Raw genomic sequence first — 57,002 nt, 5'->3', positions numbered from 1 at the left:
TGAAGCTGCGTCAGGTGCGCACCGGCAAAGATGTGGTGATCTCCGACGCCCTGACCTTTATGGCGGGCGACCGTTCGCACGTTGAAGAAGCGTATCCTGGCGATATCATCGGCCTGCATAACCACGGCACCATTCAGATTGGCGACACCTTTACTCAGGGTGAAAACATGAAGTTCACCGGTATTCCGAACTTCGCGCCAGAGCTGTTCCGCCGTATTCGTCTGCGCGATCCGCTGAAGCAGAAACAGCTGCTGAAAGGGCTGGTTCAGCTGTCGGAAGAGGGTGCGGTACAGGTGTTCCGTCCGGTGCATAACAACGATCTGATCGTGGGCGCGGTCGGGGTGCTGCAGTTCGATGTGGTGGTTGCCCGTCTGAAAAGCGAATATAACGTCGAAGCGATCTACGAAGCGATCAACGTCTCTACGGCGCGCTGGGTTGAATGCAGCGACGCGAAAAAGTTTGAGGACTTCCAGCGTAAAAACGAAGTTAACCTGGCGCTCGATGGCGGCAATAATTTGACTTATATCGCGCCAACCATGGTTAATCTTAATATTACGCAGGAACGTTACCCCGACGTCCGTTTCCGCAAAACGCGCGAGCACTAATCGCCTGTTTCCGGGCCATTCCAGCTGGGAGTGGCCCTGTTTTCCTCCTTCCAGACTCCTCCTAAAAACCCCGTTTTTCTTCTGTTTTGACGTGTGATCAACCAGTTAGCCAGGCAAATTGCAAAATGCCGTCTATGATTACTCTATCGGACGGCGGAAGAGACTTCTCTTGTCCTTACGTCCTGTAACGCAGCGGCACCTGTGCCTCTGTTGCGCCCACAGTTTTTGGGTGAGTTAACTGATAGAAGGAAGATATCGATGAACAAGACTAAGATTGCTAAAACCCTGATGGCCGCCATGATTGGCTCAGCACTGATCAGCGGCAGCGCACTGGCTGACGAATCAATGTCGCAGAAAGCGTCACAGACAGCCGACAGCGCGGGTTCAAAAATCGATAGTTCTATGAAAAAAGTCGATGGTTATATGGATGACAGCGGCATCACCGCCAAAGCCAAAGCGGCACTGGTAGATGATGACGCAATTAAAAGCACGGATATCTCGGTAAAAACGCATAGCGGCGTCGTGACCTTAAGCGGTTTCGTCACCTCACAGGATCAGGCTGAGAAGGCTGTGGCTGTGGTGCAGAAAATCGAAGGTGTTAAATCCGTCAGCGACAAACTACACGTCAGAGACAGCAAAGCATCATCAATGAAAGGTTATGCGGGCGATACCGCCACGACCAGCGAAATTAAAGCTAAGCTATTAGCGGATGACATTGTTCCGTCGCGCAACGTAAAAGTTGAGACCACCGACGGCGTTGTTCAGCTTTCAGGGCAGGTTGCTAATCAGGCACAGTCAGATCGTGCAGAAAGCATTGCTAAAGCCATTGAAGGCGTGAAAAGCGTTAAGAATGACCTGACGGTTAAATCTTAAGCTTGCGTGCGGTCACTTCTGTGGCCGCACGAATAAAAGATACCCATCCGGGGATGAAATAAGCAGATCGATTTTTAAATATTCGATTTTTAAATAGGGTAAGGAGAGGCTTATGTTTCGTTGGGGCATTATTTTTCTGGTGATCGCACTGATCGCTGCAGCGTTAGGTTTTGGCGGTTTAGCGGGCACAGCAGCATGGGCAGCTAAAGTTGTCTTCGTCGTTGGTATTATCCTGTTCCTCATCAGCCTGTTTACCGGACGTAAAAAGCTTTAGCCGATGAGTCCTGCAGTGTAATGCAACGCAAAGCATAGAGCGGAGACCAGTCATCTGTAGCGACTGACGTGAAGAGAGGGACACCTTCACATCGCTGCAAGGCAAGCCAGCCCTGCTGGCCTGCCGGTTAAAGGAACATATGACTGGTTCTCCGGAATGCTGCCGTCTTTAACGGATCGATCCTCCAGCAGACCCGGAACCCCTTTTTGAGGTTCGTACAGTGGGTATACGCATTCCTGTCACGCTCGGCGCCATTGAACCTCTGGCCCTGACTCCGTTTAAATCTCAGAAAATTGCACTGGTTTGTGAAGGCGGCGGTCAACGCGGCATTTTCACCGCAGGCGTGTTAGATGAATTTCAGCGTGCCCGATTCAACCCCTTTCAGCTGATGCTCGGCACCTCTGCCGGTGCACAAAATCTTTCTGCCTTTGTCTGTGGTCAGCCCGGCTATGCCCGGCGTGTGATTACCCGCTATACCACCAGTAAACTCTTTTTTGATCCGCTGCGCTTTGTGCGTGGTGGCAATCTGATCGACCTTGACTGGCTGATAGATATCACCCGCAGTGAATTTCCGCTGGCGATGAGCAGCGCGGAACAGCTGTTCTCCAGCGGCCGCGAGTTTTATATGTGCGCCTGCCGCAGTGACGACTACACGCCTGGCTACTTCAACCCGACCGCCGATAACTGGCTGGATCTGATCAAAGCCTCCAGTGCCATTCCCGGTTTTTACCGGCTGGGGGTCAGTCTGGAAGGGATCAGCTATCTCGATGGCGGCATCAGCGATGCGATTCCGGTGCGTGAAGCCGCCCGCCGTGGCGCTGATACCATTGTGGTAATCCGCACCGTGCCGTCGCAGATGTTCTATACCCCGAAATGGTTTAAGCGAATGGAACGCTGGCTCAGCACCGGCGCACTGCAGCCGATGATCAACGTGCTGAATAAGCATGAACAGAGCTATCGGGAAATTCAGCAGTTCATTGAGAATCCTCCCGATGATTTGCGCATTATCGAAATCTTTCCGCCGCATGCGCTGGCCAGCAGTGCGCTGGGGAGCCGCATCGCTTCACTGAATCAGGATTATCATCTGGGACGGCGTTGTGGTCGCTATTTTCTTGCCACGCTGGGCCAGTGGCTGAGCGATGCGGAACCGATGACCACGGCGCGTATCGTAACGCCGCCTGCTCCGGCAGCCAATGCACCCGATACCCGCCTCATCATCACACCGCCGCTGGCGGATAATGATGCTGATTACGACAAAGGATCGCTGGCATGAAGTTTATCGATACGCACTGCCACTTCGATTTCCCGCCGTTTGAAGGGGATATCTCTGGCAGCCTGGCACGTGCTGCAGAAGCTGGCGTGGAAAAGATTATCGTTCCGGCGATCGATGCCAGCCGCTTTGAGCGGGTCTGCGCGTTAGCCGCGGCGCAACCGGCGCTCTATGCCGCGCTGGGCCTGCATCCAATCGTCATCGAAAATCATCAGGAGGCCCATCTCGACCAGCTGGAAACCTTACTGCAACAGCGGCCGCGTAAGCTGGTGGCGATCGGCGAGATCGGGCTGGATCTCTATCGCGACGATCCGCAGTTTGATAAGCAGCAACGCTTTCTTGAGGCGCAGCTTAAGCTGGCGAAAGCGTATCAGCTGCCGGTGATCCTGCATTCGCGCCGCACTCATGACAAACTGGCGCAGATTCTGCGTCGTTACGATCTGCCGCGCCATGGCGTGGTGCATGGTTTCGCGGGCAGCCTGCAGCAGGCGCAGGCCTTTATTAAGCTGGGTTATGCGATTGGCATCGGCGGGACCATTACCTATGAACGCGCCAGCAAAACCCGCCAGACTGTGGCGCAGCTGCCGCTCTCTTCGCTGCTGCTGGAAACCGATGCACCCGATATGCCGCTGCAGGGCTTTCAGGGCCAGCCTAATCGTCCGGAGCGGGCGCGTCAGGTGTGGGAGGTGCTCTGCAGCCTGCGAGAAGAGTCACCGGAGGAGATTGCTGATGCGCTGTGGCACAACAGTCAGAAGCTATTTCAGCTCGATCCCGCTTTCCCGGCGCTGCGCAACTGACCGCCCGTGTCTCACCCGACCTGCAGCCTTCGCGCTTAAATGTGATAATAGTAACATTACACCCGCTGGCGTATAATGACCATCAGGTACCGCTATCTGTAACTTTAGTCACAGTAAACGTGGCAATGTTGCACTAATTTCTTATTTCTATGTGACTCCTGGCACATATCAGGCCGCACCAGAGTGTTATTATTATAACATTCCGCCGGCGAGCCGGTGGGTTGCACCCCGATCCTTTGGAGAGCCTCATGACCGATATCAAAGACCTTGCCCTGCGCGCCCTGAAACTGATGGATTTAACCACCCTGAATGACGACGACACCGACGCAAAAGTGATCGCCCTGTGTCATCAGGCCAAATCCCCGGCAGGCAACACCGCCGCAATCTGTATCTATCCGCGTTTTATTCCGATTGCCCGTAAAACGCTGCGCGAGCAGGGAACTCCGGAGATCCGCATCGCCACGGTGACTAACTTCCCGCACGGCAATGACGACATTGATATTGCGCTGGCAGAAACCCGCGCCGCTATCGCCTACGGTGCCGATGAAGTGGATGTGGTGTTCCCGTATCGTGCGCTGATCGCCGGTAACAGTCAGGTCGGTTTCGATCTGGTGAAAGCCTGTAAAACCGCCTGTGCCGAAGCAGATGTGCTGCTGAAAGTGATCATCGAAACCGGTGAACTGAAGCAGGAAGCGCTGATCCGTCAGGCCTCTGAGATTGCCATTGATGCCGGTGCCGATTTCATCAAAACCTCTACCGGTAAAGTGCCGGTTAACGCCACGCCTGAAGTGGCGCAGATCATGATGAACGTGATCCGTGATAAAGGCGTCAGCCAGCAGGTTGGCTTTAAGCCCGCTGGTGGCGTGCGCACCGCTGAAGATGCCGCTATCTATCTGAAAATGGCGGAAGAGACGCTGGGTGCCGACTGGGCCGATGCGCGTCATTTCCGCTTTGGTGCATCAAGCCTGCTGGCGAGCCTGCTCAACACCCTGGGTCATGACAGCGACACCAGCAAAGCGGGTTACTGATCCTTCAGGCGGTCGCTGACCGCCTGTTCCCCATCCTGATTTCCCTGAACCAGGGGGTTACCTTGTTCCTGCCACAAGAAATAATTCGCAAAAAACGTGACGGCCATGCGCTGACTGAAGAGGAGATTCGCTTCTTCATCAATGGTGTGCGTGATAACACCGTTTCGGAAGGTCAGATTGCCGCGCTGGCGATGACCATCTATTTCCACGATATGACGCTGCCTGAGCGGGTGGCGCTGACCATGGCGATGCGTGATTCCGGTACGGTACTTAACTGGAAATCACTTAACCTCAATGGGCCGGTGGTGGATAAGCACTCGACCGGCGGCGTCGGCGATGTGACGTCGCTGATGTTAGGGCCGATGGTCGCGGCCTGCGGCGGATATGTTCCGATGATCTCGGGTCGTGGCCTTGGCCATACCGGCGGCACGCTGGATAAACTGGAAGCGATCCCGGGCTTCGATATCTTCCCGAGCGATGATCGCTTCCGCGAGATCATTAAGCAGGTGGGTGTGGCGATTATCGGCCAGACCAGCTCGCTGGCACCGGCGGATAAGCGTTTCTACGCCACGCGTGACATCACCGCCACCGTCGATTCGATCCCGCTGATTACCGCCTCGATTCTGGCGAAGAAGCTGGCAGAAGGGCTGGATGCACTGGTGATGGATGTCAAAGTGGGTTCCGGCGCGTTTATGCCAACCTATGAGGCGTCAGAAAGTCTGGCGCAGTCGATTGTTGGCGTCGCCAATGGCGCAGGCTGCCAGACCACCGCACTGCTGACGGATATGAACCAGGTTCTCGCCTCCTCAGCCGGTAACGCGCTGGAAGTGCGTGAAGCGGTTCGCTTCCTGACCGGCGAAGAGCGGAATCCGCGCCTGCTGGAAGTGACGCTGGCGCTCTGCAGCGAAATGCTGGTCTCCGGCAAACTGGCCGCCAGCGACACCGAAGCGCGTCAGAAGCTGATGACGGTGCTGGATAACGGCAAAGCAGCCGAGATATTTGGTCGTATGGTCGCTGCCCAGCAGGGACCTGCCGATTTCGTGGAACGCTACGACGCTTATCTGCCCGCGCCAATGCTGAGCAAGCCGGTGTATGCCGACCAGCCAGGCATCGTCAGCAGCATGGATACCCGTGCGCTGGGTCTGGCGGTGGTGGCAATGGGTGGCGGACGTCAGCGTGCCAGCGATAGTATTGATTACAGCGTCGGCTTAAGCGACATGATCACCCTGGGCGAACGTGCCGATGCGCAGCGTCCACTGGCGATCATTCACGCCAGCAGCGAAGACAAATGGCAGCAGGCCGCCGCCGCGGTCAAAGCCGCGCTGGTGCTCGGTAATTTCGCCCCGGCTGAGACGCCGGTTGTCTATCGCCGTGTGAGCGATATCAGCTAACTGACCGGTAACCGGTGCCAGCTGCGATGCATTCGGGTATACTGATCTGATCGCTTTTTTTTGACTTGTCACGCGCCAATGCGCAGGAGACTTGCATGAAACGTGCTTTTATTATGGTTCTCGATTCCTTTGGAATTGGCTCCAGTAAAGATGCCGATAAATTCGGCGACGCAGGTTCGGATACGTTAGGTCACATCGCCGAAGCCTGTTTCAGGGGTGAAGCAGACAAGGGACGTAAAGGCCCATTGCATCTGCCTAATCTAACCGCGCTGGGTCTGGGCAAAGCCGCAGAGCTGTCGACCGGCCGCTTCCCGGCAGGTCTGGATCCTGAGGCGAAAATCACCGGCGCGTACGCTTACGCCAGCGAGCTTTCGTCAGGTAAAGATACGCCGTCAGGCCACTGGGAGATCGCCGGTGTGCCGGTGCTGTTTGACTGGGGCTACTTCAGCGACAAAGAGAACAGCTTCCCTCAGGAACTGCTGGACAAACTGGTCGAGCGCGCAGATCTGCCGGGCTATCTCGGCAACTGCCACTCTTCAGGTACGGTGATCCTCGACCAGCTGGGCGAAGAGCATATGAAAACCGGCAAGCCGATTTTCTATACCTCTGCGGACTCGGTGTTCCAGATCGCCTGTCACGAAGAGACCTTTGGTCTGGATCGACTCTATGCGCTGTGCGAAATCGCCCGTGAAGAGCTGACCGAAGGTGGCTACAACATTGGCCGGGTTATCGCCCGTCCGTTTGTGGGCGACAAAGCGGGTCAGTTCGAGCGCACCGGCAATCGTCACGACCTGGCAGTTGAGCCACCATCCGCCACCATGCTGAAAAAGCTGGTGGATGAGAAGGGCGGTCACGTGATCTCCGTGGGTAAAATCGCCGATATCTATGCTGAGCAGGGCATTACCAAAAAGGTCAAAGCGACCGGTCTGGATGCGCTGTTTGACGCCACGATTCAGGAGATGAAAACTGCGCCGGATCAGGCGATTGTTTTCACTAACTTCGTTGATTTCGACTCAACCTGGGGACATCGTCGTGATGTTGCCGGTTATGCGGGCGGGCTGGAGCTGTTTGACCGTCGTCTGCCTGAGCTGATGGAGTTAGTCGGAGAAGATGACATTCTGATCCTGACCGCTGACCACGGCTGTGACCCGACGTGGGAAGGTACTGAACACACGCGTGAGCACATTCCGATTCTTATCTACGGACCGAAAGTCGAGCCGGGTTCACTCGGTTACCGCGAAACTTTCGCCGATATTGGTCAGACAATTGCACACTATTTTGGCCTGTCCGAGATGGACTATGGCAAGAACATGCTGTAAATCAGCAATTTAACAAGGATTAAACAATGGCAACCCCTCATATTAATGCTGAAATGGGCGATTTCGCAGACGTCGTGCTGATGCCTGGCGATCCGCTGCGTGCAAAGCACATTGCTGAAACCTTCCTGGAAAATCCGGTAGAAGTGAACAACGTGCGCGGGATGCTGGGCTACACCGGCACCTATAAAGGCCGCAAAGTCTCTGTAATGGGCCACGGAATGGGTATTCCTTCCTGCTCCATCTACACCAAAGAGCTGATCACCGACTTCGGCGTGAAAAAGATCATCCGTGTGGGCTCCTGTGGTGCCGTGCGTGCCGATGTAAAACTGCGTGACATCGTGATTGGTATGGGTGCCTGCACCGATTCCAAAGTGAACCGTATGCGTTTCAAAGATCACGATTTTGCTGCGATTGCTGACTTCGACATGGTGCGTAACGCGGTTGATGCGGCGAAAAATCTGGGTGTTGAAGCGCGCGTAGGTAACATCTTCTCTGCCGATCTCTTCTACACCCCGGATCCGCAGATGTTCGACGTGATGGAAAAATATGGCATCCTCGGCGTTGAGATGGAAGCTGCAGGTATCTACGGTGTGGCCGCAGAGTTCGGTGCTAAAGCGCTGACCATCTGCACCGTATCAGACCACATCCGTACGCACGAGCAGACCACCGCTGCTGAGCGTCAGACCACCTTCAACGACATGATCAAGATTGCGCTGGAGTCTGTTCTGCTGGGTGATTAATCAGCGTGGCAGGCATTGACGCCTGCTGCCCGATCCCCCTGCGCAGATCCCCCTTAACCGGGGGATCTGCATTTTCCCGCCTCGCCGTCCCGGTAACATTCACATCAAATGACACACTTTTGGTCAGGCTTGTGCATCTTCGCGCTGGCACGCCCGCGATCGCGCTTTATCATGGTGCGCAATAACAGATAATAATTAATCGCCTGATAATGCCCCCTGATGAACTTTCGTAACTTCGAAGCTGAAGAGAAGCTGTTTGCCCGCCGCGCTGCAATAGCCTTTGCTCTGGTCTGTCTCTGTTTCACCATTCTTGGCGTAAACCTTTTTCGCTTACAGGTGCGCGACCATGGCTATTACCAGACGCGCTCTAACCAGAACGACATCAAAATGATCCCCATTGCGCCGACGCGTGGGCTGATTTATGACCGCAATGGCATTCCGCTGGTGCGAAACGTCAGCTGGTACGCCATTACGCTGACGCCTTACAAAATCAGCGACATGGACGCCACGCTGCGGGCACTGACGCCGATCGTTAATCTGACGCCGGACGAAATCGACACCTTCCGCCATGCGCTGAAGCAGACCAGCCGTTACAAGCCGGTGGTGCTGAAAGAGGAACTGACTGAAGAGCAGGTCGCCCGCTTTGCGGTCAATCAGTTTCACTTCACCGGCGCCAGCATTGAGACCTATCAGGATCGTGAATATCCTTATGGCGCGGATCTGGCGCATGTGATCGGCTATGTGTCGAAAATCAACGATAACGACTATAAACGGCTGAATGCGGAAGGCATCGCCGAAAACTATGCGGCTGACCATAACATTGGTAAGCAGGGGATTGAGGGTTATTACGAAGCGCTGCTGCACGGCAAGCCAGGTTATCAGGAAGTGGAAGTGGATAATCATGGCCGCATTGTGCGGGTGCTGAAAGAGGTACCGCCGGTCGCGGGTAAAAACCTGACGCTGACGCTGGATCTGCACCTGCAACAGTATGTGGAAAGCCTGCTGGCGGGGCAGCGTGCGGCGCTGCTGATTGAAGATCCGCACGACGGCTCCGTGCTGGCGATGGTCTCCAGTCCCAGCTACGATCCCAATCCGTTTGTGAAAGGCATCAGCTATCAGGCCTACAAAAAGCTGCTACAGGATAAAGACCTGCCGCTGATTAACCGCGTCACGCAGGGACTCTATCCGCCTGCCTCCACGGTGAAGCCTTACATGGCGATGTCGGCGCTGCTGACTCATGTGATTACGCCGCAGTCGCAATTCTTTGGCGCACCCACCTGGACGCTGCCAGGCACGGACCGGCGCTATCGCGACTGGAAAAAAACCGGGCACGGCATGCTGGATGTGACGCGGGCAATCGAAGAGTCCGCCGATACCTTCTTCTACCAGGTGGCGTTTATGATGGGCATCGATCGCATTCACACCATGCTCAGCCAGTTTGGCTATGGTAAATCGACCGGTATCGACCTGAATGAGGAGTACAGCGGTTTACTGCCGAGCCGGGAGTGGAAGCAGAAGGTGCATAAAAAGGCCTGGTATCAGGGCGATACGGTTTCAGTCGGTATCGGACAGGGTTACTGGATTGCGACACCCATTCAGATGGTGAAAGCGATGGTGGCGCTGATTAATAACGGTCGGGTCATTGCCCCCCATCTGCTGGAGAAAACCCAGCGCGGCACGCTGGTGGAGAACTATCATCCGCAGCAGCATGAAGCGCAGATTGGCGATCCTCATTCACCTTACTGGTCGCTGGTACGCCACGCGATGTTTGGCATGGCTAACGCACCCAACGGCACCGGTTATAAATATTTCCACACGGCACCCTATGGCATCGCTGCGAAAAGCGGGACGTCGCAGGTGTTCAGCCTGCGCCAGAACCAGACCTATAACGCGAAAATGATACCGGTACGGCTGCGTGACCATATCTTCTACACCGCCTTTGCGCCGTTTAATGACCCCAAAGTGGCGGTAGCGTTAATTCTGGAGAATGGTGGCAACGAAGGTATTACTGCGGCACCCGTAATGCGGGCGATTCTGGATCATATCTTTATCCCGCCGGTGCCAGAAGCGCCGGTTCAGGCAACACCTTAAAAGGGGGCGATTGCCCCCGCAGAGCGTCAGACTTTAAGCGTTTTGGTCACCTGGCCGATGGCGCGTACTACATCCGTTGCGCCTTCACGGATTTCCGCAATCACGCCGCCCGCCTCCTGGGCCAGCTGTACGCCCTGATCGGCGCGCTTCAGGTTGGATTCAATCCCTTTCAGTGCCCGGCTCGCCAGCTGATGGTTTTGCTGTATCCGATTTTCGATGTCGGTGGTGGCGCGATTGATGTTTGCTGCCAGCGTGCGGACTTCATTAGCCACTACCGCAAAGCTGCGGCCATGGGTTCCGGCCCGCGCCGCTTCAATAGCGGCATTCAACGCCAGCAGGTTAGTCTGATCGGCTATCCGGCGGATACCTTCCACAATCGCGCCGATACGCTCTGAGGATTCACTCAGTCCGGTAATATCACCGGAGATCCCCTGCAGTTCACCCGCCAGGGCGTTCATGGTCTGCACGCTGCTGGCGATAACATCGGCACCCAGCTTTGTGCTTTCATCCGTTTGCAGCGCGGTGTGATAAGCCCGCTGTGCCGCATCATGTTCCTGCTGATTCTTTTCCACCTGCGCGGTCACATCGGTGGCGAATTTCACGATTTTGTAGAGCCTGCCCTGTTCGTCAAACACCGGGTTATAGGTGGCGCGCAGCCAGATAGTCTCACCCCGTTTATTGACCCGGGGAAACTGACCTGAGACAAATTCGCCGCGGTTCAGCTGCTGCCAGAACTCGCTATATTCGCGGCTGTCGCGCAGCGCCTGCGAGCAGAAGCGACGGTGGTGAACACCTTCGACCTCCTCACGACGGTAGCCCATGGTTTTCAGGAAGTTATCATTGGCTTTCAGCACTTCACCTTTGAGGTTAAAAGCGATCACCGCCATCGACCGTTCTATGGCGGTGGTGATGGCGCGCTGCTCCTGCGCATCGTTGATATGATCGGTGATGTCGGTTGCCAGTTTGACGATTTTAATCACCCGGCCATGGCGGTTCTGCACCGGCACATAGTTGGCTTCGAGCCATACCGGTCGGCCGTTTTTCGCCACGCGCAGGAACTTATCGCTGAAGCTTTCGCCCCGGTTCAGTCGCAGCCAGAAATCCTGATAGTCCCGCGACTTAAGCTGCTCGGCGGTACAAAACAGGCTGTGGTGCTGGTCTTCGATCTCCGCCAGCGTGTAGCCCATGCGCGCCAGAAACAGCGCATTCGCGCTGAGAATGGAGCCATCGGGAGAGAATTCAATCATGGCGATGGAGCCGTTGAGAGAGCTCAGCGTTGCCGCTGAGTGTGAACGCTTTTGCCAGCTGTGACGGGAAGCGATACCTGATGTAATGGTGGAAAACATGGCGATCCTTATTATTAGTGTTGGTCTCGCATGCTATATCGGCAATTTCGCGTCACAATGCAGACTCTGCCTGCTTTCTGACTAAAATATATCCGGCCAACAGAGAGGTTTATGGCGGCAGGTCAGACCCACTCTTTGGGTTGATGGAAAAGCGGTCAGTCGATTTGATTTTGGTGAAAAGCGTTTGACGCTGCCGGGCCGCTTTGGTTTAATGCGCCCCGTTGCCCGAATAGCTCAGTCGGTAGAGCAGGGGATTGAAAATCCCCGTGTCCCTGGTTCGATTCCGGGTTCGGGCACCATCTTTAAAGAACCCGCCTCTGGCGGGTTTTTGCGTTTATGGGGCGAACCCGTCATCGAAGGTTCGACAGACTCCCGCCATTCCCGAACATTCCGAATTTCGCCTCTCCCGCGCCCATTCCACTTCTCAACCCTGTAGCAACACAAACAGATTTCATGGCGAAACCAATTGCCAGGTTTGCCTCTGTGCTGCGTTGCCAGACTGGTACCGCCTGATATCCTGTCCAGCCTGCAATTGACCGCGGCTAATCGTGTTTTATAAGCCACCCTTTACAGAATCAGCCTGACAGGCACAATACCCCTTTTTCCTCCTCTTACACGGTTATGTCAGAAGAAGCGCTGCGTCTGCAGATACAGAACCTCAAAAAGCACAATGCGCGTCTGAAGCGTATAGCGCATGACGCCCGCACAAAACTCAATGCGGCGCTGGATGGTACCGGGCTGTTCCTGTGGCAGCTGGATATTCCCAGCGGCAAACTGGTGATCTTCAACCGGCGCTGGGGGGCGATGCTGGGCTTCCAGCCGAAAGAGACCGACGCCAACTTTGAATCCTGGAAAGAGAGCCTGCATCCCGATGATGCCGCCGACGTTCTACAGGCATTCAACGACCACATCGCCGGGAAAGCGCCTTATTACGAGGCTCTGCATCGCATGATCGCCAAAAATGGCAGCATTACGTGGGTGCTGGATAGGGGCCGGGTCAGCGAATGGAATGCGCACGGAGAGCCGGTTAAAGTGATCGGCACTCACATCGATATGACCAAAGAGAAGCAATATGAAGAGCAGCTTGCCCTGCTGGCGCTGCACGATCCCCTTACGCTGCTCAACAATCGCCATGCTCTGCAGAATTATTTCGGTGAAATGAAAGCTCAGGGACCGCTCTGCGTGGTCTTTATTGACCTGGATAACTTCAAACACGTCAACGACACCCTGGGGCACCGCAGCGGAGATGAAGTCCTCATCCAGTTAAGTCAGCGGTTTACGGAACTCTCTCCGGCAGAAGTGATCATTGGCCGACTGGGCGGCGACGAGTTTGTGTTGTTAATACCCTGGGCGCTGAACCATCCGCGGGTAAAGAAACTGGCGCACGCCTGTCTTGACGCGGTAATGGCACCTTTTGATATGGCAAACGGGCATGCCCTCATTGGGGCGTCTGTCGGTGTGTCTCAGGCGCAGGACAAAGATGACTTTGATACTGCACTGCAGCGTGCTGATGAAGCGATGTACCGTATCAAGAAAAATGGCAAGCGCGGTGTCGCTTTTGATTCCACTTTTCCCGACTCCCTCTGACTCTGCTGAACAGGGCATATGTTTTGCAAGTCAATAACGCACAATCTCCCTCATGGCTTTGCTCGATCTTACTCATAATGTTGAGTTCCCCTTTTGGCAGGCATGCAAAATTTATGCGTATGCCCGCAGAAAGGACTTTTTAGTACTATTCCGAAAACCCGCTTTTTGCCACCAAATACCTGAATCTTGCCGCTTCGGTTATATTCAGATATCAGTGCTAAATCTGACCTCTCTTTTTAATAAAAATTTTCATCTAACCAGCATAATTGATCGTTTATTGATCGATTCAGGCTATTTTTAACTGGTGCTATCAATGCGTCACGCTTCGCTTATTCTTAACGTAAAAGCAGCGTTTCAGATTTCTAATTAGCGCTTCGCTTGGGGAATTTGATGGTTTGTTGATCATCTTCACTACCTGATATTGATGAAATTATCTCTTTGCCGCTTCGCTTATATTTTTTCAATTGGACTTTTTTTGAAAATGATCGATTAATAGGGCGCGGCGATTTTCGTTATAAATATTTTTCATGCTGCGGCTCTTTTATGAATAGAAAAGAGCGATGGTTGAAATCCGTTATCAATCCGGTTGAGGGTAGGACGGCCAATAAACCAGAACTGTGACGGGTTTTTTATTTCTCTGACTTGATCGGTCCGATTTTCTGTCTACATTTATGTTGCTGAATCGGCCTGATGAAGCGTTAACTGTGCAAATTCCAATTTTTAAAATTCAAAGAGGACGCATATGACTCAATATCGCGGTGGGGCCGGGAATTTTGCGGCCGACAAAGAGCGTGCTGCTGAAGCAGGGCGCAAAGGAGGCCAGAAAAGCGGCGGTAACTTCAAAAACGATCCTGAACGTGCCATTGAAGCGGGGCGCAAGGGAGGTAAGGTTAGCCGCCGGAGCTGAACGTCTTTAACACTGCTGTAACGGCAGGGTTACTCTGTTAGCCGGGCATTTTGAATCTTTTTAGTTCCTCGTGAAGATAATTACACCCTGAATTATGTCATTGCTCCATCATTGGCAATGGCTGGAGTTGTGAATTGAACCGGAAGGGTTTTCCCTTCCGGTTTTTTATTTCCTATCGATTAAAGCTGTACCGTTAAATACAACTTTGTACAGATAAGTTTCGAGTGGTACTTTTTTATGCAGTTAATCTTAAAAAATGTATACAACGATTTATCACTTTGTACAAAATCCAGCACTGCTAGCGAAGCCGCAATCTTAAAAACAATTTTTAGCTAACGCGTTGCTGTAAAAAGGAAAGTGCATTTTACATGCCACTTTTGTCTTAAATTCATACTGATGCAGCGTGCGATATTAAGAATCTCCACTAGACTTTTCAGGTGTCAACGATATGACTGGCGCTGCGTTATTACAGACGCAGCTTTTTAATCAATGAGGCTATCTTATGACAGTGAAAACGTTAAACGACCTGTTCATCCATGACTTATCCGATGTATACAGCGCTGAGAAGCAGATAACCCGTGCATTGCCTAAAATGGCGCGTGCAGCCAGTGACGAAAATCTTATCGCTGCGTTTAATCAGCATCTGGAAGAGACCCGTGCTCAGATTGAACGACTCGACGAACTGGTGGAAGTGACACCTGAAGTCAAAATCAAACGAATGAAATGTCATGCGCTGGAAGGTCTGGTTGAAGAAGCGCAGGAAATTATCGACTCGGTCGAGAAGGGCGAGATTCGCGATCATGGACTGATCGGTGCGGCGCAGAAAGTTGAGCATTATGAGATTGCCACCTACGGTACCCTGCATGCGCTGGCGCTGAAGCTGGGTTACACCAAAGCCGCACAGCTGCTGGAAGAAACCCTGAATGAAGAGAAGCAAACGGATGAGAAGCTCACCTCGGTAGCCGACTCTATTACCGTCTCTTAAGGAGCAACACATGACTGCGATTGAACATTATCACGACTGGCTGCGCGATGCGCATGCGATGGAAAAACAAGCAGAAAGCATGCTGAGCAAGATGTCAGGTCGTCTTGAACACTATCCGGCGCTGGAACAGCGTCTGGCGCAACATCTTGAAGAGACCAAACATCAGCTGACTCTGCTGGAACAGCTGCTCGACAGCCACGGTATCGATCACTCTGTAATGAAAGATGCGATAGGCAAAATGGCAGCCACCGGCCAGGCCGTGGGCGGCATGTTTAACTCAGATGAAGTGGTGAAGGGCGCCATCAGTGGCTATGTATTCGAGAATGCCGAGATCGCCAGCTACACCAGCCTGATCGCTGCGGCTGAGCAGGTTGGTGATGCGCAGGGCGTACGCATACTGAATGAGATCCGCGATCAGGAAGTGGCGATGGCGGAGTGGCTGCTGCAGCACCTGCCTGAAGTGACACAGCAGTTCCTGCAACGTGCGTCACAACCAGGCACTGAAGCGAAGAAGTAGCGCTGAATAGCCTGCATGAAACATGAAAAAGCCGGGAAAACCCGGCTTTTTGCGTTTTAAAGGTTTACCGACTGCGCTACTCAGTCAGCCATTAAATGCCCATACATCGTCATCAGCTTACGTGTGACGCCGTTAGTCCAGCCGAATCCATCCTGTAACGGATACTCACCACCACCGCCTGGACGGGCGCGCTCGCCGCTGATGTCATACTTCTCTACCAGCTTATGGTGCAACTGATAGAAGTTGTTGACCGTGTTGAGCCAGTTCACTGCCACTTCAGTCGCCAGCGTCTCTTCACCGTAATTATTCAGGCCAACAACCGCCATCCACTGCATCGGTGCCCAGCCGTTGGGTCGATCCCACTGCTCACCGCTTTCCACCATTGAGGTCAGCAGGCCGCCGTTGCTCAGTAGCAAATGCCGTAGCGAGATCGATTGCAGGTGCGCCTGATGCGGCGTTGCAAGACCGACAAACAGCGGAACCACGGAGGCGACGGTAAAGGCACCGAAACGCTCCCGACGCCAGTCGTAGTCACGGAACACACCGGCGGTGCTGTCCCAGAGATAACGGGTAATCGCACGTTTGCGCGCTTCCGCTTTTTTCTGCCAGGCCAGCGCGGTCAGCTCTTCGCCTTTCGCGTGCGACAGGGTGGCGATCATCAGCTCCAGCTTGTACAGGAACGAGTTCAGATCGATAGGAATAAACTGCGTGGTACGGATGCTCGACAGCCGTTTCGGGTTACGCAGCCAGCGCGAGGAGTAATCCCAGCCCGATTCCGCTCCGGCACGCAGGTCACGATACACTTCGCTGGCCGGACGTTTCGATTCGCGGGCGGTTTCCACATCTTCTTTCCACGACTCATCACGCGGCGTATCGCGGTCATCCCAGTAGCGGTTCAGCAGTGAGCCGTTTGGCATCCGCACTACGTGACGATAAGCCTGGTTCGGCATCAGTGAACCGGCACCGTCCATCCAGAACTGATACTCCTTCATCAGCTGTTCCTGATAGCGCTTAGCACCGCGCACGCCATCTTCTTCGAACAGCTCAACCATCAGGGCAAACACCGGCGGCTGCGAGCGGCTGAGATAATAGGTACGGTTGCCGTTTGGCACATGACCGTAGTTATCGATCAGCCAGGCAAAGTTATCCGCCATGTGACGCAGCAGATCGTCGCGGCCCGATTCTGCCAGGCCGAGCATGGTGAAGTAAGAGTCCCAGTAGTAGGTTTCGCCAAAACGTCCGCCCGGCACCACATAGGGTTTGGGTAATGGCAGCAGCGATGAGTGCGGCATATGCTGCTGCGGCATTTTGGTCAGAACCGGCCACAGGTCGTCGATATGCTCATTGAGCGTTTTATCCGGGTTGGAGACATAAAAGCTTTCGTTTACGCCAGGCAGATAAAAGTGATCGGCGACAAAACGCGACAGGTCAAAATCACTGCTGCGTTTCTGTCGACGATAGCGCATCAGCACATCCAGCGGATCGTACTTGGGCGAACAGTCGGGGAAGGTTTTGCTGTCCTCGAAAATCCGCGACATCTGAACATGTTCAAACAGTTCCAGATAACGATCGGCAGGGGTCAGCGCATCCGGCGCCGGCAAGCCTTCAATCAGCTCCGGTTCCGGTTCAGAATCCTGCATGCGATCCAGCTTCAGTTCATGGGGATCGTATTGATACTCAACTTCCGCCCCGGCACGAACCTCTTCAAGTGCATTTTGTTGCTGGCGATGGGTATTAATAACGGCCTCCTGAGCGGTCGTGGTTGCACAAAGGACAAATTATAGACCTCTCCTCCCCCGGAACAACAATGCAGAATATCTATGAACGTAATAAATATTGTCGATTAATCGAGGTTTTTGGATAAATTCCAGACAATTCAACCAAATATAACGCTGTTCACAAAAAACGCATTTCAGATGAATCTCTTAGCGACCTGAATAAAAAAATTTAACCTGAAGAAAACTGGCGTTTATTCACATTTTGTAAAAGAAACCGCAGCCGCAAAGAGTGCAGAAAGTGGCATACCCAACGGGAATTCGGCAGGAGAGTGAGGTGAGCGGACCCGATTGCCCGCTCATGAATGACAGAATTAACGATTTGCCAGTGCCGCGCGAATGACCGCCTGCCAGGTGGTGGTGGGGCGACCGATGAGCTGGCTCAGCTGACGGGAGTCATCGAACAAACCGCCTTTCTCTGCACCGGCATCAGAATCCGCCAGCATTTCCGCCAGACCTTCTGGCAGGCCTGCGTTTTTCAGCGCCGCCGCAAACTCACTCTGAGAGAGATTGACGTAATCAACCTTTTCACCGCTCTGTGCGGCAATCTCCGTAGCAAACTGCGCCAGCGTGTAGCTGTCATCACCTGCCAGTTCATACACTTTGCCCGCCTGATCCTCACGGGTCATTACTTCTGCCGCCGCTTCGGCGTAATCCTGACGCGCTGCCGAGGCGATACGACCTTCGCCTGCTGCGCCAATAAACGCATGATGCGCCAGCGCCGGTGGGATGCTCGCTGCGTAGTTCTCGCTGTACCAGCCGTTACGCAGCAGGGCGAACGGGATGCCAGAGGCTTTCAGCAGCGCTTCTGTTGCGCGGTGTTCAACGCCCAGGCCCAGCGGCGAGGTATCTGCATGCAACAGGCTGGTATAGGCGATAAAGCCCACGCCCGCCGCCCGAGCAGCCTCGATGACGGCTTTATGCTGCGCTTCACGCTGGCCCACTTCACTACCGGAGATCAGTAGCAGCTTATCCACGCCTGCAAAAGCGGCCTCCAGCGTCTCTGGCTGGCCATAATCGGCCTGGCGGACAATGACGCCCAGCGCTGCGAGATCGGCCGCTTTGGCAGGCGTACGGACGGCGGCAACAATTTCTCCCGCCGGGACTTTTTTCAGTAATGCATCAATCACGAAACGGCCCAGCTGGCCGGTGGCACCTGTAACTGCAATCATGTTAATACTCCTGTGGCTGTTGGTGAAATTCAGACTAGTGTATAAACTAATTTTTAGTAAGTACTTACAGAATTGTTAGTTTGAGGTGGATAAGTTAAATGTCTGAAAAAATGAGTGAAAAATTTATCCGCGGCGAATTGCTCAACGTCAACTGCCCGTCACGCGACGTGCTGAAACGCGTGACCAGCCGCTGGAGCGTATTAATTCTGCTGGCCCTGCAGGACCAGACGCTGCGCTTCAGCGCGTTGCGCCGGACGGTCGGTGGCGTCAGCGAGCGGATGCTGGCGCAGAATCTGCGCTACCTGGAAGAAGATGGCTTCGTGCAGCGTATCGCCTACGATGTGGTGCCACCGCACGTGGAATATCGCTTAACCCCGCTTGGACGCGAAGTCGGTGAACAGGTTGTGGGGCTGGCTGACTGGCTGGAGCTGAACCTGAGCCGGATTCTGGCACAGCGCGAAAAATCTGCGGCAGAGTAAAATCACCCTGTATCAGCCGTCATAACGTGACGGCATGGGTATACTCGCTGCAAATTTCTGACCCCATTTGTCTGTTATCTCACTTCCTGAAAGCGCGATAACGTAACGGCAGCGCAAATAATCCCGGCGCTCTTTTCGCACGGTTGCTGGTTATTAAATCGTTTTATGAATCTCTGGCCCGGAATAATCGACTGCCCGCAGCGCGCTGTTAATTCATACCTTCTTTTTGACTCATTTTATTAACATCTCTGATGGCGCTTAAAAGCGCCGTTCTGCGTTTTTTCTGTCAGAAGTTATAGCTGCATTAGCCAGGCAAAAGCAAAAAAGCAAACAAAGCGGCAGAGGTAACCATTTACTCTTTTAACCTGTTAAAAAATAAGGGTATTTAATTTAGACGCTCTAAAATTTGACCTTTACTCAATCAGGGTTTATAACAAAATAGTGCCTGAAAACAGCCTGTTGAAGGCAATTTTCGGGCAAGGTTCGCTTTAGCGCGATCGATTTTTAAAGTACAAATTACCGTAACATTAACGACACATAAACACGCTCTGATTAACCTTTAGGCCTTATTTTTAAATAAATAATTCCCGTCAAAAACAATGATCAGAATCAATAAAGACTGTTATAGTTTTCATTAACCCCACTGTTTCTATTTCCTCGCCGCGAATAGTTTTAAATTTGCGGCGGGAATTTCAATAAGCGCAGAGAACCAGGCGCATCAGGCTTAAGTTGTTAATTATAAGTAAATACATGGTGTTCTATGTGGCAAAGAGGTAAGCAATGTTCGGATTAGATGCCTTTCATCTGGCCAGGATTCAGTTCGCATTTACTGTTTCCTTCCATATTATCTTTCCCGCCATCACCATCGGTCTCGCCAGTTTTCTGGCCGTGCTCGAAGGTATGTGGCTCAAAACCCGCGATCAAACCTATCGCGATCTCTACCACTTCTGGTCGAAAATCTTTGCCGTTAACTTCGGCATGGGTGTGGTATCAGGACTGGTCATGGCTTATCAGTTCGGGACGAACTGGAGCGGCTTCTCGGAGTTTGCTGGCAGTATCACCGGTCCGCTGCTGACCTATGAAGTACTGACGGCGTTCTTCCTGGAAGCGGGCTTCCTGGGCGTGATGCTGTTTGGCTGGAATCGCGTGGGTCCCGGGCTGCACTTCTTTGCCACCTGCATGGTCGCCCTCGGTACGCTGATTTCCACCTTCTGGATCCTGGCCTCTAACAGCTGGATGCATACGCCTCAGGGCTACATCATTCAGAATGGCATCGTGGTTCCGCAGGACTGGTTCAAAATCGTCTTTAACCCCTCATTCCCTTATCGCCTGTTCCATATGTCTGTAGCGGCGTTCCTGGCGAGTGCTTTCTTTGTGGGATCGTCGGCGGCCTGGCATCTGCTGAAGGGGAATAACAATCCCGCTATCCGCAAGATGTTCTCAATGGCGTTGTGGATGGCGCTGATTGTCGCGCCGATTCAGGCGATGATTGGTGATGCTCATGGTCTGAATACGCTGGAACACCAGCCTGCCAAAATCGCGGCGATTGAAGGGCACTGGGAAAACCCACCGGGTGAAGCCACACCGCTGATCCTGTTCGGCATCCCCGACATGGAGCAGGAACGTACCAAATATGCGCTGGAGGTGCCTTATCTTGGCAGCCTGATTCTGACGCATAGCCTGGACAAGCAGGTCCCGGCGCTGAAGTCCTTCCCGAAAGAGGACCGGCCTAATTCAACGGTCATCTTCTGGTCCTTCCGCGTGATGGTGGCGCTGGGCCTGCTGATGATTACGCTGGGCGTAGTCAGCCTGTGGCTGCGTTTTAAAGGGCGTCTCTATGAGTCGCGTCCTTTCCTGTGGTTTGCGCTATTGATGGGACCGTCGGGTCTGATTGCGATTCTGGCAGGCTGGTTTACCACTGAAATCGGTCGTCAGCCGTGGGTGGTCTATGGCGTGCAGCGCACGATTGATGCGGTCTCGGCACATGGGGATATGCACATGAGCATCAGCCTGCTGGCCTTTATTCTGGTCTACAGCTCGGTGTTCGGCGTGGGGTATCACTACATGATGCGTCTGATTAAGCAGGGACCGGTTACCGGCGAAGGCCATATCACTGAAGAGGGTGGTCCTGGTCAGAAGAAAACCCCGGCGCGTCCGCTTTCCGCTGCCACCTTTAAGGATGGAGACCACTAAGATGATCGATTATTCCGTTATCTGGTTTGCGATTATCGTTTTCGCAACCCTGATGTATATCGTGATGGATGGCTTCGACCTGGGTATTGGTCTGCTGTTCCCGTTCAATAAAGATGCTGGCGAGCGCGACATGATGGTTAACACCGTCGCGCCGGTCTGGGACGGAAATGAAACCTGGCTGGTTCTGGGGGGTGCTGGCCTGTTTGGCGCGTTCCCGCTGGCCTATGCGGTGATTGCCGATGCGCTGTCGATTCCGCTGACCGCTATGCTGATTGGCCTGATTTTCCGTGGAGTCGCCTTTGAGTTCCGTTTCAAGGCGGTAGAAGGCCATCGGGCGTTCTGGGACAAGTCGTTTATTGCCGGTTCAGTCATCGCCACCTTCAGTCAGGGTGTGGCCGTGGGTGCGTTGCTGGATGGTATTCCGGTTGAGGGACGTCGTTTTGCCGGTTCCGCAATGGACTGGCTGGCACCGTTCCCGCTGTTCTGCGGCGTGGGTCTGGTTGTTGCCTACGCGTTGCTGGGCTGCACATGGCTTATCATGAAGACCGAGAATGAGCTGCACCGTAAAATGTCTGCGCTGGCTACGCCGCTGGTGATTGCGCTGTTAGTGATTATCGGCATCATCAGCCTGTGGACACCGTTTGCGCATGCGGATATCGCGCATCGCTGGTTCAGCAAACCCAACCTGTTCCTGTTCCTGCCGGTTCCGGTATTGGTGCTGCTCTGTTCGTGGGGCATTGTGCGCGCCATTAAACGCGAGGCGCACTATTCACCGTTCCTGCTGACGCTGGCGCTGATCTTCCTGGGCTTCTCCGGGCTGGGCATCAGTATCTGGCCAAACATTATTCCGCCATCAGTGACCATCTGGGCTGCCGCCTCACCGCCGCAGAGCCAGGCCTTTATGCTGGTGGGTAGCCTGCTGATTATCCCGATGATCCTGGGCTACACCTTCTGGAGCTACTACGTGTTCCGTGGAAAAATCAAAGCAGACGCAGGATATCATTGATATGAAAAGCCTCAGCAGCATGAAAGACCACAATCACAATCAAGAAACGAAAGCGCCATGGTGGAAGCGTGTGATGTGGCTGGTGTTTATCTATGCCGCCAGCGTACTGGCGCTGGGCGTTGTCGCCTCGCTGTTCCGCATGATGATGACAGCGGCCGGAATGCGCAGTCATTAGTTGTCGCAGGTTCCATCTTACAGCTATCCGGCGCAGTTTTTATCAATAATCAGAAGGCTGACGACAGTCAGCCTTTTTTAGTTAGTAACCTAAGCAATTAATGCGGAAACGCCCTGAACGAGCGCGCAATGCTTACCCTTTCCTTACACCGATTTGCGATTTTTGTTATCCTTTTGTAACTGAAATCCCAGTCCTAACCCGCGTCGTAAATCGCCATCATGCTCAGTCAGGCCATTAAAAAACAGCACATCAACGATCTGGTCGAGTGGATTGAAGCCAATCTCACCGACGATCTTAATATCGATCAGATTACCCTCAAGTCAGGTTATTCCAAATGGCACATGCAGCGCATGTTTAAGGAGATGACCGGACAGACCCTGGCGGCTTACACCCGTAAACGGCGTCTGACGATGGCCGCTATGGCGCTGCGTCTGACCCGCATGACGCTGATCGATATCGCCGTACGTTTTGGTTTTGATAACCAGCAAAATTTTACCCGGGTATTCAAAGGTCACTTTTCGCTGACGCCTGGCGCGTTTCGCCGTATTCCCCATTTGCCGGTTAAAAACTTCCATGGCCGCATTCTGGTGCGATCGCTGGCAGAGCGTGCAACGCTGGTGGAGCGTGAGGAAGAGCTGCATCTGTGCGGAGAAACGCTGGAGTGGGAGTGTAAGTTTGGCGATTACATTGCCGATCGCGATCACCGGGTGGCTGAACAGGCGCGGCAACTGGTGGCGCTGGCGGGCGGCCGCGTGTCGCAGGGCTGGTTAGGCTTTCAGTATGGGCCCGGCCATAGCTCTGCTGATCAGCAAAATATCAGCCTGTTTCAGGCGCTGGAGCCGCAACATGCCGGGCTGCTGGGTGACAACACCGCCAGCTGGAGCGAGGTTCGTGGACTCTATGCGTCGATCCGCTGGAGCGGCAGCCCGGAGCAGCTGACACGCTTTATCGAGGATATTTACTATCAGCATCTGCCAGCACTGGGTGTGTCACGTCGTCCGGGTAAAGATCTGCTGCGTCTCGATTTTGCGCACTGTAAGCCCGACTGGCTGAGCGGCGTTTTTTCTATTCCGGTGATGCAGGCGTAGCCAGCAGGGCAGGGTGTGTGGCTCCCGACCCTGTTAATGCATAATTCGTGCGGTAAACCGTGACAAACCGCACGATTTTATAAAATAACTCGCCGTTCTGGCGTAAAATCCTCTCCCGAAACCCTGCTATGCCTGAATCATCGTGCATCTGTGCCAGGGCTGGAATATTTACCTGCATTTCAGGCCTTTTCTGGTCAAAAAAACAAACGAAGACAACTATGCGACGCTTAATGATTTCACTGATCCTGGCATTGCCTGTCATGGCGATGGCACAACAGGCTGAACCTTTTTCACCTCCTGCCGGACTGCATCCGCACTCTCAGGCCACCCAGCATGAAATTCTGGGTGATGGTGAGCTGCCGGAACACACCAGCAGCAATCCTTCCCTCTCAGGATTCAACGACACACTGTAAGTGGTCACGCACTGCCAGAATGTGCGGCGCAACATCATGCCCGGCTCGTCAGGAGCCGGACAGTTTCCGCCTTCTCTGCCTGACCCGTAAACACCCCGCACCTGCTGCTTACCTCTCACTGAACGCTCTTATCAGGGCCGCTCTTCGTCTGCACTACGCACACCCGTACAGGCATAAAATATATCTTAAGCCGCTGGATCGCATTTTTCGTTCTTGTAGTGAAGATATATCATAGCTAATCTTGGCACTTCAGATGAGAATGATTGTTATTCCATTATTATCAGCATGCCCTTGAGTCACGGGCATCCATCCCGTTTCAGGAGAGAAATTTTGCCTGTATCAGCCGATCAGCGTGTACCACAGCGCGTCCGTAATGAATTGCGTTTCCGCCATATCCAGGTCGCGAGTAAAACTAACATTGCCGGTAAATTCTGGCGCATCCGGTTCAGCGGTAGCGATCTGGCGGGCTTTACGTCGCCAGGCTTTGATGACCACATTAAGGTTTTCTTCCCTTCCGCTGAAGGGGCCACACTGGCTCTGCCACAAATTACCGATGCGGGGATTGTCTGGCCCGAAGGGCTGCGTCCGCAGGCGCGCGATTACACACCGCTGGAATTCGATGGTGAATCTTCACTGACCCTCGATTTCTATATTCATGAGCAGGGCGTAGCCAGTGACTGGGCAACTCAGGCGCAGCCTGGCGATCGGTTGATTGTCGGCGGGCCACGCGGCTCGCTGGTGGTGCCGACCGATTACGCATTCCAGCTCTATGTCTGTGATGAAACCGGGCTGCCGGCTTTTGCGCGCCGTCAGCGTGACGCCCGGGCGCAGGCGCTGCATCTCTATGCTTTTACCGATGAAGCAACGGGCCGCGACTATTTATCTGATACGGCTGATGTGATGACAAACTGGCTTGGCAGCGGCCAGATGCAGAAAGCGCAGCTCAGCCAGCTGATTGCCCGGCTGGATCAGATCACTATCCCGACGGAAGATTACTTTGTCTGGCTGACCGGCGAAGGTGAGTTTGTTAAAGCGCTGTGTGACTACTTCACGGTGCAGCGCGGCCTCAACAGTGACTTCGTACGGGCGGTGGCCTACTGGCACCAGAAGTAAGCCGCTAAGGCAATTGAGTTTTGCCAGGCGGCGCACTACCATCAATCCCACTTTTTCGCAGCAGGGCAGGCCATGAAACAGCATCCGACTTCCACTTCATCTGACGATCAGACTGCGCGCGCAGGCAGTTGCAGCGGACGGCGCAAGCGACGTGAAAAGATGCTGGAAGCGAGCGAGATTCGCCTGCTGATGCTCCATTTCCTGGCGCAGAATGCCGCGCACGGCTATGAGCTGATCAAGTCTGTTGAGGAGCTGTCAAAGGGAGAGTATTCGCCCAGTCCGGGGATCATTTACCCCAACCTGACGCTGCTGGAAGAGATGGAGGCGATTCAGGTGGTGGATGCGCAGGCAACGCGTAAAGCCTACCGCCTGACGGCAGCGGGAGAGGCGCATCTGGCAGAGAACCGTGAAACGGTCAGCAGCCTGATTACACGTCTCTCTACGCTGGCGATTCTGGTCAATAACCGCAGCATTCCTGCTGTTGAGCAGGCGATTCATGGGCTGAAGGTCGCGCTGAACCGGCGGCTTGCGCAGGAAGATATCTCAGAAGCCGCGCTGCAGACGCTGATTAAAGCGCTGCACGACGCGGCAGAAAAAATCACCCTCAGCTAATCGCGGAGTTAGCTGACTTCAGTTTTGTGTTTGTCGATGTGGCCCAGCGTACGATCCGGGAAGCAGATGTCCCGCACACGCTGTTTCAGCGTGGTTGCATCCGGGAAGCCACCATCCCGCTTACGTTCCCACAGCAGATGCTCATCCAGCGTAATCTCAAAGATACCGCCGGTGCCCGGTTTCAGCGTCACTTCCGCCAGATCCTCAGCGAAGGTATGCAGAAGTTCCTGTGCCATCCACGCTGACCGCATCAGCCAGTTGCATTGCATACAGTAGTGAATAACAACCACAGGTTTTTGCGCCATAACTCCATTCCTTTACGTGTTGATAAATGCCAATGCATTCGGGTTAACAATTTGTGCGCTGTGGTTTATATCTAAATGTAAATAAGATTGATAATGATTATCAGTTGCATTAAATTTCGGGCGATAATTACTACACCAGCATGATGTTCTGACTTTTCACGGCTTTTATGCGGAGCCGTTTTACTGTTGCCAGCAAGCAAGTGAGCGAATACTAACAATTAATCAGGTAATTCGCGCCTATGTCACCACGTTTTCGGAGATTGACGCAACCGCGTCTGACTCAACTGGCGTTGCTCGCCACCTTCATCAATACCACCTGCACTTATGCTGCGGGCAGTGAATCTGCCACGCTAACCCTTTCTGATCGCTATGGCAGCAGTGCCGAACCGGTAATGACGGTGACGGCACCGGAAATCAAAAAAACGGCAGGCAGTAAAACCTCGCTCTCTGCCAGCGATCTGCAACAGCGTGGTGCCACTGACTTTGGATCGATCATGCGCTATGAACCGCTGATCAGTGCTACCGGTACCCGTGGCGGTTCATCAGCCGGTAAGAGCGGTTTTGATCGGGCCGGTTATACCGGCTACAACATTCGTGGCCTCGAGAGCAACCGCGTCGGTCTGGATGTGGACGGCATTCCGTTGCCGCAGGCCACTGGCCGCAGCTATGTAGGACGCGCAGGTCTCGACAGCTTTGGCATTGGCCGCGATTACATCGATCCTTATATGTTTGGCCGTATTGAGATTGAGAAGGGCGCCACAGCAGTGGAACAGCCGAACACCTCGATTGGCGGCAACGTCTCGTTCCGTAATAAGTCTCCCGACGATTACCTGCATCCCGGAAAAGCGACCGCGTTCAGTTATCAGAGCGACTATGACTCATCCAGTCGCAGCTGGCATAACGGCATCACCGCCGCTGCCGGTGACGATGAACTGCGCGGCATCTTTGTTTACAGCCGCCGTGACGGACAGCAGACCCGTAACAACAGCGATACGCTGGATGCGTATCCCGCTAACTGGCACTCCGACGCCTTTATGACCTCCGGCATCTGGCAGCCCAATGATGCTCACAAGCTCAGCGCGACGGTCGATTACTATCACAAAACCCACCACAGCCATTACGACAGCTGGAGCACTTCAGGCAATACAGTCTGGGGGACGGCACAGCAGCAGAGTGATACCCGCCGCTGGGGCATCAGCCTGGCGGATGAGTACACCCCTTACAATGACCTGGTCGACAGCCTGACGACCCGCATTTACTGGCAGCAGACCCAGGCGCATGACAACACCCGGATGCCGTCGAGTGCCACCGCCAGGCAAACCGTCTATTCCGATTACAACAGCGACAGCTACGGTTTTGACACCCGCGCGCTTAAAAGCGTCGGGCGACATGAACTGAGTGCCGGGCTGAATGCGCGCCTGGTGGATACTGAGCGACCTTTCCGTCAGTCACCGCCAGCCAGTGCTTTTACTGCGATCATGCAGCCGCAGGCTAACAGTCGCAGCTACAGCGTGGGTGGTTATCTGCAGGATACCATCAGCTTCGATGCTGACGGACATCGGGCGGCCATCGTGCCAGGCGCGCGCGTGGCCTATCAGAACACCCGACCGCGTGATGTGGCGACGCTGACCACGAACAGTAGCGTGCTCGACGCCAGCGAAGTTTCAGCGCTCTATGGATCGCCAAACAGCGACACGCAGGTATTGCCGTCGATCGCCTTCCAATACGATCTGACACCGAAGCTGATGACTTATCTGCAATATACCCGTGGCGCGCAGTTCCCCAACGATACCCAGCTTTATGGTTCATGGAACCTTGGCTCCAGCTATGCCGGCACCGCGCAGTATGCGCTGATTGGTAATGCAGATCTGAAAACCGAAACCAGCAACAACTACGAGTGGGGTGTAAAAGGAGAAGTGGCAAAAGGCGTCACGCTTAACGCTGCCGCTTTTTATAACGACTATAAAAACTTTATTGCCTTTACCCGCTACAGCCGGGCGGCTAATCCGGGTCAGTTCGTCAATGTGCCCGCCAACATTTACACCACCTATCAGGCGGAGAACCGCGATAAAGCCTACATCTACGGGGCTGAAATCAGCAGTAAAGTGAACTTCGGCAGCTGGTTCAGCGAGGTCGAAGGTCTGAGCGCCAATCTGGCGTTTGGTTACACGCAGGGCGCGGCAAAGTCGAGCTACCTTGGTGACCGCTACATCGACCTTGAGAGTGTCGCCCCGATGAAAGCGATCGTCGGACTCGCCTGGGATGATGAGGCGCGCGGCTACGGTGCCGCCGTTACCGCTACCTTTGTCAAAGGTAAGCAAGCCAGCGCGACTAACCGCGAAAGCTTCGCTAACAACGGCAGCAGCCTGGCCGACTCCAGCACCGATTACATGCGGGTGCCGGGTTATGGCATGGTGGATATGACCGCTTACTGGCGCGTCGCGCACAACGTCAGGCTGAGTGGCGGGCTTTACAACATAACCGATCGCAAATACCGGGATTACCTCAGCAGCCGTGAACTGACCAGCGCCACTCAGCAGGAGCGCAACGATCAGGCGCTGGCCGTGATGCCGGGCCGTACTTTCCAGTTAGGTGTTAACGTCGATTTTTGATAGCCGTAGCCCTGCGCTGATGCAGGGCACTACTAAGAGAGCCTGAGTCATGAACCCGATTTATCAGCACTATCTTGTCCTTAAAGGTGAACAACCGAAGAAATATGCCCGCGACCTGGCCACGCTGATCGGCATCAGCGAAGCGGAATTGTGTGAAGCGCGCATCGGCGTTGATGCCGTGGCGCTGAAACGCGATTTTCCGGCGTTGCTGAAGGCACTGGGCGCAGTCGGCGAAACCAAAAACATTACCCGTAACGCTTATGCGGTACATGAACACCTGGGTGAATACCACAATGTACAGATTGGCGCGCATGGTGGCCTGGTGCTTAATCCCCGTGCGCTCGATCTGCGCCTGTTCGTCGGTCAGTGGTGCAGCGCCTTTGCTCTGCAGGAGCCGACCGGGCAGGGCGTTCGTCACAGCATTCAGATTTTTGATCGTCATGGCGATGCGGTGCTGAAAGTTTACGCCACGGAGCAGACCAGCATGGCAGTGTGGCAGACGCTGATCACCGACTTTACCGACGCCGCGACGACGCCGCTGGTGGTTGAGCCGGTTGCCGCTGCTACCCTGACGGAGGCGATTGATGCCACCGCCATCGACCGTGAATGGCGCGCCATGACCGATGTTCATCAGTTTTTCGCGTTGCTGAAGCGCCACCAGGTGTCACGACCGCAGGCGTTTCGCGCGGTGGGTGAGGATCTCGCCTGGCAGACCGGCAACGACGCGCTTGAGCGCCTGCTACAGATGGCACAGCAGGCGGGCAATGAAATTATGATTTTTGTCGGCAACCGTGGCTGTACTCAGATTTTCACCGGCAGGGTAGAGAAGCTGCAGCCAGTGGAAAACTGGCTCAACATCTTCAATCCGCAGTTCACCCTGCATCTGATGGCTGATCAGATCAGCGAAAGCTGGGTAACACGCAAGCCAACGGGCGATGGCTTTGTTACCAGCCTGGAACTGTTCGCTGCCGACGGCACGCAGATTGCCCAGCTCTACGGTCAGCGCACGGAAGGTACGCCAGAGCAGTCACGCTGGCGCGAGCAGATTGGCGCACTCCGCACGCCGGGAGCGGCGGCATGAAAAGAGCGATGCTGTTATGGCTGCTGATGACGCTGCCATCACTGGCGGCGGAGCGGGTGGTGTCGATTGGCGGTGACGTCACTCAGATTATCTATGCGCTGGATGCCCAGTCACAGCTGGTGGCGCGCGACAGCACCAGTCTGCGTCCGGCGCAGGCCGCCCGACTGCCGGACGTGGGTTATATGCGCCAGCTCAACGCCGAAGGCATTCTGGCACTGAAACCGACGCTGGTGATCGCCAGCGCGCAGGCGCACCCGTCGCTGGTGCTGCAACAGATTGCCCGCGCGGGCGTCAGGGTGGTCACGGTCAACGGCGACAGCAGCCTGCAGGCGATTCCGCAGAAAATTATCACTGTGGGCCAGGCGCTGCAGCGTGAAAGCGAAGCTCAGGCACTGGCGCAGCAGATGACGCAGCAGATTCGCCAGTTGCCGCAGCAACCGCTGCCGGTAAAAGTGCTCTATATCATGGCGAACAGCGGCATGAAGTCGATGGCGGCGGGAAATCAGACTGCGGCCGATGGCGCCATTCGCAGCGCCGGGCTGGAGAATGCTATGGGCTCGGTGCCGCACTATCAGGCACTGTCGCAGGAAGGGGTGATCGCCGCCGCGCCGGATCTGGTGGTAATAGGCGAGGATGGCCTGAAAACCCTGGGCGGCGAAGCGCAGCTGTGGCAGTTACCGGGTCTGGCGCTGACGCCTGCCGGGCAGCAGCATCGTCTGCTGGTGATCGACACCATGGCACTGCTGGGGTTTGGTCTTGATACGCCGCGGGCAATCGTGAAATTGCGTCAGGCGGCGGAATCGCTGAACCATGATTAAGGATAATGCGCTGCGTGGCCTGGTGCTGATGCTGATCTTCCTGCTGGTGGCGATGGTGCTGGCGGCAAATCTGGGGGCGATGTCGCTTTCAGTGCGGGCGCTGTGGCAGGCACCGCTCAGCGATCTTATCTGGCAGATCTGGCTGGATATCCGTCTGCCGCGCGTGCTGCTGGCGGTGGTGATGGGCATGGCGCTGGCAGTCTCTGGCGCAGTGATGCAGGGTGTTTTTCGTAACCCACTGGCCGATCCCGGTCTGCTGGGGATCAGCAGCGGGGCGGGACTGGCGGTGGCGCTGGCAATCATTATTCCGCTGGCGTTGCCGGCACCGCTGGCATTGTGGCTACCGATGATCGCCGCGTTTATCGGCAGTCTGCTGGTTACACTGCTGATCTTCAGTTTCAGTCGGCTGGCGCGCGGCAATCTTTCGCGGCTGTTGCTGGTCGGCATTGCGATTAATGCGTTGTGCGGGGCGGCGGTAGGCGTGCTGTCATGGCTGAGCAACGACCAGCAGCTGCGCCAGCTGTCGTTATGGGGCATGGGAAGCCTCAGCCAGGCACAGTGGCCTGCACTGCTGATCTGCCTGCTGCTGATTCTGCCAGCCTTGCTGCTGTTACAGACTCGCGCCCGCCACCTTAACCTGCTGCAGGCGGGTGAAGAGGATGCGCACTACATGGGCGTTGATGTGAAGCGTACTCAGCATCAGCTGCTGATCCTCAGTGCGTTGCTGGTCGGTACGGCGGTCTCGGTCAGCGGCGTGATTGGCTTCGTCGGACTGGTGGTGCCACACGTGATGCGTTTTTGCCTTGGCGGCGATCATCGCTGGCTGCTGCCCGGCTCAGCGCTGGCGGGGGCGATTCTGCTGCTGCTGGCCGATACGCTGGCGCGCACTCTGGTGGTTCCGGCCGAGATGCCGGTGGGGTTGCTGACCAGCCTGATTGGTGGTCCGTGGTTTCTCTGGCTGATTCTGCGTCAACAGCGAGGGCTGGAGTGATGGACATTTTACAGGCCAGGGGATTGTGTCTCGCGCGCGGCGGCAAAACTGTTATCGATAATCTCGATGTTACGCTGTCAGGTGGCGAGCTGGTGGCGCTGATTGGCCCCAACGGCGCAGGTAAGTCGACGCTATTGCGGATGCTGACGGGATTTCTGTCGCCCGATCGGGGCGAGTGCTGGCTGGGCGATCGACGGCTGACGGCATGGCCGCGTGAGCAGCTGGCACGACGCCGGGCAGTGATGCGCCAGCAGAACAACCTGACGTTTTCACAGTCTGCGCAGTCGGTCGTGGCGATGGGCCGTGCGCCCTGGCCGGAGGCGCAGACGTCGCAGATTGTGGCTGAGGTTATGCGGCTGACCGGTTGTGAAGGGCTGGCGCAGCGCGATTACCGCCAGCTCTCCGGCGGTGAACAACAACGGGTGCAGCTGGCGCGGGTGCTGGCACAGCTCTGGCATGAGGGAAGACCACGCGGCTGGCTGTTTCTGGATGAGCCGACTTCGGCGCTGGATCTCTTCTGGCAGCAGCAAACCCTGCGTTTATTACGCCAGCTGACGCGCGCCGGAGATCTCACCGTCTGTACCGTGTTACATGACCTTAATCAGGCCTCATTGTGGGCCGATCGCATACTGCTGCTGCACGCAGGCCGACTGGTGGCACAAGGCTCGCCGCAGACGGTGATGACGGAAGCGACGCTGACGCGCTGGTACCAGGCCGATCTGCAGGTAGTGGCGCATACCGGGAGTGGACAGCCGCATATCCAGCTGCGTATTTAGACCGTTTCGCTTTAAAAACATCGCCTTGCGCGGTTTTATTCGCTGATTTTGCGCTATACCTGGAGTTCCGGACAGATTCAAGGAGACCATAATGGCAAAATCATTAGATCAGACCGCTGAGCAACTGGGGAATATTTTACTCTCTTCCGGACTTCATCTGGCGACCGCCGAATCCTGTACCGCCGGGCTGATCAGCATGACGCTGGCCGCGGTGGAAAACAGCGGAGACTTTTATACCAGCGGCTTTGTGACCTACAGCGAAAATGCCAAAATCCGTCTGCTGGGGGTGCGCCCTGACACGCTGAAACAGCATACGGCGGTGAGCGAACAGACGGCGCGGGAGATGGTGCAGGGCGCCTGCGCCCGCTCCGGCGAGCCGGTGGGATTATCCATTACCGGCTATGCCGGACCGGATGGCGGCGAAGATGGTACACCGGCGGGCACCATCTGGTTTGGCTGGGTATTGCCCGACGGCAGAGACGAAGCGGAGTGCCATCAGTTCAGCGGCGATCCGAAATCGGTGATGGAGCAGGGGACACAGTTCGCGCTGGAAGGACTTATAAAACGGCTGCAGCGAGCCGATCGTTAAAGGCGCGAAACGCGCCTTTAAACAGGCTTAGCGGCAGTCGACAATCAGACGACCCTGCACTTTACCATCCAGCAATGCCTGCGCACCTTCTCTGGCTTCACTTAGCGGGATCACCCGGCTCAGCTTACTGAGCCGTTCGCTATCCATCAGCTCACCGAGTCGTTGCCACGCCTGCTGACGAAGCGGCTTCGGACACATCACGCTATCGACACCGGCCAGCGTAACGCCACGCAAAATAAAGGGTGCGACGCTGGCTGGCAGGTCGAGTCCCTGCGCCATACCACAGGCGGCCACCGCGCCGTCGCGCTGGGTGGCGGCCAGCACATTCGCCAGGGTGTGACTGCCTACGCTGTCTATCGCGGCGGCCCAGCGCTCTTTTGCCAGTGGCTTGCCGGGTTGGGAGAGTTCTTCACGGTCAATGACCGATGCCGCGCCCAGCGTATCAATCAGATAGGCATGGTCGCTGGTGCGCCCGCTGGAAGCGATCACCTGATAACCCAGACGCGCCAGCAGGCTGACGCTATAGCTGCCGACGCCGCCACTGGCACCGGTTACCAGTACCGGCCCCTGTTCAGGTGTAATGCCCTGTTTTTCCAGCGCCATCACGCAGAGCATTGCGGTCAGTCCCGCCGTACCGATTGCCATGGTTTGCAGCGGACTCAGCGTGGCGGGCGGGCGCACCAGCCAGTCGCCACTGACGCTGGCTTTCTGTGCCAGGCCGCCCCACTGTTTTTCGCCCACGCCCCAGCCCGTCAGCAGCGCCACATCATCCTCTTTCCAGTCGGGATGGCGGCTGGCCGTCACCCGGCCAACAAAATCGATACCTGGCACCATCGGGAAGTGGCGCACAATCGGGCCTTTGTTACAGATAGCCAGGGCATCTTTGTAGTTCAGGGATGAGTAGCTGACGTCGAGCGTGACATCGTGGTCAGGCAGTTGAGATTCGGGGAGATCTTTCAGCAGGGAACGGTAACCTTGTTCGTCATTTTCAATGACCAGTGCCTTGAACATGCAGCCTCCGGCAGAGTGGGAAAGAGAAGATCAGTTTACGCCTGGCAGATGCAATGCGGTAGGGCAATGGCCCCGTCTCCCGGCAATGAAGACGACACGAGCGGAAAAACAGGCTGACAGCGGCAGTGAGTTAAGTGCATAAATCTGCATATAATTCAGATAATTAGTCGTATTGTGAATTTTTTATGATAAATAGGCTATAAAAATCATGTTGTTACATGAGAAGAGGGTGACTGAATAATTACCTGGTTCGGGTTGTCCATGCCTGAAAAAGATGACATTATGACCGCCACTTTTTGACCCTGCTTCTTTGCCACAGAGGACGTCGCCATGTCCGGTTCACCGCGCATCCGCCCGGATTACCGTTCGCTTTTTCCGGCGCTCACCGGGTTTTCCTCTTTTCCAATATCTCCGTTATTCACCATGCGGTGAGGCCAGCCGGGCAGCGGCTATGGATCTGTTCTCCACGGGCTGCGTAACGCCTTCTGACTGTTAAGTATTCGCCGGGGCACTGTCCCCATAATTGTGCCTCTGGCACTTCCTCCCTGACGTTAGGGATTCTGTTATGACTCCACTGAAAATTGCTGCCAGCGCCGCTGTGGCGCCCAGTCTGACCCTGAACACTGCGCGAGACGTGGTGACGCTGGATAACACCGATTTCACCGATGTGGCGGCGGTTGTCGTCTCGCTGGCGGATACCCGTAGCGGCGTGCTGGCGCTGCTGCGTCATACCGGCTTTAATCTGCCGGTATTTGTCGCTAACGCGTTTGAAGAAGAGGTGATGCACCTGCCCGGCGTCAGCGGTGAGCTGAATGGCGATCCGCAGGAGTGGATCGCGCTGGAAGCGGCTGCGCAGGCGTATGAAGCGGCGCTGCTGCCCCCTTTCTTCGAGACGCTGACCCGCTATGTCGATATGCAGAACAGCACCTTTGCCTGTCCCGGACATCAGGGCGGTGCTTTCTTTAAAAAGCATCCGGCGGGCAAACAGTTTTATGACTTCTACGGCGAGAATGTTTTCCGCTCTGATATGTGCAATGCCGACGTCAAACTGGGCGATCTGCTGATCCACGAAGGCTCGGCCAAAGATGCGCAGAAGTATGCGGCAAAGGTGTTCAACGCCGATAAAACCTACTTTGTGCTCAACGGTACCTCAAGTGCCAACAAAGTGGTGACCAATGCGCTGCTGACGCGTGGCGATCTGGTGCTGTTCGACCGCAACAATCACAAGTCGAACCATCATGGTGCGCTGATTCAGGCGGGCGCGACCCCGGTTTATCTTGAAGCGACGCGCAATCCTTTCGGCTTTATTGGCGGCATTGACGCGCACTGTTTTGATGAGGCTTATCTGCGCGAGCAGATCGCGGCCGTGGCTCCGCAGCGCGCGGCTGAAGAGCGGCCTTTCCGTCTGGCGATCATCCAGCTGGGCACCTACGACGGCACGGTCTACAACGCGCGCCAGGTAGTGGATCGCATCGGCCATCTGTGTGATTACATCCTGTTTGATTCCGCGTGGCTCGGTTATGAGCAGTTCATTCCACTGATGGAAGGCTGTTCGCCGCTGACCCTGCAACTGAATGAGAACGATCCCGGCATTTTTGTCACGCAGTCAGTGCATAAGCAGCTGGCAGGTTTTTCGCAGACTTCGCAGATCCATAAAAAAGATAATCATATTCGCGGACAGCGCCGCTTCTGCCCGCATAAGCGACTGAATAACGCCTTTATGCTGCACGCATCAACCAGTCCGTTTTATCCGCTGTTTGCCGCACTGGATATCAACGCCAGAATGCATCAGGGCGAAGCGGGGCGTCGCATGTGGGATGAGTGCGTCACGCTGGGTATTGAGGCGCGTAAAGCGATCCTGGATCGCTGTGAGATGATCCTGCCGTTTGTGCCGGAGACGGTAGATGGCCAGCGCTGGCAGGATGCGCCCACTGAGACGATCGCCCGCGATCTGCGCTACTTCAGCTTTGAACCGCAGGCGAAGTGGCACGGTTTCGCGGGCTATGCGCGCGATCAGTATCGGGTGGATCCCTGCAAGCTGCTGCTGACCACGCCGGGGATTGATGCGGCCAGCGGTGAGTATAGTGATTTCGGGATTCCGGCGACCATTCTGGCGAACTATCTGCGCGAAAACGGCATTGTGCCGGAGAAGTGCGATCTCAACTCAATCCTGTTCCTGCTGACCCCGGCAGAGAGTCCGGAGAAGATGGCGAATCTGGTGGCGATGCTGGCGCAGTTCGAACAGCACGTCAAAGAGGATGCGCCGCTGGCCGAAGTGCTGCCGACCATTTATCGCAAAAATGCCGAACGCTATGCCGGGTATACCCTGCGTCGCCTCTGTCAGGAGATGCACGACCTTTACGTCAGTCACAACGTCAAGGATCTGCAGCGCCTGATGTTCCGCGCCGCAGAGTTCCCGCCGGTCAGGGTGAATCCGCAGGATGCGCATCAGGCTTATATTCGCGGCGAAGTGGAGCTGGTGCCGATAGCCGAAGCGCAAGGCCGGGTTGCCGCGGAAGGTGCACTGCCTTATCCACCGGGTGTGCTGTGCGTCGTCCCGGGGGAAGTCTGGGGCGGCGCGGTGCAGCGTTACTTTCTGGCGCTGGAAGAGGGGCTTAATCTGCTGCCTGGCTTCTCGCCAGAGCTGCAGGGCGTTTACACCGAAGAGGATGACCAGGGACGGAAGTATCTGGTGGCCAATATGATAGTGGGGCGCTGATCTGAGCGTGGGCAGAGGCGGGTAGCGGCCCGCCTGCCTTTTTGTTCGCTGCGCGAACGGGGCTGAGAAGGTTTCGCCTGGCGGCGGTGTACGCTTTGCAGCGAGCTGGCACTTAATGGGTTTTCGCCTGGCAGCGGGCTACGCTTTGCAGCGGGTATGCACTGAGCAGGTTTTGCCCGGCAGGCCATGGGTTCGCTGCGCGAACGGGCTGTGAGAGGTTTTCGTTCGCTTAGCCGCGGGCTAACACTGAGCGGGTTCCGCCCGCCAGGCGATGGGGAGTTTCAGGTTGCCTGAGCAGGCGGACGCGTCAAGGGGCGGACGCCCGCCCCTTAACTATCCCGGCGTCCGGCTGCCTGCGCGCCCCGCTGTGCGGGGTGCCTTCGTCACGCCCTGCGGCCGACGGACCGTCCGGACTCGCCATCCCTGGCTCGTGCCGTCCTTTCGCCGACGTCCTGTCGGCTCATCCTGGCCTGCGGTTGTTCCTCAGCGCTTCGGACGCCTCTGGGAAACCCCCGCCTGTGATTTCTTTATGTTTTCTTTGGTGCACAGTTGCCTGGTGGTCTGAAAGCCAGTCTCAATTCCTGAAGTTCACCGCAACAATCTTAGTTACCTGAAAACGAGATAACAGCGGGTAGGGTTGAATGCCATTCTGTGTGCTGAGCCGAAAGTCAGAGGCAATCCCAAAAAAATACAGCGATAAAGTACCCGGCATAACAAGATGAGATAACAGCGGGTGGGTTGAATAACATTCGGTCTGCTGAGCCAAAAGTCAGAGGCAATCCCAAAAAAACTACAGCGAAAAAGCACTCAACATAAAAGCAGAAATAACAGCGGGCGAGTTGAATGCCATTCTGTTTGCTGAGCCGAAAGTCAGAGGCAATCCCAAACTCACAGCGACAGCGAACCCAATATAAGAAGAAAAGATAACAGCGAGGGGGTGGGGAGGCCGTCAGAGCCGCTGAGCGGATGAGGGATTTCAGGACGAGCGACAGGGATGTCGCGAAGAGGCGGGTTCGCGCCATGGATGGCGCGTCCCGCCGTTCCGTGAGAAATCCTGAAGAGGCGAAGGAACCGCGAAGCGGCGGTGAAGCAGGCCGGAGCCCGGGGTCAAGGGGGCGCGGCGACTGGCGCCCCCTTGTCGGTCGCCTGCAGAGGCGAATCTGAAACTGCCCGGCTAATCAGGCGAACGAAACCTTCTCATAGCCCGTTCGCGCAGCGAACACTCCCAGCTTCAGGCGCTTCACTCCTGATCGCCTGGCGGGCGGAACCCGCTCAGTGCATACCCGCTGCTAAGCGAACGAAACCTTTTCATAGCCTGTTCGCGCAGCGAACAATCCCAGCTTCAGGCGCTGCACCCAAGCCCGTTCGCGCAGCGAACACTCCCCCCGGCTTTAGCGCTGAGCCAATCAGAATCCCCGATAACTCTTCTGCGCGGTACTCACCTTATAAAGATAACGACGCGACTCCGCCGACGGATGCTGGTTCGCCAGGGTCGAATAAACTTTGCTCGGTGACATGCCGTTAATCATCGAAAACGCTCGATCTTTATCGCTGGAGAAGACGCGCAGCACGCTGCCTGCGCCGCCGTTATAGGCGGTGATCACCGCATAACGACGTGACACCGGATCCTGAATGCCGCCCAGATAGCTACGCTGCAACAGCGACAGATAAGCGGTACCCGCATCAATATTGTTCTCCGGATCCAGCAGATAGCTGCGGCTCGGCTTGCCCCATTTACCCTTCATGCGGAACACGTCAACACCGGCAGTATGCTGCACCACCTGCATCAGACCCAGCGCATCAGAATGGCTCACGGCGTAGGGGTTAAAGCTCGACTCGGTCTGCATAATCGCCAGAATCAACGAGGCATCAACACCATACTGATCGGCGGCTTTACGCACCATCGGCAGGTATTTGTGCGCACGCTTATCCAGGTGGTTCGGCACCATCGGAATCGAAATGGTGTAAATCACATGCAGACCCGAGGTGCGGCGCTGCAATTTATTCTGAATCAGATAGTCAGCAAAGGCTTCCGCGCGACCCTGCCAGCGAATCGGCTGACCGGTATTATCCAGCACCTGCCCATACAGCAGCGGCTCTTTACTGATTTCAATATCGTTGGCGTCAGAGTAGAGATCGACATTACCCGGATCTTCGCCAATCAACAGGGTGGTCACGATTGCCTGACGCAGGCTGGCCATAGGATCGGTGCCAGAAATCGTCTCGATGGTCAGCTTACCGCTTTCAAAGTTAATGTGGCTGCGGGTGTAATAGTTGTCGCTATATTTGACGTAATCTTTGGGTCCGGCGATCAGGACCTCATTGATACCCCAGATATTCTCAATATTATGAGCAAACTGCCCCATCAGAATATCAAAGGCGTTGGTATCTTTTACCCACTCCTCGTGGGACTGCTGTTTCTTTGACCCGGAACAGGAAACCAAAAGTGGTGCTATCACCAGCAGGGCGATTAATTTTTTATTCATTGGGAATGCAAGCCTGACCTGGATAACCGGCCTCAGCGATGAGGCCCGGAATGTTTACGCTTCTGGCGGTGTATAGCCTTCGATATGAACGTCTTTACCTTCGAACAGGAAATTGATCATCTCCTTCTCCAGCACTTTACGATCTTCGGGATTCATCATGTTGAGCTTCTTCTCGTTGATCAACATGGTCTGTTTCGCCATCCACTTCTGCCAGGCTTCTTTGGAAATGTCGTTGTAAATGCGCTTACCCAGATCGCCCGGGTAGAGCTGAAAATCCTGTCCTTCCGCGTCGCGCTGTAAAAAAGTACAAAAAATAGTGCGGCTCATTATTCTTCCTCATTAATCTCACAACTGTTCAAAGCCAGTTGTCGGGGATAGCGCAGCTCGTGTAACAGGCGCTCAACGGGTGCGGCTAATCCCACAGATGGTGGCAGCGCTAAGTTATACCAGAGACCGCCTGCTTCATCCATCGCCGCCCCGACAGAAGGCCACGTCAGCCACATTGGCACGATATCGAGATGGAAATGGCTGAAGGTGTGACGGAACGCAGTAAGCTGCTGCGGTTTTGCATGGATGCCGCGGGCCGCCAGCCAGTCTGTCATCGCCGCTTCCGTTGTGAACTGCGGGAAGCAGAACAGGCCGCCCCACAAGCCCACAGGCGGGCGCTGCTCCAGCCAGACATCATCACCATCCTGCATCATCAGGAACCAGCCGCTGCGCTCTGGCAGCACCTGCTTAGGCTTCTTACCGGGATAGCTCGCCCAGCTGCTGCTGGCATACGCCTCACAACCGCTGTTCAGCGGGCAGATTTCGCACTTCGGCTTCGATCGGGTACAGACGATAGCACCCAGATCCATCATCGCCTGATTAAACTGGCTGACGCCCTCGGCGGGTGTGACCTCTTCGCTGATCTGCCAGAGCCGCTTTTCGACCTCTTTCTTACCCGGCCAGCCGCTGACAGCATAGCAACGGGCCAGCACGCGCTTGACGTTGCCATCCAGAATTGGGAAATGCTGCCCCAGTGACAGCGACAGGATCGCGCCCGCCGTGGAGCGGCCTACGCCGGGCAGGGCAGAGACATCATCGAAATTACGCGGGAACTCGCCCTGATGAACCTCGACAATCTGCTTTGCGGCTTTATGCAGATTACGCGCACGGGCGTAGTAGCCGAGGCCGGTCCAGAGATGTAACACCTCATCCAGCGGAGCCGCAGCCAGATCGGTGACCGTGGGGAAGCGCGCCATAAAGCGTTCAAAATAGGGAATAACCGTGACAACCTGGGTTTGCTGTAGCATCACTTCGGAGAGCCACACCTTGTAAGGCGTTTTCTCCAGCTGCCACGGCAGGGTTTTGCGACCAAAGCGCTGATACCAGTCCAGCACCTGTTGCGCGAACTGCGGCGCTTGCATCATAAGAAGGAAATTTTCCGTGTTTACTCTACACTCAGGCAGGAATTCCAGCACATGCGCACCTGGGTGTAAACCGGAAGATTGCAAAGGCTTGCTTCTGCTTATGAACTTTGCATAATGCCCGTTTCCCGGAACAGGCTAACCAGCAGGCTTTTACATGATTAATGACGTCATCACCCCAGAATTTGATGAGAACGGGCGGCCATTACGCCGGATCCGCAGCTTTGTGCGTCGGCAGGGCCGCTTAACCAAAGGCCAGCAGCAGGCGCTGGACACCCTGTGGCCGGTCATGGGGGTGGAATATCAGCCGGAGCCTGTCGATCTGCCCGCGCTGTTTGGCCGCGAAGCCCCGGTGACGCTGGAAATTGGCTTTGGTATGGGTGCTTCGCTGGTAACGATGGCGCAGAACACGCCGCATCAGAACTTCCTGGGTATTGAAGTGCATGCGCCGGGCGTGGGTGCCTGTCTGGCCGCTGCCAAAGAAGCCGATGTGCAGAACCTTCGGGTGATGTGCCATGACGCGGTGGAAGTGCTGGAGAAGATGATTCCGGATAACTCGCTGCGCATGGTTCAGCTCTTCTTCCCCGATCCGTGGCATAAAGCGCGTCACAATAAACGCCGTATCGTCCAGGTGCCTTTTGCCGAGCTGGTGATGCGTAAACTGAAGCTGGGCGGCGTTTTCCACATGGCGACCGACTGGGAAGCCTACGCGGAGCATATGCTGGAAGTGATGAACAGCATCGATGGTTACCGCAACCAGTCAGAACAACAGAATTATGTGCCGCGTCCTGAGACGCGTCCACTGACCAAGTTTGAGCAGCGCGGGCAGCGTTTAGGCCACGGCGTATGGGATTTAATGTTTGAGAGGGTGAAATAATGGCCACACAACGCAGCCGCCGTTTACGTAAAAAACTGCACATTGATGAGTTTCAGGAACTGGGCTTCTCGGTTGCCTGGCGCTTCCCGGAAGGCACCAGCGAAAGCGAAATTGATGAGACGCTGAACCAGTTCATCAATGAAGCGATCGACCCTAATGGCCTGGCCTTCGATGGCAGCGGTTACCTGGTGTGGGAAGGTCTGGTTTGCCTGCAGAAAACCGGCAAATGCACCGATGAGCATCGTGCTCTGGTTCGTAAATGGCTGGAAGATCGCAAGCTGCAGGACGTTCAGATGACTGAACTCTTTGACGTCTGGTGGGACTAAGTCGTCACACAGTGTCGGGCTGAGGCCCGATCAAAGGGTTTCAGACCCGATCTTAGGGAGTAGATATGATGCGTAAAGCGCTTCTTGCTGTGCTGCTGGTGGCAGCAACCCAGGCTCAGGCAGCCTATGAATGCAGCGTTAAGCCGCAGGACGATGTGGTGATTAAGCCGCAGATCGTGCAGGTGGTCGGTGCCAACGGCAATATGGAAATCTCGCCGCAGGGCGACGTGCAGTTCAATGGACAGAAGGTCACGCTCGATACGGCCGGACGCCAGAAAGCGATCGACTATCAGAACGCGCTGCGTCGCGATCTGCCGTGGATCGACAGCGGGGCGACATCACGTCTGGAGAAAGGGCGTGCGGCACTGGATCAGGTCATTGTTGAAAAACTGGGCACCGACAGCAACGTGCGTAATCGCCTGACCACGCTGAATGGTCAGCTGAAACAGCAGATGAACCGCATCATTGAACACCGTGAAGATGGGCTGACGTTCCACCATCAGGCGATTGATCAGGTTCGCGCCGAAGGTGAAAGGCTGGTGCAGTCGACACTGGGCGGCGTGATGCAGGATAGCCTGAACGAGATGGGCAGTAAGCAGGGCAGCGGCGGCAGTAATCCGCTGCAGGCGATTATGGGTAATCTGGGCGGTTTGCAGCAGTCGATTCAGGCTGAGTGGAGCAAGCAGGAGCAGGATTTCCAGAACTTCGGTCACGAGGTGTGTAATCGCGTTATTTCGCTGGAAGATCAGCGTAAACAGCTTACCGGCGCACTGAAAAAATAGGTCAACGCCTCAGCCTGTCGGGCTGAGGCGCTTTTGTTACTCTTCCGCTAAGAACAGCTCCAGCAGCGAATTCAGGAACAGCTTCCCTTTCTCCGTAATCTGCCACTGCTCCGCGGTTTCAGTCACGTAACCCGCGGCAATCGCGGCATCCATCTGCGGACGGATCACCTGCTCTGATAAACCGGTATAGCGGCTGAACTCGTCACGCGGCGCGGCTTCCAGCAGGCGAAAGCGGTTCATGAAATATTCAAACGGCTTGTCGCTATCGGCAACGTCATACTGCTTTTCGCGGTAGTTCCCCTGCATAAATCCACGCGGATGACGGGTTTTCACCGTGCGGACTATGCGGCCATCCGGTTGCGTCAGCTTACCGTGTGCGCCACACCCAATCCCCAGATAGTCGCCAAAGCGCCAGTAGTTGAGGTTGTGCTCACAGCGATAACCCGGCTTCGCGTAGGCGGAGGTCTCATACTGCTGATAACCGGCAGCCTGCAACAGCTGATCGCCCTGTTCGAAAATATCCCATAGCGCATCATCATCCGGCAGCACCGGCGGGCGTGAGCCAAACAGGGTGTTGGGTTCAATCGTGAGCTGATACCAGGAGAGATGCGGTGGATTAAGCGCAATCGCCTGACGTAAATCATCGAGCGCCTCTTCCAGCGACTGATCGGGCAGGCCATGCATCAGGTCAAGGTTAAAACTGCGCAGCGAGAGCGACTCTGCCAGTTCAGCGGCGCGGACCGCCTCTTCCGGGCCGTGAATGCGGCCAAGGCGCTGCAGCTTTTGCGGACTGAAACTCTGTACGCCAATCGAAATACGGTTGATACCGGCGCGCTGATAGGCGCTGAACCGGTCCGCTTCCACGGTGCCCGGATTGGCTTCCATGGTCACTTCCGCATCGGGCGAGAGCGTCAGACGCTCCCGCACACCATCCATCAGCATCTGCATCGCGCTGCTGCTCAGCAGGCTGGGCGTGCCGCCACCGATGAAGATCGTGCGCACTTCCCGGCCATTGATCAGCGGTAAATCGCTCTCCAGATCGCGCAGCAGGTGCTGCACGTATTCAACGTGCGGCACCTCATCTTTCAGCGCGTGGGAATTAAAATCACAGTAGGGACATTTCTGTACGCACCACGGAATGTGGATATAGAGACTTAACGGCGGCAGATTAGGCATTACGCATCGCTTCCAGCAACAGCGTCAATGCTTTACCCCGGTGAGAAACTGCACCTTTCTCCGCTTTACTCAGTTCGGCCGCGGTTTTACCCAGTGCCGGGACAAAGAAAATCGGGTCGTAACCAAAACCACCGGCACCAGCGGCGGCGCGGGTGATCTCACCCTGCCAGCTGCCATGGAACACCAGCGGGGTCGGATCTTCCGCATGACGCAGATAGACCAGCACGCAGTGAAATTGTGCCTGGCGCTGACCGTCCGGCACGTTTTCCAGCGCCTGCAGCAGCTTCTCCAGGTTCTGTTGATCGCTGGCCTCATCACCGGCGTAGCGCGCCGAGTAGATGCCGGGCGCGCCGCCCAGCGCATCTACGGCCAGGCCGGAATCATCGGCAATAGCCGGTAATCCGGTGATCTGTGCCGCGTGACGCGCCTTGAGAATCGCGTTCTCAATAAAGGTCAGGCCGGTCTCTTCCGCCGATTCAACCCCAAGGTCGGTCTGTGCGACGATATCCAGACCAAAGGCGGAGAGTAACTCCGCCAGCTCACGCACTTTGCCGGGATTGCCGGTTGCGAGGACAACTTTTTGCATAACAGTTCCAGTTTGATTCATTTACAGCAGATACCAGAGACCCGGGAACAGGTCCATGCCGAGAAAGTTCAGGGCATACAGCACCAGGATGACGATCATTGCTGAGAAATCGATGCCGCCCATCGCAGGCAGAATACGGCGAACAGGTGCCATCATCGGCTCGGTTAACTGCACCAGCAGATAGTCGACAGGACCCCGGCCCTGGCTGATCCAGCTCATCAGGGAGCGAATAATAATCACCCAGAAGACCAGATAGCCGGCGGATTTAACCAGCGACAGCAGGCCGACCAGCAGATTGGTTGGGTCGACCGAGAAGACGCCCACCTGAATCAGCAATAAAATCGGGTATTTCAGCGTAGTCAGCACAAATGCCAGCAGCAGCGAGGCGGTATCTATCGGTCCCAGTGCCGGCAGTATACGGCGCAGCGGCTTAACAATCGGCTGTGTCACTTTTACGACAAACTGCGCCACTGGATTGTAAAAATCGCAGCGGGACCACTGCATCCAGATGCGTAACAGCAGCACCATGACGTAGAGATCGATCAGCGTTTTTACTAAAAACGTCAGTGTTAACATGAAGTTCCTCTGTTATTGTTGTGAGTTGTGCGCATAATCTCGTGCGCCAAAAATGGCGGTGCCGATACGCACCATCGTACTGCCTGCGGCGATTGCCGCCTCCATGTCATCGCTCATTCCCAGCGAAAGCGTGTCTGCATGCGGATAGTGCTGTTGCAGCTGCCGGAAGGCTTCCGCCATCTGCTGACATACCGCCAGCTGCCGCGCGTAATCACTCTCTGCTGCCGGAATCGCCATTAATCCGCGCAGCCGCAGTTGCGGCAGGGCAGCGATCTGCTCCGCCAGCCCGGAAACGGCCTCCAGCATGATGCCAGATTTGCTGTTCTCGTCACTGATATTTACCTGAATTAACACATTCAGCGGTGGCAGCGAAGCAGGCCGCTGATCGTTGAGCCGCTGCGCGATGCGCTGGCGGTCAATGGTGTGACACCAGGCGAAATGTTCCGCCACCAGACGGCTTTTATTGGACTGCAGCGGGCCGATGAAGTGCCACTCCAGCTCAGGATGTGCGGCCAGTGCCTGGACCTTTTCAACCCCTTCCTGAACGTAATTTTCACCAAAGGCAATCTGGCCAGCGGCAAAGGCTTCTTCGACCGCGCTCGCAGGTTTGGTTTTACTGACTGCAAGCAGGGTAATTTCTTCTGGTGCGCGGCCGCAACTCGCGGCAGCAGCAGCGATTCGCTGCCGCACTTGCTGTAGGTTCTGCTGGATTGAGGTCATAGTCAGGAGAAATTATGAATCTGGATGAAATGGTGGGGCTTAGTGTAAAGCATAATGCCGCCGATCTGCACCTTTGCAGCGGACATTTGCCCTACTGGCGGCGGCAGGGAAGGCTGGAGGCGATTCCGCAGCAGTGCCCGCTTTCTGGTGCATGGATGGCGCAGTTTATGGCCCGCTGGCTAAGTGACCCGCAGCGTCAGGAGCTGGAGCGCGCAGGGCAGCTCGATTTCGCTCTGAGCCTGGCCGATGGTCAGCGTCTGCGCGCCAATCTCTTTATGCAGCGCAACGGCCTGTCACTGGCACTGCGCATCATCGCCACGGCATGCCCGACGCTTGCGAGCCTGCAACTGCCCGCCATTGTCCCGACGCTGCTGGAGCAGCAGGATGGGCTGATTCTGGTGACGGGTGCGACCGGCAGCGGTAAATCAACCACGCTGGCGGCGCTGGTCGATGCGCTGAACCGCCAGCAGGCGCGGCATATCATCACGCTGGAAGATCCGATTGAATTTATCCATCACAGCCAGCAGTCGCTGATACAGCAGCGTGAAATCGGCCTGCACTGCGGTTCGTTCTCGCTGGGGGTAAAGGCAGCACTGCGTGAAGATCCCGACGTCATCCTGCTGGGCGAACTGCGCGACAGCGACACTATTCGTCAGGCGCTGACTGCTGCGGAGACCGGCCATCTGGTGCTGGCGACGCTGCACACCCGTGGCGCAGCGCAGGCGGTGGATCGGCTGGTTGATGTCTTTCCGGCAGAGGAGAAACAGCTGGTGCGTACTCAGCTGGCGGGCAGCCTGAAAGCGGTAATTGCACAGCGGCTGGTGCCATCAGTTGCCGGTTCGCGCATCGGACTGTTTGAGGTACTGATCGCCACACCGGGCATCACCAATCTGATCAGAGAAGGCAAGATGCACCAGATCCCTGCGCTGTTACAAACCGGCGCACAGGCCGGTATGCAGACGTTTGAGCAGAGCAGGCTGGCGCGTCAGGCAGCCGGACTGATTGAGTGAGGATGTCAGTAATGGTTTTCGAACCAGTCCTGCAAAATGATGGCAGCAGACTGTGAGTCGACCGATCCTTTATTGAGCGCACGATAGCCGCCGCGTTCAAACAGGCCAGCACGCGCTTCTACCGTGCTGAGTCGTTCATCCTGCAGCTCCACGCGGATGCCAAAGCGCCCGTGCAGGCGGTTGGCAAATTTACGTGCGCGATCGGTCAGCGGCTGCTCGGTGCCATCCATATTCAGCGGTAATCCCACCACCACAAAATCGGGCTGCCACTCTTTCAGCAGTTTTTCAATTACCAGCCAGTCCGGGATGCCATCCTGCGCTTTCAGGGCGGTCAGCGGACGGGCGCTGCCAGTGAGTTGCTGACCTACGGCGACACCAATACTTTTGGTGCCGAAGTCGAATCCTAACAGAGTTTGAGTTGACATCAGGCGTGTCCGGCGTCGCTGGCCATGTTGTGAATATCGACGCCAATACTGCGCGCCGCTTCGCGCCAGCGCTCTGAAATCGGCGTCTGGAACAGGATGTTGCTGTTAGCAGGCGTGGTCAGCCAGGCATTTTCCATCAGCTCATTCTCCAGCTGATCTTTTTCCCAGGCGCAGTAACCCAGCGCGACCAGCACGTTAGTGGGCTGAGACGCCGTACCGATCGACTCCAGCACGTCACGGGACGTGGTGATGATCGTGTTATCGGAAACACGAATACTGGAGGTAAAGGTGCGTTGCGCGGAGTGCAGGATAAAGCCACGATCTTCCGCCAGCGGGCCGCCGGTAAACACCGGTTTATCCAGCTTGATCGCCGGATCGCGATCGTCAGCAGAGATTTTGAGCTTCTTCAGAATGCCTTCAACCGTCAGGTTTTCCATGGGTTTATTGATGATCAGTCCCATTGCACCCTCTTCATTATGTTCGCAGAGATAGACCACGGAACGTTTGAAGAAAGGATCCTGCAATGAAGGCATGGCAATCAAAAAGTGATGTTGTAAATTCATTCTCACACGATGTACCAAAAAAATAACCGGCACGCGACGGCCGCACCGGTATTGGGTTGATCACGGAGCTTCGCCCCGGCGTCATGCTCAGCCCAGGCGCTTCTCAATGGCATCCATCAACATGCCGGTGATGGAGATCGGGAACGCAGCCTCAATTTCACGAATGCAGGTTGGGCTGGTCACGTTAACTTCAGTCAGTTTATCACCGATGATGTCCAGACCGACAAAAATCAGCCCTTTTGCTTTCAGCGTCGGGCCAACACGGCGCGCGATTTCCCAGTCGCTTTCGCTCAGCGGACGCGCTTCACCGCGACCACCGGCGGCGAGGTTGCCACGCGTTTCACCGCCCTGCGGGATACGCGCCAGGCAGTAAGGCACCGGCTCGCCATCGACGACCAGCACGCGTTTGTCACCCTCGGTGATCGCCGCAATATAATTCTGCGCCATGCAGAAACGGCTCTCATGCTCGGTCAGGGTTTCGGTAATCACGCCAAAGTTAGGATCATCTTTCTTCACGCGGAAAATCGACGCACCACCCATGCCATCCAGCGGCTTCATGATGATGTCGCCATGCTCCTGCCAGAAAGCGCGCAGCTGCGCTTTGCTGCGGGTCACCAGGGTATCAGGCGTAAACTCGGCAAACCAGGCGGTGTAGAGCTTTTCGTTACAGTCACGCAGGCTCTGCGGTTTGTTCACGATCAGCGTACCCAGCTCTTCAGCGCGCTCCAGAATATAGGTCGCATAGATGAACTCGGTATCGAATGGCGGATCTTTGCGCATCAGCACCACATTCAGGTCAGCCAGCGGGATCACCTGCTCGCTGCCGAACTGATACCAGTTCTCAGGGTTCTGCTCGACGGTCAGCAGGCGGGTGCGGGCCGAGGCCACGCCACCGCGCAGGGAGAGATCGTGCATCTCCATGTAGTGAATTTCATAACCACGGCGCTGTGCTTCCAGCAGCATAGCGAAGCTGGAGTCTTTTTTAATATTGATGGACGAAATAGGGTCCATCACGATGCCAAGTTTAATCATTATTATCTCCTCGGTGAGGCGGTATTTACCGCCTCGTCTGGTTCGGTCTGCAGTGGGCCGATCGGTCAGGACATCATGCCTGCTCTCTTTCCGCTGAAAGTATCGCTTAACCCAGGTCGCCAAACCTCACCTGAAGTGCCGTAATGGCCGTCAGCGCGGTAGTTTCGGTACGCAATACCCGTGGGCCAAGCAGAATGTCAGTAAAATCGTGCTGCGCCGTCATCGCAATCTCGTCCGCAGACAAACCGCCTTCAGGGCCAATCAGCAACCTTACCCGCTCAACAGGCTGGGGCAGCGTGTTGATGCTGTGGCTGGCGCGCGGATGCAGGTTAAGCTTCAGTCCGCTATCTGCTTCTGCGCACCAGGCTTCCAGCGTCATCGCTTCACGAATCTCCGGCACGCGATTACGGCCGCACTGCTCGCAGGCGGCAATAGCAATTTTCTGCCACTGCTGGATCTTCTTCGCCAGACGCTCAGCATCAAGCTTTACGCCACAGCGCTCGGAAAACAAGGGTGTAATGACATTCACGCCCAGTTCGATCGATTTCTGGATAGTGAATTCCATTTTTTCACCTCGCGACATCACCTGACCTAAATGCAGATGTAACGGTGACTCGCGATCGTCCGGCTGGCTCTCTGTGACCGATACTTTTACACGCTTTTTATCTACATGCGTGATCTCTGCTGCAAAAGTCAGATTAGTGCCATCAAAGAGTTCCAGACGCTGACCTGCCGTCATCCGGAGCACCCGGCCCACATGATTGGATGCATCTTCATCCAGGGTAATTTCACTGCCGATGCTTAATGGCCCGGCGTGATAGATGCGAGGTATACGCATAAGGTTCCTGAGACCGGACGCCGCGCTGCAGCGGCGTCATTGGAAAAAGAGCTAGTGTAGGGCAGGGATTTTAGCGCTGGCAAGCCTGCTGCACATAAGGATTGTGATTGCCCTGAACCTTTGCAATGCGCTGGTCGCGTTCGCACTCCCAAATTGTTACGGGATAGAGCTTGTTCCAGGCGGTAAACAGCTGCGTCTGCTGGCGCGAAATACGCAGATGATACTGGTCGCGCATATAGAAATAGGTGCGGGCAATGGCACCACGCGCCCGCGCAGGTGGCTCCGCCTGTTTGAGTTTAAAGTCGATCTTCATCTCACACTGGCCGTACTGCTGCTCGCTGCCGTTCCATTGACTGTAGGCGAAGTTGCCACGGTCGCCATTCACTTCACCCACCGCAGGCTGCAGGTTGTGCAGGTCGGTTTCGATGCGGCGGTAGTCGGGATCTTTGCTGCAGTTTTTACGACCGCCATCCTGCCAGCACTGACGCTGATGGCCAAACTCCCAGGCCGGCATCACATGTTCCCACTCAATGCGTGCGGCGCGATTGGCGTTTTTGCGCACCTGATAGCCACAGCTGTTGAGATCGGGAATCCCCTTTTTTCCCTGCCACTGAATCTTACAGCCACAGTAAAAAGAACCCGGTGCATCGGCGTTGATCGCCGCCGCAAAGGTTTTGGCCTGCTGAAAGTTATTTTGATGATAGTTATTCAGGTTAAGGGCGTCAGCGGCGGGCGCAAACAGCAGCGCAACCGCCAGACTTAGTATGCGAGACATATTCCAGATTTCTACTCAGTACGAAAAAGGGCGGCAGGGTAACAGAATGTGGAATAGGGCGGAATGGGGATTCTTCTCAGGACGCGACAAATTCACCCGCGGTCAGCAGGCTGCCACAGTGCACGCAGCGATATTCACTCTCTTTGCGCAGTATACGATTGTGGCGGCGCACGGTCAGCTGATGCTGCTGACACTGACAGCGGTAGGCAAAGGTGTTGCTGCGTACGGATGCGATCTCAAACTGGTGAGTACGCCGTGCCGGAACGCCCAGCACCTGCTCCATCATCCACTTCCACTCTTTGCCGTGCGGCGCAACGCGACCAAATTGCTTCCAGACCAGCAGATGCGCCAGCTCATGCGGCACCACTTCATCGATAAATGCCTGCTGGTTTTCCAGCAGCAGCACAGGATTGATGCGAATTTCCCAGGACGCCAGCCAGGCGGTGCCCGCCGCCGTACCACGCTGCTGGTAGAGCAGCTTCGGTTCCGGATAACGGGTTTTCAGCGCCTGATTCGCACGTTCAAGCGACTGGCGCAGCGAGCGCATTACGGCTTGCTGCAGGGCAATGGGGAGACGAGGCGTTTTCATGGCGCTCAGAATAATCGCCGCCGCGCAGGAACTCAACGTCGCCAGCGACAAGTGTGGTTCTGGCCGGGGGAAAATTTCTGGTTTAAATATTGTTATGGGCTTTTTTAGAATATTCTATTAATGACATTCACCGCAGAGTGGATGGATGAAAAGCGAACGGCACAGGGCATGGATAAACCAATGAAAAATAATGATAACGTCAGGAAACAACGGATTGTGCTGGTGACGGATCTGATGGCCGGTCGTGGTGGGATGGAAAATGTGACCGGTCAGTTGATCACGGCCCTGAATGCGGAACCCGGTACCGAAGCAGGGCTGTTTATTATCAACAGCGGAGAGGAGAGCCACTCCCGCGCCTGGACCGCCAATGCTGTTCTGGCTGAGAGCGTCTGCACGCTGCGGAATAAGAAAATAAAAAATCTTATTCATACGCTGAGAATGGCTGCCTTCTTTCGTCGTTATCAGCCCGATCATGTCCTGACCCTCAACACCATTCCCTGCCTGATGACGCGCCGGGCAATCACGCTTTCAGGACGTAAAATCGTATTGTCGAGCTGGATGCACCTGCCTCCGCGTGAACGTTATCGTCCCCATTATCTGTTGCGGGCCGATCACCATTTTGCGATCAGTAATCAGATTAAAGAGCAGCTGGTGGAACTGGGCGCACGCGCCACTGACGTTGACGTGATCTATAACCCGATCAAACGCAATGACACGGTAATCGGCAGACCCCAGGCGCTGAAGTTTCTCTATATTGGTCGCGTCCATTATCAGCGGCAGAAACAGCTTAAAGATCTGTTTGATGCCCTGCAGCAGCTGGATGCGCCCTGGACGCTGGAGATAGTGGGTGACGGGGAAGATCTGACGCAATGTCAGCACTACGTGACGCAACTCGGCATTCAGGATCGCATCACCTGGCATGGCTGGCAGGAGAATGCCTGGGAGTATGTCATCCGCCATATCAGACAGGTCACCTGCCTGGTCATGACCTCTAACTTCGAAGGCTTCCCGCTGATCCTGCTGGAGGCGATGTCGCGCGGCGTCTACTGTGTTTCATCCGACTGTATCAGCGGCCCGGCGGAAATTATTCAGAACGGTATTAATGGTCAGCTCTATCCCACCCATGACAGCATGGCGCTGGCCGCGATTCTCAACGCTATGAGCGGGGGTTTCCACTTCCCCGATCATCAGGCTATTAAAGCGAGCATCACCGGTTTTTATGAGGAAAATTATATGAAGCACCTGATGAGTGTGTTTAACCGCCTTACTGAGGTTAAGCATGACGAATAAAATCAGTCGCAATGGATTAACGTTAATGGTTAATTTTTCAGTTATTGCGCTCTGCCTGGCGCTGTCACTGAATATGTTTGTTACCGGCCTGCCGCAAAAAATATTTTATCTGGTCTCTTATCTCTCTATCGCGTCCGTGCTGTATGGCCTGGTGCGCAGGCGGGTGGACTTTAAAGAGAACGGTTTTTATATCGCCCTGTTTGCTGTGCTGATTATCTTTGCCCTGATTCGACTGTTCTGGGCGATTCACGTGAAGGGGATCGAAACCGCGCCCTCAGGCGATGCCATCACTAATATGGGCAACTATCTGCTGGGCGCGAAGCGGCTGTTGATGGGTGCCTTTGTGCTGCTCAGTCTGGCTGTTTATGGGGATCGTGTCTCCCTGACTACGCTACGCGTCGGAAAAGGGCTCATCCTTCTTGGCCTGCTGATTACGCTGGGCTTTGGTATCCACGAGCATCTCTACACTGAGAATATCCGCATCAAGCTCACCACCGAAGCCGCCTCCATGTCCTCCTACATGATTCTGTTTATCTACTGTGCCTGGCTGTGGCTAAGCCGCTATGAGACGCACGCTTACTGGAAGGTTGCCGATATCGCTGTGCTGGCAGTGACCTTTGCCTTGCTCTACCTGTGCGGCACCCGTGTGACCCTGATTGCGCTGATTGCCGTGGGGCTGCTGTTCCTGGTGCAGACCTACCGGCTGTCGCTGCTGACCAACTGGCGGATTAGCGCTCTGCTGGTGGGCGTAATGGCGGTACTGATTCTGATGACCAGCAACCGCTGGGTGGAGGGGGTGCAGGATATTGAGAACTTTGGTTCAAACAGTTCGACCTCGCTGGGCGCACGTGTCGCCATCTGGGGCGGGGCGGTCAACTTTATTGAGCACCATGGCGGTTTTGCGACGCCGGATGCGCGCACCACTGAGGCGCGTCAGTTCATCACTGCGCACTATCCTCTCAATGTTGAAGGCTTCACCAACGTTAAATACAACATGCACAACGAGTTCCTCGAGGTGACGTCATTGCAGGGCTGGCTGGGTACGGCGTCGCTGGCGCTGCTCTATCTGACTGTGCTGGCGGGCTGGATGAAGAAGTGTGATCTGCGCGGCGTGGCGCTGCCGATGGTGGCGCTATTTACCACCGGACTGACCGATTCGGTGCTGCCCTATAATCAGACCGCGACCATTTTCATTATGGCACTGGCGCTCTGCTGCATACGGCGGCCCCTGCCGGTAACGCGGGTAACCACAGCGTAGTGGGGCGTTGAACAAATAAAAACGGCGGGGTTTCTCTGGAAACCCCGCCGTTTTTTTTACCGCGTTTTTTACCGGGTAAAGTTAGTCGCGTGAACCGATGTCGCGCAGTTTTTTACCTGCCATCAGGTTACGTTCGATGTGTTCCAGCGAGACGTTTTTGGTCTCAGGGATCAGCATCACCGTCAGCAGAATGAAGAACAGGTTAAGCAGTGCGTAGACCCAGAAGGTGTTCGCATTGCCCAGCGTATTCAGCATCGTCAGGAAGGTCGCACCTACGATCATGTTCGCGATCCAGTTGGTGGTGGTGGAGACAGTGATACCGAAATCGCGGCCTTTCAGCGGCTGAATTTCGGAACAGAGTACCCAGATCAACGGACCGGCTGACATCGCAAAACCGATGATGAACATCAGCAGCATACCTACCGCAAAGTACTGTGCGCCCGGCGAGTGAATGCCGAAGTGCAGCATCGTACCCAGAACGCCCATACCGGCTGCCATCACCATAAAGCCCAGAATCAGAGTAGGTTTACGACCCCAGCGATCCACCAGGCCAATGGCAATAAAGGTCGCCAGTACGTTAACCAGACCCACAATCACCGTGCCCCACATCTGCTGGGTGGTGTTGGTGAAGCCCGCGATTTCAAAGATTTTTGGCGCGTAGTACATGATGACGTTCATGCCGGTAAACTGCTGCATTACCTGCAGCAGGATGCCGAGATAGACCGCACGACGGAAGTGGCTGCTGCTGGTGAACAGACCCCAGCCAGACTGTTTGATCTTCAGGCTTTCACGGATCTCTTCCAGCTCACGTTTTGCCTGCTCGCTGGTGTCACGCAGACGATCCAGTACGCGTTGTGCATCGCGGAAGTTGCCTCGTGCCGCCAGCCAGCGTGGGCTGTTTGGCAGGAAGAAAACGCCGACCAGCAGCAACAGTGCCGGAATAGTGATGATGCCCAGCATCCAGCGCCAGTTACCGGTAAAGCTGAACGCCGTATCGGACAGGTAAGCACCAAGAATACCGATGGTGATCATCAGCTGATAAAGCGAAATCATACTGCCGCGAATTTTTTCCGGAGCGATCTCAGAAAGATAAAGCGGGGCAGTATAAGAGGCGATACCGACTGCCAGACCCAGCAGAACGCGGGCGCTGATCAGCATTTCCGGGTTTGGCGACATCGCCGACCAGAGTGAACCGATAACGAACAGAATCGCACCGGCCATCAGGCTTTTTTTACGGCCCAGGCGGGATGACATCCAGCCGCTGCCGATAGCACCGACCGCCGCACCAAACATCATGGAACTGACGATCCACTCCTGCTGATGAGGGGTGACGTTAAAGTCCTTTGCGATAAACGGCAGAGCACCGGCGATAACGCCGATATCCAGACCGAACAGCAGACCCGCAAGGGCCGCCAGAAAGCAGACAAATAAGGTCATCGCCTTATTTGAAGTTCTGCTTTTGTGTGTATTGCCAGGCATTTTAGCCTCCAGGTTTATCCATCATTGTTTTTATCAATGTTAAAAAACCTTTTGCGGGAAAAAAGTGAGCCTGATCACATCAGTGTAATCGCTTACACACGCTGAAACCCTGAAATTCAGCATATTTTTCCCGGAAAGATTAATTAACCAGTGAGGTATAGCACTCATTAAGTTTCTGACAATGCTCTATTTACTGGCTATCAGACGACGCTGAAAATAACGCATTTTCAGCAGAATAACTACGTGCGTTAATTCCTAAATATCGGATAAACAAAGCATTTCAATTTGTAATCGTTAACATTTAGTCGTCAGAAAAAGCGAAAAGAAGTGTAGCTGAGAACTGAAAATTTGCTGCAGAGAGAAGAAGATGTCGGGCAGATGCGTTTTTTTGTCGTCACGCGCTCACCAGAATTTGCGCTGGCCTGTCGTTCAGAAGGGTAGCGGGAGCAAAATTGCTCCGGTTAGCAATGGGGCTGAAAAGGCAATAAAAAACCCTGCCGTAGTGGCAGGGTTTTTATCTGCAGTCGGTAACCTTACAGGCCAGCCGCTTCACGCAGCAGGGCAGCTTTGTCGGTTTTTTCCCATGGGAAATGTTCACGACCAAAGTGGCCGTAAGCTGCGGTCTCTTTATAGATTGGGTGCAGCAGATCCAGCATCTGGATCAGACCATATGGACGCAGGTCGAAGAATTCGCGCACCAGCAGCGTCAGCTGTTCGGTAGAGATTTTCTCGGTGCCGAAGGTTTCCACCATGATAGAAGTGGGTTCAGCCACGCCGATAGCGTAGGAGACCTGGATTTCACAACGGTCAGCCAGGCCGGCCGCTACGATGTTTTTCGCCACGTAACGTGCCGCATAGGCTGCAGAGCGGTCAACTTTAGATGGATCTTTACCCGAGAACGCACCGCCACCATGACGTGCCATACCGCCGTAGGTGTCTACGATGATTTTACGACCGGTCAGACCGCAATCGCCCATCGGGCCGCCGATCACAAAGCGACCGGTTGGGTTGATGTGATATTTGGTCGAGGCGCTCAGCCACTCTGCAGGCAGAACCGGCTTGATGATCTCTTCCATCACTGCTTCCTGCAGATCTTTCTGGCTGATGGATTCAGCGTGCTGGGTAGAGAGCACAACTGCATCGATGCCCACGATTTTGCCATCGTCATACTGGAAAGTGACCTGGCTCTTGGCATCCGGACGCAGCCACGGCAGGGTGCCATTTTTACGCACTTCAGCCTGACGCTGTACCAGACGGTGCGCATAGGTCACCGGCGCAGGCATCAGCACGTCTGTTTCGTTAGTGGCATAGCCGAACATCAGGCCCTGGTCGCCCGCGCCCTGTTCCAGCGGATCGGTACGGTCAACGCCCTGATTGATATCCTGAGACTGTTTACCAATCGCGCTTAATACCGCGCAGGAGTTGGCGTCAAAGCCCATATCGGAATGGACATAGCCGATTTCACGTACGGTTTTACGGGTGATCTCTTCGATATCAACCCAGGCGCTGGTGGTGATTTCACCGCCAACCAGCACCATACCGGTTTTAACGTAGGTTTCGCAGGCCACGCGCGCTTTAGGATCCTGTTCAAGGATCGCATCCAGCACAGCATCGGAGATCTGGTCGGCGATTTTATCGGGATGTCCTTCTGATACAGACTCGGACGTAAAAAGGTGTTTAGCCATTCTGTTCTTTACCTTAAATATGGTTTGAGTACGACTGCATAGCGCCAGTGAGGTGGTCTGACCTGACGCCCCTTCAGGCAAAGCCGCGAGCAGTGAGGTTGTGTCAGCAAAGCAGGCCAACACCGCCTGGATAGTAACCTGTTTAGATGGAAAACCATCTGGACGGCTATTTTAGGATAGAGGGTAAACCAATTACCAGCCCTTTTTCTGTTTCAGCATTTAACCTGTCTCTGTTATCGGCATAATTTGCTGACGCTACACGCAATTCCCCGATAATATTTTTGCATTTTAGGGCTGTAAACTGTATAAAACGCCGCTGCTTTGATAGCAGCAGCAAGGATGACGCCACTGTTTGCGTCGCGCCTGTCAGACTCTGGTCTGGCTTTCACCCAGGTTGTTTTCCATGTGCCCCTGGCATATGCGGAGGTGATACAAGTAATGAACCACGCTTTTTCTTCTTCC

The 57,002-nt window shown here is 55.3% G+C and carries 55 protein-coding genes and 1 tRNA gene (1 of these 56 cut by a window edge); 36 read left to right on the top strand and 20 right to left on the bottom strand.

From position 1 onward, the window contains the following. The 10 genes from prfC to mrdA form a co-directional block, all read left to right on the top strand. Positions 1-605, top strand: partial view of a peptide chain release factor 3 gene (gene prfC / locus ACO6VX_RS12200; RefSeq protein ID WP_010671098.1) — the 3' portion only. 982 nt of this gene lie to the left of the window's left edge; 605 of the gene's 1,587 nt are visible here — the last part of the coding sequence; its start codon lies off the left edge, out of view; it ends in the stop codon at positions 603-605. 258 nt (positions 606-863) lie between these two features. Then, entirely contained in the window at positions 864-1,478 is a 615-nt protein-coding gene (osmY, locus tag ACO6VX_RS12195) for a molecular chaperone OsmY (RefSeq protein ID WP_010671097.1), read from the top strand. A 112-nt stretch (positions 1,479-1,590) separates the two neighbouring features. Further along, positions 1,591-1,752, top strand: a complete 162-nt coding sequence (locus tag ACO6VX_RS12190; protein WP_003848537.1) for a DUF1328 domain-containing protein — start codon at positions 1,591-1,593, stop codon at positions 1,750-1,752. 220 nt (positions 1,753-1,972) lie between these two features. Continuing rightward, positions 1,973-3,025 (top strand): patatin-like phospholipase family protein, encoded by a 1,053-nt coding sequence (locus ACO6VX_RS12185; protein WP_033769872.1) that lies wholly within the window; start codon positions 1,973-1,975, stop codon positions 3,023-3,025. Next, positions 3,022-3,819, top strand: a complete 798-nt coding sequence (locus ACO6VX_RS12180; RefSeq protein ID WP_249654991.1) for a TatD family hydrolase — start codon at positions 3,022-3,024, stop codon at positions 3,817-3,819. Before ACO6VX_RS12185 ends, ACO6VX_RS12180 begins: the two co-directional genes overlap by 4 nt. 248 nt (positions 3,820-4,067) lie before the next feature. Further along, the gene (gene deoC, locus ACO6VX_RS12175; RefSeq protein ID WP_010248957.1) at positions 4,068-4,847 is read left to right on the top strand and encodes a deoxyribose-phosphate aldolase; all 780 of its coding nucleotides are present in this window, start codon (positions 4,068-4,070) and stop codon (positions 4,845-4,847) included. A gap of 62 nt (positions 4,848-4,909) precedes the next feature. Continuing rightward, the gene (deoA, locus tag ACO6VX_RS12170; protein WP_158149000.1) at positions 4,910-6,238 is read left to right on the top strand and encodes a thymidine phosphorylase; all 1,329 of its coding nucleotides are present in this window, start codon (positions 4,910-4,912) and stop codon (positions 6,236-6,238) included. 95 nt (positions 6,239-6,333) lie between these two features. Next, a complete protein-coding gene (gene deoB, locus ACO6VX_RS12165) occupies positions 6,334-7,557 on the top strand; it encodes a phosphopentomutase (protein WP_010671093.1) in 1,224 nt (407 codons plus the stop codon). A gap of 26 nt (positions 7,558-7,583) precedes the next feature. Further along, positions 7,584-8,297 carry a purine-nucleoside phosphorylase gene (gene deoD, locus ACO6VX_RS12160; protein ID WP_010248951.1) on the top strand — a complete coding sequence of 238 codons (714 nt, stop codon included), beginning with the start codon at positions 7,584-7,586 and terminating at the stop codon, positions 8,295-8,297. A gap of 219 nt (positions 8,298-8,516) precedes the next feature. Then, on the top strand, positions 8,517-10,388 hold the full coding sequence (mrdA, locus tag ACO6VX_RS12155; RefSeq protein ID WP_045139630.1) for a penicillin-binding protein 2: 1,872 nt from the start codon (positions 8,517-8,519) through the stop codon (positions 10,386-10,388). A 26-nt stretch (positions 10,389-10,414) separates the two neighbouring features. On the opposite strand, the gene ACO6VX_RS12150 is transcribed toward mrdA, so the two are convergent. Beyond that, complete coding sequence (locus tag ACO6VX_RS12150; protein WP_022623862.1) at positions 10,415-11,734, bottom strand: methyl-accepting chemotaxis protein; 1,320 nt, start codon at positions 11,732-11,734, stop codon at positions 10,415-10,417. A 223-nt stretch (positions 11,735-11,957) separates the two neighbouring features. Here ACO6VX_RS12150 and ACO6VX_RS12145 point away from each other — a divergent pair. The 5 genes from ACO6VX_RS12145 to ACO6VX_RS12125 all read left to right on the top strand — a co-directional run bounded on the left by ACO6VX_RS12145 (position 11,958) and on the right by ACO6VX_RS12125 (position 15,730). Further along, positions 11,958-12,033 (top strand) — tRNA-Phe (locus ACO6VX_RS12145). Positions 12,034-12,355: 322 nt separating this feature from the next. Further along, positions 12,356-13,321: a sensor domain-containing diguanylate cyclase gene (locus ACO6VX_RS12140; protein ID WP_010671090.1), complete on the top strand. Its 966-nt coding sequence runs from the start codon at positions 12,356-12,358 to the stop codon at positions 13,319-13,321. Positions 13,322-14,063: 742 nt separating this feature from the next. Then, positions 14,064-14,228: a general stress protein gene (locus tag ACO6VX_RS12135; RefSeq protein WP_004571242.1), complete on the top strand. Its 165-nt coding sequence runs from the start codon at positions 14,064-14,066 to the stop codon at positions 14,226-14,228. Between the two features lie 502 nt (positions 14,229-14,730). Then, positions 14,731-15,213, top strand: coding sequence for a ferritin-like domain-containing protein (locus tag ACO6VX_RS12130; RefSeq protein WP_010248940.1), 483 nt, complete (start codon positions 14,731-14,733; stop codon positions 15,211-15,213). 10 nt (positions 15,214-15,223) lie between these two features. Continuing rightward, positions 15,224-15,730 (top strand): ferritin-like domain-containing protein, encoded by a 507-nt coding sequence (locus tag ACO6VX_RS12125; RefSeq protein WP_010248938.1) that lies wholly within the window; start codon positions 15,224-15,226, stop codon positions 15,728-15,730. Positions 15,731-15,810: 80 nt separating this feature from the next. Here the strand turns inward: ACO6VX_RS12125 and treF are convergent, their stop codons facing one another. Both treF and ACO6VX_RS12115 read right to left on the bottom strand, forming a co-directional pair. Then, positions 15,811-17,469, bottom strand: coding sequence for an alpha,alpha-trehalase TreF (treF, locus tag ACO6VX_RS12120; RefSeq protein WP_422458178.1), 1,659 nt, complete (start codon positions 17,467-17,469; stop codon positions 15,811-15,813). A gap of 350 nt (positions 17,470-17,819) precedes the next feature. After that, positions 17,820-18,677 (bottom strand): SDR family oxidoreductase, encoded by an 858-nt coding sequence (locus tag ACO6VX_RS12115; RefSeq protein ID WP_022623861.1) that lies wholly within the window; start codon positions 18,675-18,677, stop codon positions 17,820-17,822. Positions 18,678-18,775: 98 nt separating this feature from the next. Between ACO6VX_RS12115 and ACO6VX_RS12110 the strand changes: the two genes are divergently transcribed. From ACO6VX_RS12110 to ACO6VX_RS12075, 8 genes are all read left to right on the top strand, one after another. Further along, complete coding sequence (locus ACO6VX_RS12110) at positions 18,776-19,156, top strand: winged helix-turn-helix transcriptional regulator (RefSeq protein WP_010248931.1); 381 nt, start codon at positions 18,776-18,778, stop codon at positions 19,154-19,156. Positions 19,157-19,936: 780 nt separating this feature from the next. Then, positions 19,937-21,349 (top strand): cytochrome ubiquinol oxidase subunit I, encoded by a 1,413-nt coding sequence (locus ACO6VX_RS12105; protein ID WP_031594219.1) that lies wholly within the window; start codon positions 19,937-19,939, stop codon positions 21,347-21,349. A gap of 1 nt (position 21,350) precedes the next feature. Then, positions 21,351-22,355, top strand: a complete 1,005-nt coding sequence (gene cydB / locus ACO6VX_RS12100; RefSeq protein ID WP_010248926.1) for a cytochrome d ubiquinol oxidase subunit II — start codon at positions 21,351-21,353, stop codon at positions 22,353-22,355. A 1-nt stretch (position 22,356) separates the two neighbouring features. Next, complete coding sequence (locus ACO6VX_RS12095; protein WP_064689978.1) at positions 22,357-22,530, top strand: DUF2474 domain-containing protein; 174 nt, start codon at positions 22,357-22,359, stop codon at positions 22,528-22,530. Positions 22,531-22,748: 218 nt separating this feature from the next. Further along, positions 22,749-23,618 carry a helix-turn-helix domain-containing protein gene (locus ACO6VX_RS12090; RefSeq protein WP_010248922.1) on the top strand — a complete coding sequence of 290 codons (870 nt, stop codon included), beginning with the start codon at positions 22,749-22,751 and terminating at the stop codon, positions 23,616-23,618. A gap of 218 nt (positions 23,619-23,836) precedes the next feature. Then, entirely contained in the window at positions 23,837-24,031 is a 195-nt protein-coding gene (locus ACO6VX_RS12085; protein ID WP_010671084.1) for a hypothetical protein, read from the top strand. 330 nt (positions 24,032-24,361) lie between these two features. Beyond that, entirely contained in the window at positions 24,362-25,144 is a 783-nt protein-coding gene (locus tag ACO6VX_RS12080) for a siderophore-interacting protein (protein ID WP_316247772.1), read from the top strand. Between the two features lie 72 nt (positions 25,145-25,216). After that, positions 25,217-25,756: a PadR family transcriptional regulator gene (locus tag ACO6VX_RS12075; RefSeq protein WP_010248915.1), complete on the top strand. Its 540-nt coding sequence runs from the start codon at positions 25,217-25,219 to the stop codon at positions 25,754-25,756. 8 nt (positions 25,757-25,764) lie between these two features. Here ACO6VX_RS12075 and ACO6VX_RS12070 read toward each other — a convergent pair whose 3' ends face one another. Beyond that, the gene (locus ACO6VX_RS12070; protein ID WP_010248912.1) at positions 25,765-26,061 is read right to left on the bottom strand and encodes a SelT/SelW/SelH family protein; all 297 of its coding nucleotides are present in this window, start codon (positions 26,059-26,061) and stop codon (positions 25,765-25,767) included. Positions 26,062-26,300: 239 nt separating this feature from the next. Here ACO6VX_RS12070 and ACO6VX_RS12065 point away from each other — a divergent pair, with 239 nt between their 5' ends. From ACO6VX_RS12065 to ACO6VX_RS12040, 6 genes are all read left to right on the top strand, one after another. Further along, positions 26,301-28,673, top strand: a complete 2,373-nt coding sequence (locus ACO6VX_RS12065) for a TonB-dependent receptor domain-containing protein (RefSeq protein ID WP_422458142.1) — start codon at positions 26,301-26,303, stop codon at positions 28,671-28,673. A gap of 49 nt (positions 28,674-28,722) precedes the next feature. Continuing rightward, on the top strand, positions 28,723-29,754 hold the full coding sequence (locus tag ACO6VX_RS12060; RefSeq protein WP_422458141.1) for a hemin-degrading factor: 1,032 nt from the start codon (positions 28,723-28,725) through the stop codon (positions 29,752-29,754). After that, positions 29,751-30,572, top strand: coding sequence for a heme/hemin ABC transporter substrate-binding protein (locus tag ACO6VX_RS12055; RefSeq protein ID WP_422458140.1), 822 nt, complete (start codon positions 29,751-29,753; stop codon positions 30,570-30,572). The genes ACO6VX_RS12060 and ACO6VX_RS12055 overlap by 4 nt, the downstream gene beginning before the upstream one ends. After that, positions 30,565-31,563: a FecCD family ABC transporter permease gene (locus tag ACO6VX_RS12050; RefSeq protein WP_010671078.1), complete on the top strand. Its 999-nt coding sequence runs from the start codon at positions 30,565-30,567 to the stop codon at positions 31,561-31,563. The genes ACO6VX_RS12055 and ACO6VX_RS12050 overlap by 8 nt, the downstream gene beginning before the upstream one ends. After that, positions 31,563-32,339 carry a heme ABC transporter ATP-binding protein gene (locus ACO6VX_RS12045; RefSeq protein WP_081113819.1) on the top strand — a complete coding sequence of 259 codons (777 nt, stop codon included), beginning with the start codon at positions 31,563-31,565 and terminating at the stop codon, positions 32,337-32,339. The genes ACO6VX_RS12050 and ACO6VX_RS12045 overlap by 1 nt, the downstream gene beginning before the upstream one ends. 91 nt (positions 32,340-32,430) lie before the next feature. Next, the gene (locus ACO6VX_RS12040) at positions 32,431-32,928 is read left to right on the top strand and encodes a CinA family protein (protein ID WP_010671076.1); all 498 of its coding nucleotides are present in this window, start codon (positions 32,431-32,433) and stop codon (positions 32,926-32,928) included. Positions 32,929-32,955: 27 nt separating this feature from the next. Here ACO6VX_RS12040 and ACO6VX_RS12035 read toward each other — a convergent pair whose 3' ends face one another. Further along, positions 32,956-33,939, bottom strand: a complete 984-nt coding sequence (locus ACO6VX_RS12035; protein ID WP_050679660.1) for an MDR family oxidoreductase — start codon at positions 33,937-33,939, stop codon at positions 32,956-32,958. Positions 33,940-34,504: 565 nt separating this feature from the next. On the opposite strand from ACO6VX_RS12035, the gene ACO6VX_RS12030 reads away from it, so the two are divergent. Beyond that, positions 34,505-36,658, top strand: coding sequence for an ornithine decarboxylase (locus ACO6VX_RS12030; RefSeq protein ID WP_022623848.1), 2,154 nt, complete (start codon positions 34,505-34,507; stop codon positions 36,656-36,658). Between the two features lie 1,406 nt (positions 36,659-38,064). Here ACO6VX_RS12030 and mltC read toward each other — a convergent pair. Genes mltC through mutY form a run of 3 tightly spaced genes read right to left on the bottom strand, consistent with a single transcriptional unit; the run spans position 38,065 to position 40,556 of the window. Next, positions 38,065-39,144: a membrane-bound lytic murein transglycosylase MltC gene (gene mltC / locus ACO6VX_RS12025; RefSeq protein ID WP_010248892.1), complete on the bottom strand. Its 1,080-nt coding sequence runs from the start codon at positions 39,142-39,144 to the stop codon at positions 38,065-38,067. 54 nt (positions 39,145-39,198) lie between these two features. Continuing rightward, complete coding sequence (locus ACO6VX_RS12020) at positions 39,199-39,471, bottom strand: oxidative damage protection protein (RefSeq protein WP_003853409.1); 273 nt, start codon at positions 39,469-39,471, stop codon at positions 39,199-39,201. Continuing rightward, positions 39,471-40,556 (bottom strand): A/G-specific adenine glycosylase, encoded by a 1,086-nt coding sequence (gene mutY, locus ACO6VX_RS12015; RefSeq protein ID WP_418796183.1) that lies wholly within the window; start codon positions 40,554-40,556, stop codon positions 39,471-39,473. The genes ACO6VX_RS12020 and mutY overlap by 1 nt, the downstream gene beginning before the upstream one ends. 154 nt (positions 40,557-40,710) lie before the next feature. Here mutY and trmB point away from each other — a divergent pair, with 154 nt between their 5' ends. The 3 genes from trmB (at position 40,711) to ACO6VX_RS12000 (ending at position 42,538) form a co-directional block, all read left to right on the top strand. Next, positions 40,711-41,430: a tRNA (guanosine(46)-N7)-methyltransferase TrmB gene (trmB, locus tag ACO6VX_RS12010; protein WP_010248887.1), complete on the top strand. Its 720-nt coding sequence runs from the start codon at positions 40,711-40,713 to the stop codon at positions 41,428-41,430. Continuing rightward, on the top strand, positions 41,430-41,756 hold the full coding sequence (locus tag ACO6VX_RS12005; RefSeq protein ID WP_003853403.1) for a YggL family protein: 327 nt from the start codon (positions 41,430-41,432) through the stop codon (positions 41,754-41,756). Before trmB ends, ACO6VX_RS12005 begins: the two co-directional genes overlap by 1 nt. 65 nt (positions 41,757-41,821) lie before the next feature. Continuing rightward, complete coding sequence (locus tag ACO6VX_RS12000; protein WP_422458139.1) at positions 41,822-42,538, top strand: DUF2884 domain-containing protein; 717 nt, start codon at positions 41,822-41,824, stop codon at positions 42,536-42,538. Between the two features lie 36 nt (positions 42,539-42,574). On the opposite strand, the gene hemW is transcribed toward ACO6VX_RS12000, so the two are convergent. Genes hemW through ACO6VX_RS11980 form a run of 4 tightly spaced genes read right to left on the bottom strand, consistent with a single transcriptional unit; the run spans position 42,575 to position 45,596 of the window. Next, positions 42,575-43,714 (bottom strand): radical SAM family heme chaperone HemW, encoded by a 1,140-nt coding sequence (gene hemW, locus ACO6VX_RS11995; protein WP_022623847.1) that lies wholly within the window; start codon positions 43,712-43,714, stop codon positions 42,575-42,577. Continuing rightward, positions 43,707-44,300, bottom strand: coding sequence for an XTP/dITP diphosphatase (locus tag ACO6VX_RS11990; protein ID WP_311979087.1), 594 nt, complete (start codon positions 44,298-44,300; stop codon positions 43,707-43,709). The genes hemW and ACO6VX_RS11990 overlap by 8 nt, the downstream gene beginning before the upstream one ends. Positions 44,301-44,321: 21 nt before the next feature. After that, entirely contained in the window at positions 44,322-44,876 is a 555-nt protein-coding gene (locus tag ACO6VX_RS11985) for a YggT family protein (RefSeq protein WP_010248879.1), read from the bottom strand. Positions 44,877-44,888: 12 nt separating this feature from the next. Next, on the bottom strand, positions 44,889-45,596 hold the full coding sequence (locus ACO6VX_RS11980) for a YggS family pyridoxal phosphate-dependent enzyme (RefSeq protein ID WP_010671071.1): 708 nt from the start codon (positions 45,594-45,596) through the stop codon (positions 44,889-44,891). A 14-nt stretch (positions 45,597-45,610) separates the two neighbouring features. Here ACO6VX_RS11980 and ACO6VX_RS11975 point away from each other — a divergent pair, with 14 nt between their 5' ends. After that, on the top strand, positions 45,611-46,606 hold the full coding sequence (locus ACO6VX_RS11975; RefSeq protein WP_129063129.1) for a type IV pilus twitching motility protein PilT: 996 nt from the start codon (positions 45,611-45,613) through the stop codon (positions 46,604-46,606). 5 nt (positions 46,607-46,611) lie between these two features. Here ACO6VX_RS11975 and ruvX read toward each other — a convergent pair whose 3' ends face one another. From ruvX to ACO6VX_RS11945, 6 genes are all read right to left on the bottom strand, one after another. Continuing rightward, positions 46,612-47,031 carry a Holliday junction resolvase RuvX gene (gene ruvX, locus ACO6VX_RS11970; RefSeq protein ID WP_003853387.1) on the bottom strand — a complete coding sequence of 140 codons (420 nt, stop codon included), beginning with the start codon at positions 47,029-47,031 and terminating at the stop codon, positions 46,612-46,614. Further along, a complete protein-coding gene (locus ACO6VX_RS11965; RefSeq protein WP_010248870.1) occupies positions 47,031-47,594 on the bottom strand; it encodes a YqgE/AlgH family protein in 564 nt (187 codons plus the stop codon). Before ACO6VX_RS11965 ends, ruvX begins: the two co-directional genes overlap by 1 nt. Positions 47,595-47,681: 87 nt before the next feature. After that, on the bottom strand, positions 47,682-48,626 hold the full coding sequence (gshB, locus tag ACO6VX_RS11960; protein ID WP_010248868.1) for a glutathione synthase: 945 nt from the start codon (positions 48,624-48,626) through the stop codon (positions 47,682-47,684). Positions 48,627-48,732: 106 nt separating this feature from the next. Beyond that, a complete protein-coding gene (rsmE, locus tag ACO6VX_RS11955; RefSeq protein ID WP_010248866.1) occupies positions 48,733-49,464 on the bottom strand; it encodes a 16S rRNA (uracil(1498)-N(3))-methyltransferase in 732 nt (243 codons plus the stop codon). Positions 49,465-49,534: 70 nt separating this feature from the next. After that, positions 49,535-50,239, bottom strand: a complete 705-nt coding sequence (endA, locus tag ACO6VX_RS11950) for a deoxyribonuclease I (RefSeq protein ID WP_031594098.1) — start codon at positions 50,237-50,239, stop codon at positions 49,535-49,537. 76 nt (positions 50,240-50,315) lie between these two features. Continuing rightward, positions 50,316-50,828 (bottom strand): SprT family zinc-dependent metalloprotease, encoded by a 513-nt coding sequence (locus ACO6VX_RS11945; RefSeq protein ID WP_069026548.1) that lies wholly within the window; start codon positions 50,826-50,828, stop codon positions 50,316-50,318. 141 nt (positions 50,829-50,969) lie between these two features. Here ACO6VX_RS11945 and ACO6VX_RS11940 point away from each other — a divergent pair, with 141 nt between their 5' ends. Then, complete coding sequence (locus ACO6VX_RS11940; protein WP_050482734.1) at positions 50,970-52,118, top strand: glycosyltransferase; 1,149 nt, start codon at positions 50,970-50,972, stop codon at positions 52,116-52,118. Between the two features lie 25 nt (positions 52,119-52,143). Continuing rightward, positions 52,144-53,376, top strand: a complete 1,233-nt coding sequence (locus tag ACO6VX_RS11935) for an O-antigen ligase family protein (protein WP_089414926.1) — start codon at positions 52,144-52,146, stop codon at positions 53,374-53,376. A gap of 81 nt (positions 53,377-53,457) precedes the next feature. Here the strand turns inward: ACO6VX_RS11935 and ACO6VX_RS11930 are convergent, their stop codons facing one another. Both ACO6VX_RS11930 and metK read right to left on the bottom strand, forming a co-directional pair. Beyond that, a complete protein-coding gene (locus ACO6VX_RS11930) occupies positions 53,458-54,855 on the bottom strand; it encodes a sugar porter family MFS transporter (RefSeq protein WP_010248855.1) in 1,398 nt (465 codons plus the stop codon). Positions 54,856-55,388: 533 nt separating this feature from the next. After that, positions 55,389-56,540, bottom strand: coding sequence for a methionine adenosyltransferase (metK, locus tag ACO6VX_RS11925; RefSeq protein WP_010248851.1), 1,152 nt, complete (start codon positions 56,538-56,540; stop codon positions 55,389-55,391). Positions 56,541-57,002 lie beyond the last annotated feature (462 nt).

Origin of the sequence: Pantoea sp. BJFS-204 (genome assembly GCF_049310725.1) — a bacterium.
In the GTDB taxonomy this organism is placed as follows: domain Bacteria; phylum Pseudomonadota; class Gammaproteobacteria; order Enterobacterales; family Enterobacteriaceae; genus Pantoea; species Pantoea agglomerans.
This window is presented reverse-complemented; position numbering and strand designations above follow the sequence as displayed.

Excerpts from the sequence above, each read along its gene's own strand:
- gshB (WP_010248868.1), bottom strand. The coding sequence starts at position 48,626 with ATGATTAAACTTGGCATCGTGATGGACCCTATTTCGTCCATCAATATT.
- ACO6VX_RS11965 (WP_010248870.1), bottom strand. The coding sequence starts at position 47,594 with ATGAATTTACAACATCACTTTTTGATTGCCATGCCTTCATTGCAGGAT.
- mutY (WP_418796183.1), bottom strand. The coding sequence starts at position 40,556 with ATGATGCAAGCGCCGCAGTTCGCGCAACAGGTGCTGGACTGGTATCAG.
- ACO6VX_RS11930 (WP_010248855.1), bottom strand. The coding sequence starts at position 54,855 with ATGCCTGGCAATACACACAAAAGCAGAACTTCAAATAAGGCGATGACC.
- ACO6VX_RS12085 (WP_010671084.1), top strand. The coding sequence starts at position 23,837 with ATGCGACGCTTAATGATTTCACTGATCCTGGCATTGCCTGTCATGGCG.
- ACO6VX_RS11935 (WP_089414926.1), top strand. The coding sequence starts at position 52,144 with ATGGTTAATTTTTCAGTTATTGCGCTCTGCCTGGCGCTGTCACTGAAT.
- ACO6VX_RS12055 (WP_422458140.1), top strand. The coding sequence starts at position 29,751 with ATGAAAAGAGCGATGCTGTTATGGCTGCTGATGACGCTGCCATCACTG.
- ACO6VX_RS11940 (WP_050482734.1), top strand. The coding sequence starts at position 50,970 with ATGGATGAAAAGCGAACGGCACAGGGCATGGATAAACCAATGAAAAAT.
- ACO6VX_RS12110 (WP_010248931.1), top strand. The coding sequence starts at position 18,776 with ATGTCTGAAAAAATGAGTGAAAAATTTATCCGCGGCGAATTGCTCAAC.
- ACO6VX_RS12180 (WP_249654991.1), top strand. The coding sequence starts at position 3,022 with ATGAAGTTTATCGATACGCACTGCCACTTCGATTTCCCGCCGTTTGAA.
- ACO6VX_RS12000 (WP_422458139.1), top strand. The coding sequence starts at position 41,822 with ATGATGCGTAAAGCGCTTCTTGCTGTGCTGCTGGTGGCAGCAACCCAG.
- endA (WP_031594098.1), bottom strand. The coding sequence starts at position 50,239 with ATGTCTCGCATACTAAGTCTGGCGGTTGCGCTGCTGTTTGCGCCCGCC.
- metK (WP_010248851.1), bottom strand. The coding sequence starts at position 56,540 with ATGGCTAAACACCTTTTTACGTCCGAGTCTGTATCAGAAGGACATCCC.
- deoB (WP_010671093.1), top strand. The coding sequence starts at position 6,334 with ATGAAACGTGCTTTTATTATGGTTCTCGATTCCTTTGGAATTGGCTCC.
- ACO6VX_RS12125 (WP_010248938.1), top strand. The coding sequence starts at position 15,224 with ATGACTGCGATTGAACATTATCACGACTGGCTGCGCGATGCGCATGCG.
- ACO6VX_RS12005 (WP_003853403.1), top strand. The coding sequence starts at position 41,430 with ATGGCCACACAACGCAGCCGCCGTTTACGTAAAAAACTGCACATTGAT.
- ACO6VX_RS12070 (WP_010248912.1), bottom strand. The coding sequence starts at position 26,061 with ATGGCGCAAAAACCTGTGGTTGTTATTCACTACTGTATGCAATGCAAC.
- ACO6VX_RS12115 (WP_022623861.1), bottom strand. The coding sequence starts at position 18,677 with ATGATTGCAGTTACAGGTGCCACCGGCCAGCTGGGCCGTTTCGTGATT.
- trmB (WP_010248887.1), top strand. The coding sequence starts at position 40,711 with ATGATTAATGACGTCATCACCCCAGAATTTGATGAGAACGGGCGGCCA.
- hemW (WP_022623847.1), bottom strand. The coding sequence starts at position 43,714 with ATGCCTAATCTGCCGCCGTTAAGTCTCTATATCCACATTCCGTGGTGC.
- ACO6VX_RS12190 (WP_003848537.1), top strand. The coding sequence starts at position 1,591 with ATGTTTCGTTGGGGCATTATTTTTCTGGTGATCGCACTGATCGCTGCA.
- cydB (WP_010248926.1), top strand. The coding sequence starts at position 21,351 with ATGATCGATTATTCCGTTATCTGGTTTGCGATTATCGTTTTCGCAACC.
- ACO6VX_RS12095 (WP_064689978.1), top strand. The coding sequence starts at position 22,357 with ATGAAAAGCCTCAGCAGCATGAAAGACCACAATCACAATCAAGAAACG.
- ACO6VX_RS12045 (WP_081113819.1), top strand. The coding sequence starts at position 31,563 with ATGGACATTTTACAGGCCAGGGGATTGTGTCTCGCGCGCGGCGGCAAA.
- deoC (WP_010248957.1), top strand. The coding sequence starts at position 4,068 with ATGACCGATATCAAAGACCTTGCCCTGCGCGCCCTGAAACTGATGGAT.
- ACO6VX_RS12105 (WP_031594219.1), top strand. The coding sequence starts at position 19,937 with ATGTTCGGATTAGATGCCTTTCATCTGGCCAGGATTCAGTTCGCATTT.
- mrdA (WP_045139630.1), top strand. The coding sequence starts at position 8,517 with ATGAACTTTCGTAACTTCGAAGCTGAAGAGAAGCTGTTTGCCCGCCGC.
- ACO6VX_RS12020 (WP_003853409.1), bottom strand. The coding sequence starts at position 39,471 with ATGAGCCGCACTATTTTTTGTACTTTTTTACAGCGCGACGCGGAAGGA.
- ACO6VX_RS12060 (WP_422458141.1), top strand. The coding sequence starts at position 28,723 with ATGAACCCGATTTATCAGCACTATCTTGTCCTTAAAGGTGAACAACCG.
- ACO6VX_RS12150 (WP_022623862.1), bottom strand. The coding sequence starts at position 11,734 with ATGTTTTCCACCATTACATCAGGTATCGCTTCCCGTCACAGCTGGCAA.
- ACO6VX_RS12040 (WP_010671076.1), top strand. The coding sequence starts at position 32,431 with ATGGCAAAATCATTAGATCAGACCGCTGAGCAACTGGGGAATATTTTA.
- deoD (WP_010248951.1), top strand. The coding sequence starts at position 7,584 with ATGGCAACCCCTCATATTAATGCTGAAATGGGCGATTTCGCAGACGTC.
- ACO6VX_RS12050 (WP_010671078.1), top strand. The coding sequence starts at position 30,565 with ATGATTAAGGATAATGCGCTGCGTGGCCTGGTGCTGATGCTGATCTTC.
- ACO6VX_RS12030 (WP_022623848.1), top strand. The coding sequence starts at position 34,505 with ATGACTCCACTGAAAATTGCTGCCAGCGCCGCTGTGGCGCCCAGTCTG.
- ACO6VX_RS11945 (WP_069026548.1), bottom strand. The coding sequence starts at position 50,828 with ATGAAAACGCCTCGTCTCCCCATTGCCCTGCAGCAAGCCGTAATGCGC.
- rsmE (WP_010248866.1), bottom strand. The coding sequence starts at position 49,464 with ATGCGTATACCTCGCATCTATCACGCCGGGCCATTAAGCATCGGCAGT.
- ACO6VX_RS12090 (WP_010248922.1), top strand. The coding sequence starts at position 22,749 with ATGCTCAGTCAGGCCATTAAAAAACAGCACATCAACGATCTGGTCGAG.
- ACO6VX_RS12075 (WP_010248915.1), top strand. The coding sequence starts at position 25,217 with ATGAAACAGCATCCGACTTCCACTTCATCTGACGATCAGACTGCGCGC.
- ACO6VX_RS12035 (WP_050679660.1), bottom strand. The coding sequence starts at position 33,939 with ATGTTCAAGGCACTGGTCATTGAAAATGACGAACAAGGTTACCGTTCC.
- osmY (WP_010671097.1), top strand. The coding sequence starts at position 864 with ATGAACAAGACTAAGATTGCTAAAACCCTGATGGCCGCCATGATTGGC.
- ruvX (WP_003853387.1), bottom strand. The coding sequence starts at position 47,031 with ATGTCAACTCAAACTCTGTTAGGATTCGACTTCGGCACCAAAAGTATT.
- ACO6VX_RS11980 (WP_010671071.1), bottom strand. The coding sequence starts at position 45,596 with ATGACCTCAATCCAGCAGAACCTACAGCAAGTGCGGCAGCGAATCGCT.
- ACO6VX_RS12140 (WP_010671090.1), top strand. The coding sequence starts at position 12,356 with ATGTCAGAAGAAGCGCTGCGTCTGCAGATACAGAACCTCAAAAAGCAC.
- mltC (WP_010248892.1), bottom strand. The coding sequence starts at position 39,144 with ATGAATAAAAAATTAATCGCCCTGCTGGTGATAGCACCACTTTTGGTT.
- ACO6VX_RS12065 (WP_422458142.1), top strand. The coding sequence starts at position 26,301 with ATGTCACCACGTTTTCGGAGATTGACGCAACCGCGTCTGACTCAACTG.
- ACO6VX_RS11975 (WP_129063129.1), top strand. The coding sequence starts at position 45,611 with ATGAATCTGGATGAAATGGTGGGGCTTAGTGTAAAGCATAATGCCGCC.
- ACO6VX_RS11985 (WP_010248879.1), bottom strand. The coding sequence starts at position 44,876 with ATGTTAACACTGACGTTTTTAGTAAAAACGCTGATCGATCTCTACGTC.
- ACO6VX_RS11990 (WP_311979087.1), bottom strand. The coding sequence starts at position 44,300 with ATGCAAAAAGTTGTCCTCGCAACCGGCAATCCCGGCAAAGTGCGTGAG.
- ACO6VX_RS12135 (WP_004571242.1), top strand. The coding sequence starts at position 14,064 with ATGACTCAATATCGCGGTGGGGCCGGGAATTTTGCGGCCGACAAAGAG.
- ACO6VX_RS12130 (WP_010248940.1), top strand. The coding sequence starts at position 14,731 with ATGACAGTGAAAACGTTAAACGACCTGTTCATCCATGACTTATCCGAT.